General features: G+C 57.5%; 59 protein-coding genes and 2 pseudogenes (1 of these 61 cut by a window edge). 30 read left to right on the plus strand and 31 right to left on the minus strand.

Annotated elements, in window-relative coordinates; all coding sequences use genetic code 11:
- Nucleotides 1-427 (minus strand): transposase (locus tag L1249_RS08985; protein WP_268825190.1); only part of this gene is annotated, 427 nt, incomplete at its 3' end.
- A gap of 198 nt (nucleotides 428-625) precedes the next feature.
- Here L1249_RS08985 and L1249_RS08990 point away from each other — a divergent pair.
- Both L1249_RS08990 and L1249_RS08995 read left to right on the plus strand, forming a co-directional pair.
- Nucleotides 626-1,366, plus strand: a complete 741-nt coding sequence (locus L1249_RS08990; RefSeq protein WP_268825187.1) for a response regulator — start codon at nucleotides 626-628, stop codon at nucleotides 1,364-1,366.
- Entirely contained in the window at nucleotides 1,363-2,271 is a 909-nt protein-coding gene (locus L1249_RS08995) for a response regulator transcription factor (RefSeq protein WP_172416670.1), read from the plus strand. The genes L1249_RS08990 and L1249_RS08995 overlap by 4 nt, the downstream gene beginning before the upstream one ends.
- A gap of 35 nt (nucleotides 2,272-2,306) precedes the next feature.
- On the opposite strand, the gene ribA is transcribed toward L1249_RS08995, so the two are convergent.
- Nucleotides 2,307-2,942, minus strand: coding sequence for a GTP cyclohydrolase II (gene ribA, locus L1249_RS09000; RefSeq protein WP_089674704.1), 636 nt, complete (start codon nucleotides 2,940-2,942; stop codon nucleotides 2,307-2,309).
- A gap of 221 nt (nucleotides 2,943-3,163) precedes the next feature.
- Between ribA and hemE the strand changes: the two genes are divergently transcribed.
- The 8 genes from hemE to L1249_RS09040 all read left to right on the plus strand — a co-directional run bounded on the left by hemE (nucleotide 3,164) and on the right by L1249_RS09040 (nucleotide 11,197).
- Nucleotides 3,164-4,279 (plus strand): uroporphyrinogen decarboxylase, encoded by a 1,116-nt coding sequence (hemE, locus tag L1249_RS09005; RefSeq protein WP_235253521.1) that lies wholly within the window; start codon nucleotides 3,164-3,166, stop codon nucleotides 4,277-4,279.
- Nucleotides 4,276-5,136 (plus strand): polyamine aminopropyltransferase, encoded by an 861-nt coding sequence (speE, locus tag L1249_RS09010; protein ID WP_235253522.1) that lies wholly within the window; start codon nucleotides 4,276-4,278, stop codon nucleotides 5,134-5,136. Before hemE ends, speE begins: the two co-directional genes overlap by 4 nt.
- A gap of 88 nt (nucleotides 5,137-5,224) precedes the next feature.
- On the plus strand, nucleotides 5,225-6,250 hold the full coding sequence (locus L1249_RS09015) for an amino acid ABC transporter substrate-binding protein (protein ID WP_089674702.1): 1,026 nt from the start codon (nucleotides 5,225-5,227) through the stop codon (nucleotides 6,248-6,250).
- Between the two features lie 225 nt (nucleotides 6,251-6,475).
- Nucleotides 6,476-7,501: an amino acid ABC transporter substrate-binding protein gene (locus L1249_RS09020; protein WP_172416673.1), complete on the plus strand. Its 1,026-nt coding sequence runs from the start codon at nucleotides 6,476-6,478 to the stop codon at nucleotides 7,499-7,501.
- 89 nt (nucleotides 7,502-7,590) lie between these two features.
- A complete protein-coding gene (locus L1249_RS09025) occupies nucleotides 7,591-8,781 on the plus strand; it encodes an amino acid ABC transporter permease (RefSeq protein ID WP_235253523.1) in 1,191 nt (396 codons plus the stop codon).
- Between the two features lie 20 nt (nucleotides 8,782-8,801).
- Nucleotides 8,802-9,902, plus strand: coding sequence for an amino acid ABC transporter permease (locus L1249_RS09030; protein ID WP_235253524.1), 1,101 nt, complete (start codon nucleotides 8,802-8,804; stop codon nucleotides 9,900-9,902).
- An 86-nt stretch (nucleotides 9,903-9,988) separates the two neighbouring features.
- Nucleotides 9,989-10,717, plus strand: a complete 729-nt coding sequence (locus tag L1249_RS09035; RefSeq protein WP_139526244.1) for an amino acid ABC transporter ATP-binding protein — start codon at nucleotides 9,989-9,991, stop codon at nucleotides 10,715-10,717.
- A gap of 96 nt (nucleotides 10,718-10,813) precedes the next feature.
- Nucleotides 10,814-11,197, plus strand: a complete 384-nt coding sequence (locus L1249_RS09040) for a RidA family protein (RefSeq protein WP_235253525.1) — start codon at nucleotides 10,814-10,816, stop codon at nucleotides 11,195-11,197.
- A gap of 5 nt (nucleotides 11,198-11,202) precedes the next feature.
- On the opposite strand, the gene L1249_RS09045 is transcribed toward L1249_RS09040, so the two are convergent.
- Nucleotides 11,203-11,796, minus strand: a complete 594-nt coding sequence (locus L1249_RS09045; protein WP_235253527.1) for a histidine phosphatase family protein — start codon at nucleotides 11,794-11,796, stop codon at nucleotides 11,203-11,205.
- A gap of 80 nt (nucleotides 11,797-11,876) precedes the next feature.
- On the opposite strand from L1249_RS09045, the gene L1249_RS09050 reads away from it, so the two are divergent.
- The 3 genes and pseudogenes from L1249_RS09050 to L1249_RS09060 form a co-directional block, all read left to right on the plus strand.
- The gene (locus L1249_RS09050) at nucleotides 11,877-12,308 is read left to right on the plus strand and encodes a host attachment protein (RefSeq protein ID WP_235253528.1); all 432 of its coding nucleotides are present in this window, start codon (nucleotides 11,877-11,879) and stop codon (nucleotides 12,306-12,308) included.
- 119 nt (nucleotides 12,309-12,427) lie between these two features.
- A complete protein-coding gene (locus L1249_RS09055) occupies nucleotides 12,428-14,296 on the plus strand; it encodes a methyl-accepting chemotaxis protein (RefSeq protein WP_235253529.1) in 1,869 nt (622 codons plus the stop codon).
- 126 nt (nucleotides 14,297-14,422) lie between these two features.
- A pseudogene (locus L1249_RS09060) lies at nucleotides 14,423-14,932 on the plus strand (methyl-accepting chemotaxis protein); the annotation flags it as partial.
- Nucleotides 14,933-14,935: 3 nt separating this feature from the next.
- Here L1249_RS09060 and L1249_RS09065 read toward each other — a convergent pair.
- Entirely contained in the window at nucleotides 14,936-15,862 is a 927-nt protein-coding gene (locus L1249_RS09065) for a LysR family transcriptional regulator (protein ID WP_044629892.1), read from the minus strand.
- A gap of 192 nt (nucleotides 15,863-16,054) precedes the next feature.
- Between L1249_RS09065 and L1249_RS09070 the strand changes: the two genes are divergently transcribed.
- Complete coding sequence (locus L1249_RS09070; protein ID WP_089674698.1) at nucleotides 16,055-16,831, plus strand: ferredoxin--NADP reductase; 777 nt, start codon at nucleotides 16,055-16,057, stop codon at nucleotides 16,829-16,831.
- Nucleotides 16,832-16,981: 150 nt separating this feature from the next.
- On the opposite strand, the gene glnK is transcribed toward L1249_RS09070, so the two are convergent.
- From glnK to L1249_RS09085, 3 genes are all read right to left on the minus strand, one after another.
- Nucleotides 16,982-17,320: a P-II family nitrogen regulator gene (glnK, locus tag L1249_RS09075; protein ID WP_009098335.1), complete on the minus strand. Its 339-nt coding sequence runs from the start codon at nucleotides 17,318-17,320 to the stop codon at nucleotides 16,982-16,984.
- A 266-nt stretch (nucleotides 17,321-17,586) separates the two neighbouring features.
- Nucleotides 17,587-18,834, minus strand: a complete 1,248-nt coding sequence (locus tag L1249_RS09080) for an ammonium transporter (RefSeq protein ID WP_228168777.1) — start codon at nucleotides 18,832-18,834, stop codon at nucleotides 17,587-17,589.
- 61 nt (nucleotides 18,835-18,895) lie between these two features.
- Nucleotides 18,896-19,234 carry a P-II family nitrogen regulator gene (locus L1249_RS09085; protein WP_007112359.1) on the minus strand — a complete coding sequence of 113 codons (339 nt, stop codon included), beginning with the start codon at nucleotides 19,232-19,234 and terminating at the stop codon, nucleotides 18,896-18,898.
- 350 nt (nucleotides 19,235-19,584) lie between these two features.
- Here L1249_RS09085 and L1249_RS09090 point away from each other — a divergent pair, with 350 nt between their 5' ends.
- The 3 genes and pseudogenes from L1249_RS09090 to L1249_RS17680 form a co-directional block, all read left to right on the plus strand.
- Nucleotides 19,585-19,926: an accessory factor UbiK family protein gene (locus L1249_RS09090; protein ID WP_228168776.1), complete on the plus strand. Its 342-nt coding sequence runs from the start codon at nucleotides 19,585-19,587 to the stop codon at nucleotides 19,924-19,926.
- Between the two features lie 240 nt (nucleotides 19,927-20,166).
- Entirely contained in the window at nucleotides 20,167-21,036 is an 870-nt protein-coding gene (locus tag L1249_RS09095; RefSeq protein ID WP_062359214.1) for an ABC transporter substrate-binding protein, read from the plus strand.
- A 115-nt stretch (nucleotides 21,037-21,151) separates the two neighbouring features.
- Nucleotides 21,152-21,262, plus strand: a pseudogene (locus tag L1249_RS17680) (ATP-binding protein); the annotation flags it as partial.
- Between the two features lie 149 nt (nucleotides 21,263-21,411).
- Here the strand turns inward: L1249_RS17680 and L1249_RS09105 are convergent.
- Nucleotides 21,412-22,380 carry a chromate resistance protein ChrB domain-containing protein gene (locus tag L1249_RS09105; protein ID WP_062359216.1) on the minus strand — a complete coding sequence of 323 codons (969 nt, stop codon included), beginning with the start codon at nucleotides 22,378-22,380 and terminating at the stop codon, nucleotides 21,412-21,414.
- 79 nt (nucleotides 22,381-22,459) lie between these two features.
- Between L1249_RS09105 and chrA the strand changes: the two genes are divergently transcribed.
- Together chrA and L1249_RS09115 are read left to right on the plus strand one after the other, a co-directional pair.
- On the plus strand, nucleotides 22,460-23,836 hold the full coding sequence (chrA, locus tag L1249_RS09110; RefSeq protein WP_062359217.1) for a chromate efflux transporter: 1,377 nt from the start codon (nucleotides 22,460-22,462) through the stop codon (nucleotides 23,834-23,836).
- A gap of 200 nt (nucleotides 23,837-24,036) precedes the next feature.
- Entirely contained in the window at nucleotides 24,037-24,420 is a 384-nt protein-coding gene (locus tag L1249_RS09115; RefSeq protein WP_197746069.1) for a cation diffusion facilitator family transporter, read from the plus strand.
- Between the two features lie 35 nt (nucleotides 24,421-24,455).
- Here the strand turns inward: L1249_RS09115 and L1249_RS09120 are convergent, their stop codons facing one another.
- Together L1249_RS09120 and L1249_RS09125 are read right to left on the minus strand one after the other, a co-directional pair.
- A complete protein-coding gene (locus L1249_RS09120) occupies nucleotides 24,456-24,953 on the minus strand; it encodes a type II toxin-antitoxin system YhaV family toxin (protein WP_062359218.1) in 498 nt (165 codons plus the stop codon).
- Nucleotides 24,950-25,285 (minus strand): type II toxin-antitoxin system PrlF family antitoxin, encoded by a 336-nt coding sequence (locus L1249_RS09125; protein ID WP_137093994.1) that lies wholly within the window; start codon nucleotides 25,283-25,285, stop codon nucleotides 24,950-24,952. Before L1249_RS09125 ends, L1249_RS09120 begins: the two co-directional genes overlap by 4 nt.
- Before the next feature lie 198 nt (nucleotides 25,286-25,483).
- On the opposite strand from L1249_RS09125, the gene L1249_RS09130 reads away from it, so the two are divergent.
- Nucleotides 25,484-26,992: a YifB family Mg chelatase-like AAA ATPase gene (locus tag L1249_RS09130; RefSeq protein WP_137093991.1), complete on the plus strand. Its 1,509-nt coding sequence runs from the start codon at nucleotides 25,484-25,486 to the stop codon at nucleotides 26,990-26,992.
- Here the strand turns inward: L1249_RS09130 and L1249_RS09135 are convergent.
- Nucleotides 26,989-27,957, minus strand: a complete 969-nt coding sequence (locus L1249_RS09135; RefSeq protein ID WP_062373077.1) for an alpha/beta hydrolase — start codon at nucleotides 27,955-27,957, stop codon at nucleotides 26,989-26,991. The genes L1249_RS09130 and L1249_RS09135 overlap by 4 nt on opposite strands.
- A 219-nt stretch (nucleotides 27,958-28,176) precedes the next feature.
- Between L1249_RS09135 and L1249_RS09140 the strand changes: the two genes are divergently transcribed.
- The 3 genes from L1249_RS09140 (at nucleotide 28,177) to L1249_RS17570 (ending at nucleotide 31,359) form a co-directional block, all read left to right on the plus strand.
- The gene (locus tag L1249_RS09140; RefSeq protein ID WP_235253530.1) at nucleotides 28,177-30,351 is read left to right on the plus strand and encodes a malate synthase G; all 2,175 of its coding nucleotides are present in this window, start codon (nucleotides 28,177-28,179) and stop codon (nucleotides 30,349-30,351) included.
- A 245-nt stretch (nucleotides 30,352-30,596) separates the two neighbouring features.
- Nucleotides 30,597-31,013 carry a PaaI family thioesterase gene (locus L1249_RS09145; protein WP_054640757.1) on the plus strand — a complete coding sequence of 139 codons (417 nt, stop codon included), beginning with the start codon at nucleotides 30,597-30,599 and terminating at the stop codon, nucleotides 31,011-31,013.
- A 166-nt stretch (nucleotides 31,014-31,179) separates the two neighbouring features.
- The gene (locus L1249_RS17570; RefSeq protein ID WP_371317434.1) at nucleotides 31,180-31,359 is read left to right on the plus strand and encodes an EAL domain-containing protein; all 180 of its coding nucleotides are present in this window, start codon (nucleotides 31,180-31,182) and stop codon (nucleotides 31,357-31,359) included.
- Here L1249_RS17570 and L1249_RS09155 read toward each other — a convergent pair.
- Nucleotides 31,346-31,786, minus strand: coding sequence for a DUF411 domain-containing protein (locus tag L1249_RS09155; RefSeq protein ID WP_228219198.1), 441 nt, complete (start codon nucleotides 31,784-31,786; stop codon nucleotides 31,346-31,348). The genes L1249_RS17570 and L1249_RS09155 overlap by 14 nt on opposite strands.
- A 162-nt stretch (nucleotides 31,787-31,948) precedes the next feature.
- Here L1249_RS09155 and L1249_RS09160 point away from each other — a divergent pair, with 162 nt between their 5' ends.
- Nucleotides 31,949-32,704 (plus strand): glutaredoxin, encoded by a 756-nt coding sequence (locus tag L1249_RS09160; RefSeq protein ID WP_228168935.1) that lies wholly within the window; start codon nucleotides 31,949-31,951, stop codon nucleotides 32,702-32,704.
- A 6-nt stretch (nucleotides 32,705-32,710) separates the two neighbouring features.
- Here the strand turns inward: L1249_RS09160 and L1249_RS09165 are convergent, their stop codons facing one another.
- The gene (locus tag L1249_RS09165; RefSeq protein WP_054640754.1) at nucleotides 32,711-33,091 is read right to left on the minus strand and encodes a DUF423 domain-containing protein; all 381 of its coding nucleotides are present in this window, start codon (nucleotides 33,089-33,091) and stop codon (nucleotides 32,711-32,713) included.
- Nucleotides 33,092-33,232: 141 nt separating this feature from the next.
- Between L1249_RS09165 and thiS the strand changes: the two genes are divergently transcribed.
- From thiS to trmB, 3 genes are read left to right on the plus strand one after another with little or no spacing between them, the layout of a single operon-like run.
- Nucleotides 33,233-33,454: a sulfur carrier protein ThiS gene (gene thiS, locus L1249_RS09170; protein ID WP_235253531.1), complete on the plus strand. Its 222-nt coding sequence runs from the start codon at nucleotides 33,233-33,235 to the stop codon at nucleotides 33,452-33,454.
- Between the two features lie 27 nt (nucleotides 33,455-33,481).
- Nucleotides 33,482-34,276 carry a thiazole synthase gene (locus L1249_RS09175; RefSeq protein ID WP_044629869.1) on the plus strand — a complete coding sequence of 265 codons (795 nt, stop codon included), beginning with the start codon at nucleotides 33,482-33,484 and terminating at the stop codon, nucleotides 34,274-34,276.
- A 12-nt stretch (nucleotides 34,277-34,288) separates the two neighbouring features.
- Nucleotides 34,289-35,038 (plus strand): tRNA (guanosine(46)-N7)-methyltransferase TrmB, encoded by a 750-nt coding sequence (trmB, locus tag L1249_RS09180; protein ID WP_235253532.1) that lies wholly within the window; start codon nucleotides 34,289-34,291, stop codon nucleotides 35,036-35,038.
- Nucleotides 35,039-35,041: 3 nt separating this feature from the next.
- On the opposite strand, the gene L1249_RS09185 is transcribed toward trmB, so the two are convergent.
- A complete protein-coding gene (locus L1249_RS09185) occupies nucleotides 35,042-35,641 on the minus strand; it encodes a glutathione S-transferase family protein (protein ID WP_228168932.1) in 600 nt (199 codons plus the stop codon).
- 365 nt (nucleotides 35,642-36,006) lie between these two features.
- Nucleotides 36,007-36,921: an AEC family transporter gene (locus tag L1249_RS09190; protein WP_137093980.1), complete on the minus strand. Its 915-nt coding sequence runs from the start codon at nucleotides 36,919-36,921 to the stop codon at nucleotides 36,007-36,009.
- Nucleotides 36,922-37,043: 122 nt separating this feature from the next.
- On the opposite strand from L1249_RS09190, the gene L1249_RS09195 reads away from it, so the two are divergent.
- Complete coding sequence (locus tag L1249_RS09195) at nucleotides 37,044-37,547, plus strand: hypothetical protein (protein WP_062373046.1); 504 nt, start codon at nucleotides 37,044-37,046, stop codon at nucleotides 37,545-37,547.
- Nucleotides 37,548-37,551: 4 nt separating this feature from the next.
- Nucleotides 37,552-38,157: an SCO family protein gene (locus L1249_RS09200; protein ID WP_228168931.1), complete on the plus strand. Its 606-nt coding sequence runs from the start codon at nucleotides 37,552-37,554 to the stop codon at nucleotides 38,155-38,157.
- 39 nt (nucleotides 38,158-38,196) lie between these two features.
- Here the strand turns inward: L1249_RS09200 and L1249_RS09205 are convergent, their stop codons facing one another.
- The 7 genes from L1249_RS09205 to L1249_RS09235 all read right to left on the minus strand — a co-directional run bounded on the left by L1249_RS09205 (nucleotide 38,197) and on the right by L1249_RS09235 (nucleotide 44,586).
- A complete protein-coding gene (locus tag L1249_RS09205; protein WP_228168930.1) occupies nucleotides 38,197-39,264 on the minus strand; it encodes a PHB depolymerase family esterase in 1,068 nt (355 codons plus the stop codon).
- Between the two features lie 3 nt (nucleotides 39,265-39,267).
- Nucleotides 39,268-39,948, minus strand: coding sequence for an FKBP-type peptidyl-prolyl cis-trans isomerase (locus L1249_RS09210; protein ID WP_054640749.1), 681 nt, complete (start codon nucleotides 39,946-39,948; stop codon nucleotides 39,268-39,270).
- 151 nt (nucleotides 39,949-40,099) lie between these two features.
- Nucleotides 40,100-40,543, minus strand: coding sequence for a universal stress protein (locus L1249_RS09215; protein ID WP_054640748.1), 444 nt, complete (start codon nucleotides 40,541-40,543; stop codon nucleotides 40,100-40,102).
- 21 nt (nucleotides 40,544-40,564) lie between these two features.
- Nucleotides 40,565-41,848 (minus strand): TRAP transporter large permease, encoded by a 1,284-nt coding sequence (locus L1249_RS09220; RefSeq protein WP_044629862.1) that lies wholly within the window; start codon nucleotides 41,846-41,848, stop codon nucleotides 40,565-40,567.
- A 28-nt stretch (nucleotides 41,849-41,876) separates the two neighbouring features.
- Complete coding sequence (locus L1249_RS09225) at nucleotides 41,877-42,455, minus strand: TRAP transporter small permease (protein ID WP_044629861.1); 579 nt, start codon at nucleotides 42,453-42,455, stop codon at nucleotides 41,877-41,879.
- Nucleotides 42,456-42,764: 309 nt separating this feature from the next.
- Entirely contained in the window at nucleotides 42,765-43,814 is a 1,050-nt protein-coding gene (locus L1249_RS09230) for a TRAP transporter substrate-binding protein (RefSeq protein ID WP_054644906.1), read from the minus strand.
- Between the two features lie 199 nt (nucleotides 43,815-44,013).
- Nucleotides 44,014-44,586, minus strand: a complete 573-nt coding sequence (locus tag L1249_RS09235) for a TIGR02444 family protein (RefSeq protein ID WP_062373040.1) — start codon at nucleotides 44,584-44,586, stop codon at nucleotides 44,014-44,016.
- A 29-nt stretch (nucleotides 44,587-44,615) separates the two neighbouring features.
- On the opposite strand from L1249_RS09235, the gene L1249_RS09240 reads away from it, so the two are divergent.
- A complete protein-coding gene (locus L1249_RS09240) occupies nucleotides 44,616-46,562 on the plus strand; it encodes an ABC-F family ATP-binding cassette domain-containing protein (protein WP_062373037.1) in 1,947 nt (648 codons plus the stop codon).
- A 6-nt stretch (nucleotides 46,563-46,568) separates the two neighbouring features.
- On the opposite strand, the gene dtd is transcribed toward L1249_RS09240, so the two are convergent.
- The 9 genes from dtd to L1249_RS09285 all read right to left on the minus strand — a co-directional run.
- Nucleotides 46,569-47,006 (minus strand): D-aminoacyl-tRNA deacylase, encoded by a 438-nt coding sequence (dtd, locus tag L1249_RS09245; protein WP_062373034.1) that lies wholly within the window; start codon nucleotides 47,004-47,006, stop codon nucleotides 46,569-46,571.
- Nucleotides 47,007-47,325: 319 nt separating this feature from the next.
- A complete protein-coding gene (locus L1249_RS09250) occupies nucleotides 47,326-48,171 on the minus strand; it encodes a universal stress protein (RefSeq protein WP_137093785.1) in 846 nt (281 codons plus the stop codon).
- A 120-nt stretch (nucleotides 48,172-48,291) separates the two neighbouring features.
- On the minus strand, nucleotides 48,292-49,122 hold the full coding sequence (gene thiD / locus L1249_RS09255; RefSeq protein ID WP_058577702.1) for a bifunctional hydroxymethylpyrimidine kinase/phosphomethylpyrimidine kinase: 831 nt from the start codon (nucleotides 49,120-49,122) through the stop codon (nucleotides 48,292-48,294).
- A 142-nt stretch (nucleotides 49,123-49,264) separates the two neighbouring features.
- Nucleotides 49,265-50,374, minus strand: a complete 1,110-nt coding sequence (locus L1249_RS09260; RefSeq protein WP_235253534.1) for a TRAP transporter substrate-binding protein — start codon at nucleotides 50,372-50,374, stop codon at nucleotides 49,265-49,267.
- Nucleotides 50,375-50,545: 171 nt separating this feature from the next.
- Complete coding sequence (locus tag L1249_RS09265) at nucleotides 50,546-51,949, minus strand: TRAP transporter large permease (protein ID WP_044629853.1); 1,404 nt, start codon at nucleotides 51,947-51,949, stop codon at nucleotides 50,546-50,548.
- Nucleotides 51,949-52,509 carry a TRAP transporter small permease subunit gene (locus tag L1249_RS09270; RefSeq protein WP_044629852.1) on the minus strand — a complete coding sequence of 187 codons (561 nt, stop codon included), beginning with the start codon at nucleotides 52,507-52,509 and terminating at the stop codon, nucleotides 51,949-51,951. Before L1249_RS09270 ends, L1249_RS09265 begins: the two co-directional genes overlap by 1 nt.
- Before the next feature lie 103 nt (nucleotides 52,510-52,612).
- Complete coding sequence (locus L1249_RS09275; RefSeq protein ID WP_058577701.1) at nucleotides 52,613-53,455, minus strand: endonuclease/exonuclease/phosphatase family protein; 843 nt, start codon at nucleotides 53,453-53,455, stop codon at nucleotides 52,613-52,615.
- 2 nt (nucleotides 53,456-53,457) lie between these two features.
- Entirely contained in the window at nucleotides 53,458-54,090 is a 633-nt protein-coding gene (locus L1249_RS09280; protein ID WP_044629850.1) for a thiol:disulfide interchange protein DsbA/DsbL, read from the minus strand.
- 116 nt (nucleotides 54,091-54,206) lie between these two features.
- A protein-coding gene (locus tag L1249_RS09285) for a c-type cytochrome (protein WP_228219209.1) crosses the window boundary here: on the minus strand, nucleotides 54,207-54,688 show its 3' portion. The gene runs 148 nt beyond the window's last position; the window shows 482 of its 630 coding nt (coding positions 149-630); its start codon lies off the right edge, out of view; its stop codon occupies nucleotides 54,207-54,209.

Here is a 54,688-nt window from a genome sequence, read left to right on the forward strand (position 1 = left end):
AGAGCACCAGTCGCAGCAGGCCTTCGTGCACGACATCGATGTTGTCGTTGCGGCCAAGGCAGGTCAGCAGCCGCGACAGCGTGGCTTGAGACGGCCTGTCCTGCGCCAGGGGCATCGTCCCGCGCGCATCGCTGCAGGCCAGCTGCCAGAGCGGATCACGGCGCAGCGTGTCGGTATCGCTGAGGTCGATCCAGCCCATCGCACGCTGCAGCACCAGGGTACGCAACTGGCTGGCCAGCGAATGAAGGATGCGCAGCGGGTGGCGTCGATCGACCAGATTGTCTTCCAGCGCCTCAATCACGCCGCTGTTGTCGAGGGCCTCACGCAACAGCAGAGCGCCGCTGTCGCTGGTAGTGCGCTGGCCGCTCAGCTCAACACGGACAGCGCCGTTGCATGAGGGCGTCCAGGTGGATAGGCTTTCACCCATAGCGGATGGCTCTCTTGGTTCAGATTCTTGGCGGAACACACTGAATTTTCAAGAGAATACCATCCGCTATCTTCGTTTTCAGGTCGGCCTCATGAATAAGGCGGGCTGACAATTACCAAACTGTTGACCGACATCATGGGGGGGGATCTCCAGGTAGTTAGCACGCCGGGAAGCGGAAGTGAATTTCGGCTTTCGGTAATGCTTTCAAGCATCGAGCCCTTGGAGCTTGTTCGGTCACCCAGTCAAATCGTTAAAGGGTATAAAGGTGAGCGCCGAACTCTATTGGTAATTGATGATGACCCCTCTCACAGGGGCTTGATTAGCGACATGCTGACACCGCTTGGCTTCACCCTGTTGGAAGCACCCGATGGAATCACCAGCTTGCCACTGGCCAATCACTCCCAACCCGACCTGATACTGCTGGATATCGCTATGCCGCATACCGACGGATGGCAAACCGCACGACTGCTCCGCCAACAAGGGTTTCAGGGGCCTATTGTGATGCTCTCCGCTAACGCACGGGAGAGCCAATTGAACGCACTTGGAGAAGGGCTACACAACGACTACTTGATCAAGCCATTCAAGCAAGGCGCCTTACTCGATACCCTAGCGCGGCAGCTACAGCTGCAATGGCAGCATCAAGCTAACACCTTGAGCTCGGCAGCTACTGTATTGGACAGACCAGCGACGTTTTCGCTGACTGACTCAATGTCGGGTTCAACAACGGTTTCAACGACAATGCCTACTCATATAGAGGCCTCCCTGCGTGAGGAAATGCTGGCGCTGGCCGACATCGGTCATTTAAGTGGTTTACGTAGCTGCTTAAGCACTGCCCAAGTCGACGGACGTATTAGCCCTTCATTGTCGGAGGAATTAGAAAGTGCTTTAGATCGTTTTAACTTTCACCAAATCTCACATTTGTTGAAGAAATCGCTATGACAACAATTGAGCGCAAGGATGTAGTGTTAGTAGTAGATGACTCCGCCGATTCCCTAGGCATGATCCACCAAGCCTTAGAGCAGTCAGGACTGACAGCATTAGTGGCGATGGGCGGAGAGCAGGCAATCTCCATTGCCGAAAAAATGACCCCGGATTTAATTCTGATGGATGCCTTAATGCCAGCAATGGATGGTTTCGAGGCGTGTCGTGCGTTGAAGTTACACCCCGCCTTAGCCAACGTTCCCGTCATATTTATGACCGGGCTCACCGATACTGAAGACGTGGTGCGTGGGCTTGAAGCGGGTGGCGTGGACTATATGACCAAACCTATTCGGCCAAAGGAGTTGGTGGCGCGCATTCGCGTGCATCTCAACAATGCCCGCCTGGCCCAAAGCACTCAGACAGCCCTGGATAAGCTGGGGCAAGCCTCTTTCGCAACAGATAGACAAGGTAGATGGCTATGGGGTACGCCCCAAGCAGAAGAGTGGATCAACATTACTGAAGAAAATTTGGCCAAACCACACGAAGAGCTTGCCGAGCACATCCGACGCTGGCTAAACCGACTACCGCGAAGCGGCGATCAGTTAGCCCTGCCGCTGCCTCATAACGCCTTAAGATTGAGATATTTGGGTGAATCAGTTACCAATGAGCACTTATTCCGCTTGTTACATCAAGAAGGAGATAGCGAAAGCCTGCTATTACAAAAGCAGCTGCGGCTTACAAAGCGTGAATCACAAGTGCTGCTCTGGATCGCCCAAGGCAAAACAAATCGTGAAATAGGCCAAATCCTCGAACTCAGCCCGCGCACGGTCAATAAACATTTAGAGCAAATCTTTCGCAAACTAGGGGTGGAAAACCGCACCTCTGCCGCCGCGATGGTATTCCAATGTTTAATTAACATTTAACAAAAGCTTAATTCAACACTCTCACACAGCCACCGTCATCCCTTACGCTCGATATCCACATCGCTGGCTTGGGTAAAGTCATCCAGCACCATCATGTGGCCGAGCTTGCCCGCTTTGGTGGAGAGGTACTGTTCGTTGTGGGGGTTTAAACCGGTGGTAATGGGCAGACGCTCGACGACGTTCACGCCGTCGCGGGTTAGCGCATCCACCTTGCGGGGGTTGTTGGTCATCAGCTTGAGCGCGGTAATGCCCAAGTGGTTGAGCATCGGCACGCAGAGGTCGTAGCGGCGCATGTCGGCGCCAAAGCCGAGCTGCTCGTTGGCTTCTACGGTATCGGCGCCCTGGTCCTGCAGATGATAGGCGCGAATTTTATTGAGCAGGCCAATGCCACGCCCTTCCTGTCGTAAATAGAGCAGCACGCCGCGCCCCTCTTCGGCAATACGCTTTAGCGCTTCTTGCAGCTGGTAGCCGCAGTCGCAGCGCATCGAGAATAGCGCATCGCCGGTTAAGCACTCAGAGTGCACGCGCCCTAACACCGGCTCGCCGCCGCTCACATCGCCCAACGTTAGGGCGATATGGTCTTTACCCGTGGCGTCGTCTTCGAAGCCATGCATGGTGAATGTGGCCCAGGGAGTGGGCAGCCGAGAGGCAGCAATGAAGCGAATGGTCACAGGGTTCCTCGCTGATTAACCAAACCAGTTAACCACACCAGTGTTGGCGAAGTGGGCGGACAGTTTACCAGGAAGCCGCGCAGGCCTCACGGTCTTAGCGGGGTGCGACGATTTTTGCCACGGTTTGCGCCGCCACCCCCGGCTATCTTCACGTACAATTCCTATCTTCAGGTACGATGACTCCCTTACAATGCGGGCAAATTTCTCAAGAGCAAGTGTTTATGACCACCACACCTTTGCAAAACGACCGTTTTCTTCGCGCGCTGGCTCGCCAGCCCGTTGACCGCACTCCGGTGTGGATGATGCGCCAAGCCGGCCGCTATCTGCCGGAGTACCGCGCCAGCCGCGCCAACGCAGGCAGCTTTATGGACCTGTGCCGCAATCATGACTTGGCTTGCGAAGTGACCCTGCAGCCGCTGGAGCGCTACCCGCTCGACGCTGCGATTCTGTTTTCGGATATTTTGACCATCCCCGATGCCATGGGGCTGGGCCTCTACTTCGAAACCGGTGAAGGCCCCAAATTCAGAAAAACCGTCCGCACACCGGAAGAAGTCGCTGCGCTGACGGTGCCAAACGCCGAGCGCGACCTGGACTACGTGATGCGGGCGGTATCCACGATTCGCCGCGAGCTGAACGGCCGCATGCCACTGATCGGCTTCTCCGGCAGCCCCTGGACGCTGGCAACGTATATGGTTGAAGGCGGTTCCAGCAAAGACTTCCGTCACTTAAAAACCATGCTGTATGACACGCCGGACACCATGCACCAGCTGCTGGACACCCTGGCACAAGCGGTCACCGACTACCTGAATGCCCAGATCCGCGCCGGTGCCCAGGCGGTACAGATTTTTGATACCTGGGGCGGCGCGCTCTCCACGCCTGCTTATTTAGAGTTCTCGCTGCGCTATATGGAGCAGATCGTCTCTGGGCTGATCCGTGAACATGATGGCCGCCGCGTGCCGGTGATCCTGTTCACCAAAAACGGCGGCCAGTGGCTTGAACACATTGCTTGCGCCGGTGCCGACGCGCTGGGTATCGACTGGTCGACCGAGCTTTCTGACGCTCGCGCCCGCGTAGGCCATAAAGTCGCCCTGCAGGGTAATTTAGACCCCAACGTGCTGTTTGCTCGCCCTTCGGCCATTCGCGCCGAAGTGGCCCGCGTGCTGGAGAGTTACGGCCACGGCCCAGGCCACGTGTTCAACTTGGGCCACGGCATCAGCCAGTTCACCAACCCTGATCACGTCACCGCCTTTATGGAGGCGCTGCACGACTTAAGCCCGCAGTACCATCAGGGCATTCCGACTCAAACGAACGACTCATGCCCAGGAGCCAAGCAATGAGCGACCTACGCGACGAGCAGTGGTTTACCGAAGTCTTTGATAGCCACGGCAGCGCTTTCTCGCTGAAAGTTTCTGAAAAACTGCTGGATGTGCAAAGCCCTTACCAGCACCTGGAAGTGTACGCCACCGAAACCTACGGCAACCTGATGGTGCTGGATGGCTGCGTGATGCTCACCGACCGCGACAACTTCCTGTATCACGAAATGATCGCCCACCCGGCGCTATTCACCCATCAGGACCCCAAGCGCGTGGTCATCATTGGTGGCGGCGACTGCGGCACCTTGAAAGAAGTGCTGCGCCATCCGGACGTCGAGAAGGTCACCCAGATCGATATCGATGAAGAAGTGACCAAGGCCTCCGAGCGCTTTTTCCCGTCATTAGTAGAAGCCAACGGCGACCCCCGCGCCGAGCTGCTGTTTGCCGACGGCGTGAAATGGGTCGACGACGCCGCCGACGAGAGCATCGACGTGCTGATCATCGACTCCACCGACCCGGTTGGCCCTGCAGAAGGCTTGTTCAAAACCGACTTTTTGAAGCGCTGCCACCGCATTCTGAAAAGCGGCGGTGTGATGGTTCAGCAGAGCGAGTCGCCGCTGTATCACAGCGGCTCGATTATCCGCGAGCTGCGTAACGACATGCGCGAAGCAGGCTTTGATAGCGTCGCCACCCTGCCCTTCCCCCAGCCGGTGTACCCTTCCGGCTGGTGGAGCGTGACGCTGGCAGGCAAAAGCACCAACGTTGAAAGCTTCCGTGAAGAGGCTGCCGCCAGCCACGAAATGCCGCTACAGTACTACACAGTAGATGCCCACCGTGGTGCCCTGGCGCTGCCGCCCTTTATGCGTAAAGCGTTCGCATAACCTCGCGGTTCCGCTATGTATCAGGCCGGGCTCTGCTCGGCCTTTTTTATGCGCAAGTATTGCTGCGCTCAACGTTAAGGAATAACAAATGAACACCACGCGTTGGTTAGGATTGGGAATCACTCTATTAGCCCCGACCCTCTGGGTACCTGCCACGGCCATGGCCGATACCCTTGAGGCTGTTCAAGAGCGCGACAGCGTGCGCTGCGGCGTTAACGCCGCCCAGCCCGGCTTCTCATCGCTGGACGATAACGACCAATACCGCGGCCTGGACACCGATGTGTGCCGCGCCATTGCCGCTGCCGCGCTAGGTGATGCCAGCAAAGTCAATTTCGTACCGTTAGACTCGGTGGAGCGTTTTGCCGCGCTGCAGTCTGGCGAGGTGGACGTGCTCTCCCGCACCACCACCTGGACCTCTAGCCGCGACACCACGCTAGGGATGAACTTCACTGGCGTCAGCTACTACGACGGCCAGGCGTTTATGGTGGCCAGCGACCTCGGCGTACAGAGCGCCAAAGAACTGGATGGGGCGGCTATTTGCACTCAGTCAGGCACCACCAGCGAACTAAACCTTTCCGACTACTTCCGCATTAACAACATGACCTATGATGCGGTGGTGTTTGATTCACCTGAACAGTCGATTGCAGGCTTCGAAGCAGGCCGCTGCGACGTATTGAGCTCGGATGCCTCGCAGCTCTATGCCCAGCGCATTCAACTGGCCGACCCCAATATGGCCGTGGTACTACCGGAGATCATCTCCAAAGAGCCGCTTGGCCCAGCAGTGCGCCAAGGCGATGACCAGTGGTTCAACATCGTGAAGTGGTCGCTGTTTGCCATGCTGAATGCCGAAGAGCTGGGCGTCAGTCAAGCCAACGTGGATGAGCAGCTAAGCTCAGAAAACCCCGATGTGATGCGCCTACTTGGGCAAGATGGCGATTTTGGTGAAGCCATGGGCCTTTCGTCAGACTGGGCTTACCAAATCGTCAAACAGGTGGGTAACTATGCGGACATTTATGACCGTAACGTGGGCGCGGACTCTGATTTCAACATTGCGCGCGGCCTGAACGCTCTGTGGAAAGATGGCGGCATTCAGTACGCGCCACCTATTCGCTGACACGCTAGGCGACTAGCCACCGACCTCCGCCAGCGGCTGCGCACCAAAAAAGCGCAACGCGTAGCTGCTGACCTACTTTTTTGCACCACTACCTTCGTCAAATTCGCTGATTTTACGTTGAAAAGCGCTGAATTTGACGGCATATCTTTCTTGGCACCTTCCTTGCTAGCTTTTAATGATGCATCACCATGCATAATGACATTAAATCGAGGAAGGGGAACAAACATGATTAATAAGAAACACCTGGTACTGCTCGCCTCAGCGGGTGCCATCTCCCTCGCCGGTATCGCCACCGCACAAGCCAATACGTTAGAAGATACCCGCGCGCGCGGTGCTGTACAGTGTGGCGTTAGCGACGGCCTACCAGGTTTTTCCGCCCCAGATGATAGCGGTAACTGGCAGGGCCTCGACGTTGACGTATGTCGCGCCGTTGCTGCAGCGGTACTGGGCGACGCGGATGCCGTCAACTACATCTCCCTGAATGCTGTTGAGCGTTTCACCGCGCTGCAGTCTGGCGAAGTGGATGTACTGTCCCGTAACACCACTTGGACCACTACCCGTGACACCACCTTGGGCCTGAACTTCACCGGCGTTACCTTCTACGACGGTATCGGCTTCATGGTGAACAAGGATTTAGGTATTAGCAGCGCAGACGAACTCGATGGCGCCGCGATCTGTATCCAGTCTGGTACTACCACCGAGCTTAACGTCGCCGACTACTTCCGTGCCAATGGCATGGAGTTTGACCCCATCGTATTCGACACGTCTGAGCAAACCGTGGGCGGCTTCCAAGCTGGCCGCTGTGACGTGCTGACCTCCGACACTTCTCAGCTAGCGGCCTTACGCATCCAACTGGACGACCCCGCTTCTGCAATGATTCTGCCTGACATCATCTCCAAAGAGCCGCTGGGCCCAGTGGTACGTCAAGGCGACGATGAGTGGTTCAACATCGTAAAATGGTCGCTGTTCGCCATGATCAACGGTGAAGAGTATGGCATTACCAGCGAAAACGTTGACGAGATGCTCAACTCAGACAACCCGGATATTGCTCGCCTGCTGGGTCAGGACGGCAACTACGGTGAAGGTATGGGCTTAGAAGCCGACTGGGCTTACAACATTCTGAGCCAGGTAGGTAACTACGGCGAAAGCTTCGAGCGCAACGTAGGCATGGGCTCACCGCTGGAAATTGAGCGTGGTATTAACGCTCTGTGGACCCAAGGCGGCATTCAGTACGCACCGCCGATTCGCTAAGCGTCTCGCTTGACCCCGGCCCGTCGCTCCCTCTTAACAGGGAATGGCGGGCCATCTGATTGACCTGCCGTATCGCGGAGACGCCATCCATGTCTGTAAGACCTAATGCTCGCCCGGCTGGCCACAAGCCACCGTTTTGGCGAGACCGCGCCAAGCGTGCGCTCATTTTCCAGTGTCTATTGATTGCCGCTGTCATTGTGTTTCTGTTCTATATTGTCGGCAATGTTCAAGACAACTTATCCTCACGGGGTATCACCACCGGCTTTGGTTTCCTAAACAATACCGCCGGTTTTGGGATCGTGCAGAGTCTGATCGACTACTCCTCCCAAAGCACCTATGGCCGCACCTTCTTCGTGGGCCTGCTGAATACGCTGCTGGTGGGTGGGTTAGGCGTTATTGCAGCCACTATCATTGGCTTTATCGTCGGTATCGCTCGTCTATCGCCCAACTGGCTGATCGCCAAGCTAGCCGCCGCGTATATCGAAACCTTTCGTAACATTCCGCTGCTGCTGCAGATTTTCTTTTGGTACTTTGCCGTGCTGCGGGCGCTCCCCAGCGCTCGAGAAAGCCTTGCGTTCGGCGAGGCCGTGTTTCTTAACGTACGCGGGCTTTATCTACCTGAGCCGCTATTCGAATCGGGCTTTGGGCTGATTCCTGTCACCTTCGTGATCGCCATCGCGGCCAGTATTGCGCTGGTGATATGGGCAAAACGCCGCCAGGAAGCCACGGGGCAGCGAATTCCCGCTTACTGGATCTCCTTTGCACTGATCTTTGGGCTGCCCCTGTTGGTCATGTTGGCCACTGGCGTCCCCATTACTTGGGAAATGCCCGAGCTGCGTGGCTTCAACTTCCGCGGCGGCATCACGGTAATTCCTGAGTTTCTGGCGCTGTGGTTCGCACTCTCGATCTACACGGCGTCATTCATTGCCGAGATCGTGCGCTCCGGCATTCAGGCCATTTCTCATGGCCAAACCGAAGCGGCGCAGGCACTGAGCCTGCCGCGCAACCTGGTGCTGCGCCTCGTCATCATTCCTCAAGCATTGCGGGTCATCATCCCCCCGCTCACCAGCCAATACCTGAATTTGATCAAAAACTCGTCGCTGGCCACGGCCATTGGCTATCCGGACCTCGTGTCGGTGTTTGCGGGCACCACACTGAATCAGACGGGCCAGGCCATCGAGGTCATTGCGATGACCATGGCGGTGTATCTGACGATCAGCCTGCTGGTGTCGATGTTCATGAACTGGTTCAACGCCCGCGTGGCGCTGGTTGAACGCTAGGCTGAGGCGAGGAGCCACACATGATTCATAATCAAACGATGATCGAACAGCGGCCAGCGCCCAGCAACTCCGTTGGCGCGATTGCTTGGCTGCGAACGAACCTATTCAACGGGCCGATCAATACGATTTTCACGTTAATCGGCCTCTATATCCTCTATCTGCTCGTCGTGCCTACCGTGCAGTGGGCGTTCATCAACGCCGATTGGGTAGGCACCACACGCGACGACTGCTCACGGGAAGGCGCCTGCTGGGTATTTATCAACGCACGTTTATCCCAGTTTATTTACGGCCTTTACCCCAGCGAGGAGACCTGGCGCGCCAATATCGTGTTCGCCATGTTCTTTTCGCTGATTGGCTGGCTGGCGATTCCCAAGCTGCCTTTCAAGCGCTGGGTGGCCATCTTTGCGCTGGTGGCATTCCCCATTATTTCGTTCGTACTGCTTTACGGCGGCTACTTTGACCTTCCCCAAGTGCCTACCCACCGCTGGGGTGGCCTGATGCTGACGCTACTGTTAGCCACGGTGGGCATGGTGGGCGCGCTGCCGATCGGTATTGTGCTGGCCCTGGGTCGGCGCTCTAACATGCCCATCGTCAAAAGCTTTTGCGTGGTGTTTATCGAGTTCTGGCGCGGCGTGCCGCTGATCACCGTGCTGTTTATGGCCTCGGTCATGCTGCCGCTGTTCCTGCCCTCCGATATGAGCGTTGACCGCCTAGTGCGTGCCCTGATCGGCTTAACGCTGTTCCAGAGCGCCTATATGGCAGAGGTCATTCGTGGCGGCTTGCAGGCGATTCCAAAAGGCCAGGAAGAGGCAGCTGCCGCGCTCGGCATGACTTACTGGAAGCGCATGGGGCTGATCATTCTTCCCCAAGCGCTGAAGATGATGATTCCCGGCATCGTGAATACGTTTATCTCGCTGTTTAAAGACACCACCCTGGTCATGATTATCGGGCTCTTTGACCTTTTGGGGATCGTGCAAGCGGCACTGGCCGACTCACGCTGGTTAGGCTTCTCGTTGGAAGGTTACGTGTTTGCCGCCTTCATGTTCTGGATCTTCTGTTTCAGCATGTCGCGCTACAGTCAGTACCTAGAACGCAAGCTGCATACCGGCCACAAGCGCTAACGCCGCTTTTATCAACGATTTTTTAGCAGGATAGTGACATGACACAAGCAGCTTCCCATAACCCTGGCACCGGCACTTCGGATCTGATGGTCGAAATGCGCGGCGTCAACAAGTGGTACGGCGATTTTCACGTGCTGCGGGATATCTACCTGGAAGTGAAACGCGGCGAGCGGATCGTCATTTGCGGGCCTTCTGGCTCGGGCAAATCCACCATGATCCGCTGCATCAATCACCTAGAAGAGCACCAAAAAGGCGAGATCGTGGTGGGTGGCGTACCGCTCACTCAAGACGTCAAGCGCATCGAGCAAATTCGCCGCAGCGTCGGCATGGTATTCCAGCATTTCAACCTGTTCCCTCACCTCACCGTGCTGGAGAACTGCTGTATTGCCCCGATGTGGGTACAGAAGAAGCCCCGCAAAGAGGCCGAAGCCATGGCCATGCAGTATCTGGAGCGGGTACGTATTGCCGAGCAGGCCAAGAAGTATCCCGGCCAGCTCTCCGGCGGCCAGCAGCAGCGGGTAGCGATTGCCCGCTCGCTGTGCATGCATCCAGACGTGATGCTGTTTGACGAGCCCACCTCGGCCCTTGACCCGGAGATGATCAAGGAAGTACTGGACGTGATGATCGAACTGGCCGAAGAGGGCATGACCATGCTCTGCGTGACCCATGAAATGGGCTTCGCCAAGACCGTGGCCGACCGCGTGATCTTCATGGACCAGGGGCAGATCATCGAAGAAAACGCGCCGGAGCCGTTCTTCAACAACCCGCAGTCCGAGCGCACCCAGCTCTTCTTGAGCCAGATTCTGGGGCATTGATTCGACTGCCAGCACGTCAAATGCGTAACGTGGGCCTCTGCTGAGGCCCATTTTCATGGCCCTTCTGAATACCCCACATCACACCAGAGAGTCATCATGGAAAAACTGTTCATCGACCGCGCCCCACAGCCCATTGCGCCGTTCTCTCACGCCTGCCGCGTGGGCGACCTGGTGTTCATCACCGGCCAGATGCCGACCGTGCCGGAAACCAACGAAATGCTGCTGGGCACCTTTACCGAACAAACCCATCGAGTCATGCAGAACCTGGCCATCGTCCTGGAAGAGGTGGGCAGCAGCTTCGAGTACGTGGTGCAGTCACGGGTTTTCATTACCAACATGGGCCACTTCGATGAAGTGAACCAGGTCTACGCCAGCTACTTCGAGAAACCGCTCCCCACCCGTACCTGCATCGGCGTCACCGGCCTGGCAGGCGGTGCCGATGTGGAAGTCGACATGATTGCCTGGATTCCCCCCAAGTAAGGCGCCTAACCGCCTACCAGCGTGATGCTGGCCGGGGCCAGCGCGAGCTGCTCACGGTGCTGGGTCAATGGCTTGCCTGCCAGCGCCGTGAGCAGAATTTGTAACGGGTCACCGTGGCTCACCACCAGTACCGTTTCACCCTCAAAGCACTGCTCTAGCGCGTCCAATGCGGCGCACATCCGTGCAGCTACCCGGCTGACCGGCTCAACATGCCACTGGGTATGGTCTGCACTCTGCGCATCAAAGGCCCACACCTCTGGGTAATAGCTATCGGCCTGGCCTTCCAGCTCGCCAAAATGGCGCTCTCGTAAGCGCTCCTCTTGTTGCATTTCCAGCGCGAACGCCTTCGCCACTCTGGCGGCAGTGTGCGTGGTGCGTAAAAAATCTGAATGCACCACCCGCGTCGGCTCCGGCCAGCGCCACTGCGCCAGCACATCCAACAACTGCTGCTCACCCTCTTCAGAGAGCCTATAATTCGTAAGCCCCCGCTCGGGGGAGCTGATAATTTTCCGCTGCGCGTTAGCCTGGCTATGTCCATGGCGCATGAGTAAATAGCGATTTCGCCAATGATAATTTGTACGCAGTAAGTCCATTGTCATCTCTCAAAAACCGTGTTTGACCAAACACCGAACGCTTGCCATGGTTAAAGGGTAATCAACGACATGGAGGACGTACGACGATGACCACCTATATCGTGGTAGCTGACGCCGCCCGCGCACGTATTTTTACCCGTGACGCGCTCAATCTCGCCGAGCAAGAGAGCTTGGTACACGCAGCCGGCAGGCTGCATGAAGGTGACTTGATTACTGACCGCCGCGGGGCTGATGTCCATGAATCAACGTCAACGTCGTCGCGCTCATCTGGCGAAGAGGGGGCTGCCTCTCAGCATGAGAACGAGCTGTTTGCTAAAGAGGTCGCCCAACGCCTGTATAGCGCCCGCGTGAGTAACAGCATGGAAAAACTGATTATCGTCGCGCCGCCCAAGTTTTTAGGGCTACTGCGAGAAAAGCTTGATCCCCCTACCCAAAAGCTTGTGACGCACACGCTCTCAAAAGATCTTAGCAAGGCGTCGATGGCAGATATTCAAAGCGCCGTGAGCGATCTGCGCTAATCAAATCAACACTTTCTTACTCTTTTATTAAAGGCATGGTGGCTCTCGCCGATAGCTAACGTCGAACTCTAGTGTACGTGGCACCCGCGTACTAATTCCAAACGACGTTGAGAGCGACCATGTTTTCATCTCTGCGAGCCCGCATACTGCTAGCCGCACTCACTGCCACCACCCTTGCCTTGATCGTCAACGGTGTTGCCAGCTACTACACAGTCCAGCAGCACAATACCCAACAGGTAGCCCACAACCTAGACGCTGTAGTACGTGGTAACAGTAGCGCCCTACATGAGTGGATGGCATCCCGTAGCACCATGCTGAACGGCATGGAGGAAGCTATCTCCAGCAATGACCCACGTATTGCCTTGCGTCAGTTGACCACCTCTGGCGATTTTATGGCAACCTACCTGAGCTTGGCTGATAGCGGAGAGACCATTTTTTTCAACGGCTGGGAGCCACCCGCCGATTTTGACCCACGAGAGCGACCTTGGTACCAAGCCGCCGCTGCCGCGCAGGATACTATTGTCACCGCGCCGTATGTCGATGCCCAAAGCGGCGACTTAGTGGTGACCTTTGCCCGCCCGTTTTACCAAAATAACCAACTTCAGGCGGTAGTAGGTGCTGACGTCAATATTCGCGATATGATCGCGATCGTGCAAGACATCTCGCCTACTCCTTCAAGTTTTGGCTTTCTGACTACCGGCGATGGATCGCTAATCGCCCATCCCAACAGCGAGCTAGCGCTAGAGCCTACCACTGTTTTAAGCGATGAATTAAACGCCGCCTATATCGAGCAACTTGCTAACACCAAGCAGCCACAGCAGATGCAGTTAGAAGGAAGCAGTAAATTACTGCTGAGCCGCCCAATAGGCGGCAATAGCGACTGGCAGCTTGTGGTAGCACTGGATGAAGCGGAGGCCACCGCAGGACTACGCGCCATTGCCACCACATCTATTGTTACCCTATTGATCGTTGCAGCCATTACCGCTGTGGTATTTGGGCTGCTGCTGTCGCTATTGTTGCGCCGCCTGCTGGGGGTGCGCAACGCGATGGATAACATCGCCTCCGGCGAGGGCGACCTCACCCAGCGTCTGCCAGAAGAAGGCAACGACGAAGTCACTCAAATTGCTAGCGCCTTTAACCGCTTTGTTAACAAAATGGAGCACGTCTTAATCGATGTGCGCACCAGCAGCGAATCGGTGCACCACGCCGCTAACGAGATTGCCATGGGCGGCCAAGACCTCTCCCGCCGTACCGACAACGCGGCGTCTAGCCTGCAGCAAACCTCCGCATCGGTAGAGCAAATCACCAGCACCGTGCAGCACACGGCGGCCTCAGCACAGGAAGCCAACAAGCTCTCCCACGCGGCCACCGAAGTCGCGAAAGAGGGCGGTCAGGTGGTGTCGAACGTGGTCACCACCATGGAAGATATTTCCGACGCCTCCAACAAGATTGGCGAGATCGTCACGCTGATGAACAGCATTGCCTTCCAGACCAACCTGCTGGCGCTCAACGCCTCGGTAGAAGCAGCGCGGGCTGGCGAGCATGGCCGTGGCTTTGCCGTCGTGGCAGAGGAAGTGCGCAAACTGGCTGGCCGCAGCAGCGACGCGGCCAACGATATCCAGAAACTGATCGAAGACTCGCAAGCCAAGGTGAATAACGGCACCTCGTTGGTACGCAATGCGGGTCGCACGATGAAGGATATCGTAGACCACATCACCCGCGTAACCGACGTACTGGAAGAGATCAACGCTGCAACCAGCGAGCAAAGCGATGGCATCAAACAGGTCAACATCGCCGTGGCCGAGCTGGACCGGATGACCCAGGAAAACGCCGCTATGGTGGAAGAGTCCACCACCGCCGCCGAGCAGTTGAAAGAGCAGGCGGATCGCCTGACCGGCACGATCAGCAGTTTCAAACTCTCTAACGCGGCATCACCCGCGCTGCAAGCGCCGCAGGATCGCTTACCGCGCACGTCAGAGACCTTCTAAACGTCTCGTCTGCCACTCCTCCATGGCCGCCGCAGCGCTCGCGGTGGCGGCCATGTCATGCGTTAACCATGGCATCTTTGTTCTACTGGTTCAAGGATGGCACTCGATACGCTCTTTCGCCTCTTGCTGATGAACAGCATTGCCTTCCAAACCAATCTGCTGGCACTCAACGCCTCAGTAGAAGCAGCGCGGGCTGGCGAACACGGGCGCGGCTTTGCCGTGGTGGCCGATGAAGTGCGCAAGCTCGCCTCGCGCCGCAGCGACGCCGCCAAGGACATTCGCCAGCGCATCGATGCGTCTGCCGATAAGGTCGAAAGCGGCACGCAAATGGTACGCGACGCCGAAGCCGCCATGCACGAGCTGGCCGATAGCGTGACGCGCGTCACCCAAATGCTGGGCGATATCAGTACGGCAGCCGGTGAGCAGAACGACGGGATCAACCAAGTCAGCATCGCGGTGACCGACCTGGATCAGATGACCCAGCAAAACGCCGCCCTGGTGCAAGAGTCCACCACCGCGGCCGAGCAGCTTAAAGACCAAGCGGACAGGCTGGCCGCGCTAGTGGGTGGCTTTACGCTAGAGGCGTCGCAGCACCTGGCTCAGGCGCTGCCAAGCCCTGAAAAGGCCAAGGTGTAACCGCTAGGGAATCGGTGGCAGCGGAATATCGTCACTGCGCTTGGCCCCGGCGGTCATTTCGCGGCAGAGGCGTAAAAACTCCCGCACGCCGGTGGTGAGGTACTTGTGGCGATGCCAAATGAACGTGAACTGGCGCTTGAGATCCAACTCCGGCGTGGGCAGCGGCACCAAGCTGCCGCGCCGGAAGGCATCACGCAGTGCCAGCCGCGACACGCAGCCAATCCCTAATCCCGACTCCACCGCGCGTTTAATGCCCTCGGTATGCTCCAGCTCCAACAGCGTATTGAACCGGCTGCGACGGTGGCGGGCCGCATGCTCCAGCGTCATGCGCGTGCCTGAGCCCTCCTCACGCATGATCCAATCCTCCCGCAGCAGCTGATCCAGCTCCAGGTGCTCCCGCCCTGCCAGCGGGTGGCGCGGCGAGCAGAACACGCACAGCTCATCCTCGACCCAGGGCTGGCTGATGATCATATCGTCATCGCACTGCCCCTCAATCAGCCCTAAATCCAGCGAGTGCTGACGCACGCCCTCGATAATATGCCGTGTATTGCGCACCGCCAGACGCACACGGCTGCCAGGGTAGCGCTGCATGAAATCGCTGATCAGCAGCGTGGCGAGATAGTTACCAATGGTGAGCGTCGCGCCGACGTCTAACGCCCCCACACCCTGTTGGCCCCGCAGCAGCTCTTCGACCTCCTCGGCGCGGTCCAGCAGGGCCACCGCCTTGGGCAGTAGCTGGAAGCCGAGCGCGTTGAGCTTTAGCCGTTTCCCGATGCGGTCGAGCAGCTGGCAATCGAACTGGCGCTCCAGCTCCGCCAGCGCCGTGCTGGTGGCCGATTGCGACATGGCCAGCGCGCGCGCCGCGTGGGAAACGCTCTCGTGCTGGGCAACGGCCACGAAAACTTCTAACTGTCGCAGGGTGTAGTGCATGGCCAAAACCTATCTGTAGAGTGGTCCGCGAAAGGGCTATATCGATTTTAAAGATAAGCGTTATCAAGATAATTTGCTTAACAGATATACCACCCTTATTTAGAATTGAGAGCAACCTATAGAGCTGTTTTTTATTCTTTTTTGGAATATGGTGAGCAAGGCTTAGGCCTCGCTGCCCCTGGAGGAGTTAGCATGAGCAAGTTTGCCCTGGAAGAAGTGTTAAGCGTTCACCACTGGAACGATACCCTATTCAGCTTCCGCACCACTCGCGAGCGCAGCCTGCGCTTCAAGAACGGCCAGTTCGTTATGATCGGCCTGGAAGTGGACGGCAAACCCCTGATGCGCGCTTACTCCATCGCCAGCCCCAACTACGAAGATCACCTTGAGTTCTTCAGCATCAAGGTGCCGGATGGCCCGCTCACCTCGCGCCTGCAACACCTGAAAGTGGGCGACCAGATCATGGTCAGCCGCAAGCCGACCGGCACACTGGTGTGCGACGACCTGCTGCCGGGCCGCAACCTGTATATGCTCTCGACCGGCACTGGCTTGGCGCCGTTTATGAGCCTGATCCAAGACCCGGAAATCTACGAGCGCTTTGAAAAAGTGGTGCTGGTACATGGCGTGCGTGAAGTCTCTGAGCTGGCCTACGCCGACTTCATCACCAAAGAGCTGCCCGCCCACGAGTACCTGGGCGAAGAGATCGCCGAGAAGCTGGTGTACTACCCCACGGTGACCCGTGAAGAGTTTCACACCATGGGTCGCCTGACCGACCATATTCGCACCGGCAAGCTGTTCGAGGACACCGGCCTACCGCCCATCGACCCGCGCCAAGACCGCGCGATGATTTGCGGCAGCCCGGCGATGCTGGACGACACCAGCGCCCTGCTCGATGAGCTGGGTCTGAACATCTCCCCGCGTATGGGCGAGCCGGGCGACTACGTCATCGAACGCGCCTTCGTTGAGAAGTGAGCCTCGTTCGAAGGGTGAAAGGTGAAGGATGAATAGAAAATCGTAGCCCGTGTCATCGTCGCCTTCTGCACAAAGCCCCTGTGGGTATTATCCACAGGGGCTTTGTCGATTCAGCGCGACTCACTGTTCACGCCTTACCATTCACCGTGGTTAGACAGCGTCTTTACCTGTTTCGCCGGTACGAATACGGATGACCTGCTCAAGGGGCATCACAAAGATTTTACCGTCACCGATTTTGCCGGTATTGGCGACCTGGGTAATCGCGTCGATCACCTGCTCGGCCATATCATCGTCGACGGCGACTTCCAGCTTCACCTTAGGCAGGAAATCCACCACGTACTCCGCGCCACGGTAGAGTTCCGTGTGGCCCTTCTGACGGCCAAACCCTTTTACTTCCGTTACCGTAATGCCCTGCACGCCGATATCCGAGAGCGATTCGCGTACGTCATCAAGCTTGAAGGGCTTGATAATGGCTGAGATCAATTTCATTGCGACATCCTCTAGCTTGGTGGCCTGCTGTCATGCAGACAGCGTTATTAACCGATTGTCATAACCATCGAGGTTAGCGGGGGCGCTCGCATAGCCAAGCCCGTTACCCAGTCGATTAAGCATACACCGCCAAGGGCGGAGAATAAAAAAACCAGTACGTACCTAGCTAATAACAACCAGCATGCAACCTACCTGGGAAGGACAAAAAGGCCTCCCACGGTGGGGAGGCCAAAAGGAGCACGCCAGCTCACATGATTAGCGCAAGCTTATTTCTTAACGCTAAACTCGGGATAGGCTTCCAGACCGCACTCAGCGATATCGACGCCTTCATACTCTTCTTCTTCGCTAACGCGGATACCCATGACCGCTTTCAGCACCAGCCATACCACTAAGCTTGCGATGAAGACCCAGCCAAAGATGCCCACGATACCGATCAACTGTGCACCGAAGGACGCATCGCCATTATTCAGCGGTACTGCCAACACACCCCAGATACCGACCACACCGTGAACCGAGATAGCACCCACAGGGTCATCCAGCTTCAGCTTGTCCAGCGTGATGATGGCAGCGACCACGATCAGGCCACCGATGGCACCAATCAAGGCGGCACCCAGCGCAGAAGGCGACAGCGGGTCTGCGGTAATGGCGACCAGGCCAGCCAGCGCGCCGTTCAGCGCCATGGTGAGGTCCGCCTTGCGGAACCACAGCTTGGCTAGAATAAGCGCGGCGATGACACCACCGGCAGCCGCTGCGTTGGTGTTCACGAACACTTGCGCAACGTTGTTAGCTGAACCGATATCGGACATTTTCAGCTCAGAGCCACCGTTGAAGCCGAACCAGCCCATCCACAGGATGAAGGTACCCAGCGTGGCCAGTGGCATGTTGGCGCCCGGAATCGCGTGGATAGAACCGTCCTTGCCATACTTGCCCTTACGGGGGCCCAGTACCAGCACACCCGCCAACGCTGCTGCTGCACCGGCCATGTGGACGATACCCGAGCCCGCATAGTCAGAGTAGCCAACGCCATCCAGCCAGCCGCCGCCCCAGGTCCAGTAGCCAGACACCGGGTAGATGAAGGCGGTCATGACCACCGCGAAGGCCAGGAAGGCCCACAGCTTCATACGCTCGGCCACGGCACCCGACACGATCGACATCGCCGTTGCGACGAACACGACCTGGAAGAAGAAGTCCGAACGCATGGAGTAGTAAGGTGCATCTTCACCACCGGCCAGCACCGCATCGACGCTGTTCTCGGTACCGATCAGGAACCCAAGGCTAGGCAGGAAACCGCCTTCGCCGCTGGAGTACATGATGTAGTAGCCCACCAGCAGGTACATGGTGCAGGCAATGGCAAACAGCGCAATGTTCTTGGTCAGAATTTCAGCGGTGTTCTTGGAACGTACCATACCGGCCTCGAGCATCGAGAAGCCGGCGGCCATCCACATGACCAGTACGCCGCAAATCAGGAAGTAAAACGTATCGAGCGCATAGCTCAATTCTGTAAGCTCGTTCATCAGGTGTTCCCCGTGATCCAAGAGAAGTTATACGTAGTGGGTCGTCGTTGTGTGGGCAGGCCTATACCGCGTCGGCGCCACGCTCTCCGGTACGAATACGAATGACATCTTCCAGCGGCGTCACGAACACTTTGCCGTCACCGATCTTGCCGCTGTTGGCAGCGCTGCAGATGGCATCCAGCACGCTCTCCAGACGCGCATCGTCCACGGCCACTTCCACTTTCACCTTGGGCAGAAAGTCCACTACGTACTCGGCACCGCGATACAGCTCGGTGTGGCCTTTCTGCCGACCAAATCCCTTGACCTCAGTAACCGTAATCCCCTGCACGCCGTTGTCGGCGAGTGCTTCACGAACGTCGTCAAGCTTGAAAGGCTTGATGATAGCGGTGATGAGTTTCATCCCGGATCTCCCCTGCTGGTTCAGTCCCACTCGGTGGAGAGCGGCGTGGCCGCCCGAATTTAGTGCTTGCCCTGCTAATGCTCATACCGTGCCACTGTATTTTTTATCATTGAAATTCATACCCTTAAGGTTTCAAAAGTGCGCTTTACAGCCACTGGCAAGGCGACTACGCATCCATTCACACCCACCCATGCACTAAAAACGATCACCAATAAAAGCGGCACGCTCTTTTTTGATGCATGCGCACACTGCAGGAGAAAACGCACGCGGGGCATGCGGTTTGGCAAAGGGTTGCGTATCCTTACAGGTAAGCTATCCACATTTATGCGCCACCGTTTGAGGAGAGAGCCATGACGCCCCAGGATCGCATCAGCCGTTTAGCCCAGCAGATAGGCGACCGTTTACAGAATGCTTCCCAGGCCCCGGAAGACATTCAGAAAGGCGTGCAGCAAGTGGTACGAGGCGCCTTCGACCGCCTGGAGCTGGTATCACGAGAAGACTTTGATATCTTGATGGATGTGCTTCAGCGCACGCGCGCGCGTGTCGAAGCGCTGGAGCGTCAGGTGGCCAGCCTGGAAGCCACGGTGGAAGCGGCCAGCGCCGCGCAGCCCCCCCCCATGGAAGCCGAAGTACCGCCAGCCCCCGTTGAGCCTGCCGAGCAAGGCAAGCCCACCCCCGGCAACCCAAGCTGAGGCAACGCTGGGTGGCCTTGGATAGGCACCCAGCGCGCTTATCCGCCTGACCCCTTACGGCTCACTTTGTGACGCATCAAACGCGCGAAGGCATGGCGAAAGCCACCTCATGCACCATGTTGGAGCAGTTACGCCCCTGAGGCGTCTCGCGCTGACGACTTGTGCGACCTCCGCTGTTTCCATTTGCAATTGATAAACAGAATCGTTTAAATAAAGCGCTTATTGTCAGGTGCCCACTTCATGCGCTGCATCCCCCGACTCCCGACCCTGGCCCGCAGCTGCTTGCTCGCGGCAGCCCTGCTGTTCAGCACCGCCAGCCACGCCCAGTGGGCCACTATCGACTGGACCATCGCCGAAACGCTGCTGGCGATTGGCGCTCCGGTCAGCGGTATCGCGCAACAGCCGGGATATCACGATTGGGTAGGCGAGCCGCGTATCCCGGAGCACGTCAGCGACCTTGGCCTACGCACCCAGCCCAACTTCGAGCAGTTGGCCCAATCGCCCCCTGAGCAAACCCTGCTCTCGCCCATGTTTACCGGGCTGATTCCTCGGTTGGAGCGCATCGCGCCGGTGGGCACTTTCGCCCTTTACTCGCCAGGCACCGATACGTGGCAGGAAATGCAGACCCTCACCCGCCAGTTGGGCGAGTTGACCGAACGCAACGCAGAAGCCGACGCGCTGATCGAGAACACCCAGCAGCTGATGCGCGAGCTGCGCTACCCGCCCGGCAACGCATCTCCATTGCTGATGGTGCAGTTCATGGATGCTCGGCATGTGCGGGTATTTGGCGAGAACAGCCTCTACAACGCCGTATTGGAACAGCTGGCGCTGCCCAACGCCTGGGATGAGCCCACCAACGCCTGGGGCTTCGCCTTGGTCGGTATCGAGGCGCTGGCACGCTACCCCGACGCCACCCTGGTCATCGTTGACCCGCTCCCCGCAGGGGTGGAAGCGCAGTTGGAAAAGAGCGGCCTGTGGCAACAATTGCCGAGCGTTCAACATGGCCATCTGCTGCGCCTGCCGCCAGTCTGGAGCTTTGGCGCCCTGCCCTCCGCCCAGCGCTTTGCCCGCGAACTGAGCAGCGCATTGAACGCCCAGGGGGCACATTAACGCTTTACTCGCTGGCCGCTCAGTAGCGCTCAACGCTTGAAATAAAGTAGGCTTAGCCAACGAGCAGACTCATTAAACTGAGTGAGCCAATTGAGAGACGTTGCGAGGGAGCGCCATGACATTAGCGATTGTGGCCACGCGGGCGGGCGTGGGGTTGGAAGCACCGGCGGTGCATGTCGAAGTACATCTGGCGAATGGCTTGCCGGGCCTGACACTGGTAGGCCTACAGCGATTCATAGCGTTAGCTGGTTTACCTTTGAAGACGGCTTCAGCACGTCCCCTGATCCGCGATTAATTAGCCTGGAACCCTTCGAGCCATAAGGGTCGCTAGCAAAAGGCTGGGGTAAACCCGGCCTTTTCACTATTAGCGCATACTCACTCCCGGCCTGGGTCTCCCGCCAAATATGCTTGGTAAAGGTCATCAAACAACATATCGGTATGTTGCAGCAGGGCATCATCGTCGTCACAGCGCTCTTTAGCCCCGGCCAGCATAAGTTTTAACCCCACGGCCTCTGGTACAGGGGTGCCCCCCACGTCCAAGTAGTGTACTAGCTCCGCAATTCTGCTCAAGCCTGCCTGCGTCTCAAGGCTAAAACTCGCGAGCAGCACTTCAAACGTCACCTTGTCATCAATATGGGTGAAATAGGCTCCATCATAATCAAACCCCAGCGCGTCTGGCGGGCACTGGCTTGGATGTTCTAGCCACACGAAGCGAGCCTCAGGATCAATAAAGCGCTTGATCAACCAAGCCGATGCTAGCCTATCCACCCAAGGGCGACGGCGCGTGGCCCACCGTTTTCCACGAAATGCAGAGTGATCAAGCCGTGGGATCTCGGCCTGGATCGGCTGGGGCTCATCTGGCACAAAGCAACGATTGAAGACGGTCTCCGCTTCTGCCAAGGCCATGATAGCGCGCTCGCTTTCTGATCCTGGAAAAAAATCAATCTCCACAATGCTTTGTAAACGTCGCTGCAACTGGGTCAATTGACGCTGCGCGTCTCGCTCCTCCAACTGAGGGCATGCCTGTTTCCAGTCAGCCACTGCCGCCCGTAAGGCCTGAAAATCTGGCGTTCGATCAAAGAGCGAAGGCAATACCTCGACGCTATCTATGGCTGAATCGTCTACCTCGATCAGCAGCGCGTTACCTCCCAGCTCCCGAATAGCGCCGACTTGCAGCTCCAGCGCTTCCCTTCGCGTGGGGCTAGCAGGCAGTAAGTAGACGCCGTCTCTGAGTACCGCAGCACCTAAACCACGAAGTGCCCGCCAGATCCTCATACGGGGTGTGCCCGACCGCCCACTGAGGCGCATGATCAGGATTAACCAGTGTTGTTCGTTATCTGCCATACCGCCTCTTACGTTGCATATATAACCTTACTGTTATACATTCTACAAAATAATACCCTGACTCGTTAGAGAGTGTGCCATGCCGTCCAACATTGAGTCGACCCATCAAGTCCCGTTCCGTGAGGCCGTTAGGGTCTGGTTAAGAATCGCACTATTGAGCTTCGGCGGCCCAGCGGGTCAGATAGCGGTGATGCATCGCATCCTTGTCGAAGAAAAAAAATGGATTGGCGAGCGCCGTTTTCTGCACGCGCTTAACTATTGCATGATGCTGCCGGGGCCAGAAGCGCAGCAGTTGGCTATCTATATCGGTTGGCTGATGCATCGTACCAAAGGTGGTTTAGTCGCGGGCAGCCTCTTTGTGCTACCTGGCTTCATCGCCATTCTAGCCCTGAGCTACCTGTATGCCGCCTTAGGCAATGTGGGAGCCGTTGAGGGACTCTTCTTTGGCCTAAAAGCGGCGGTTCTGGCCGTGGTACTTAACGCTGTCGTCCGTATCGGCAAGCGGGCGCTGAAAAATCAGATAATGCTTGGCATCGCCGCTGCCGCGTTTGTCGCTATCTTCTTTTTTGAGGTGGCGTTTCCGCTGATTATTCTGAGCGCGGCCCTTCTGGGGTACTGGGGAGGAAAGCGCGGCATGCCGGCCTTCCAGGTGGGCGGTGGCCACGGTGATGCCGACGAGTCAGTGCTTAGCGACCGAGACTCTCTACTGGGAGAAGGGCTGCCTGCCCATGCACGCCCCAATCACCAGTGGTCGCTACGCATGTCAGGCACGTTACTCCTATTGTGGCTGACGCCCGTGGTACTGCTATTAGCGCTATTCGGTAGCGAGAATGTGTTCAGTCAGATCGCATTCTTCTTTAGCAAGATGGCGGTGGTGACCTTTGGCGGTGCCTACGCGGTATTGGGCTACGTCACTCAAGAGGCGGTGCAAAACTATGGATGGCTGGCACCGGGCGAGATGCTGGATGGCCTGGGCATGGCGGAGACAACACCGGGCCCATTAATTCAAGTCGTCCAGTTTGTTGGGTTTATGGGCGCTTATCGTGACGCCACAGGCCTTGATCCCATGTTGGCGGCAACGCTCGCCGCACTGCTGACCACATGGGTAACGTTCATTCCTTGTTTCCTTTGGATATTTTTAGGGGCTCCCTATGTGGAGCGTCTACGTGACAACCGCGCCCTAAGCGCTGCGCTGTCCGCCATTACCGCTGCGGTCGTCGGGGTTATCCTCAACCTGGCCATCTGGTTTGGCGTTCACGTTATTTTCGCTGACGTAGGCGAGTGGCACGTGATGGGGGCGCGTATTTTAGCGCCGAATTTAGCGTCTCTTGATCTATTGGCGTTGTTACTGGCGGCAGGCGCCATGGTCGCGATTTTTCATTTCAAGGTGGGCATGCTCAAAGTGCTGGCGGGTTGCGCGCTTCTGGGTATCTTAGCGTCTCTTGTGTTTTTTTAGCCAGCAGTCCCCGCCGGTGACGTTTCCGTCTCATTAGCGTCGTCCTTTATAGTTCGCTGCGCTTACTCTCACACGCTTGGTTGTGAACCCACCTGATCTCCACTAGTATCCCACCTATCCCCCCTGGGGGGATAGGTGGCGTCGCAATGCTCGATAGCGCCTACGCTGAATATGATCTTCTTTCCTTAGGTACGCCCGTCATGCATCACCATCGCCTTGACCAATGGCAACACGATCACACGTTTGGCCAGAATCATAAACGCTCCGGTGAGTCGCGGACGCTCATTGTGGTCGGGCTGACCCTGGCCATGATGGTGTGGGAAATTACGGCGGGGGTGATCTACGGATCAATGGCGCTGCTGGCCGATGGGTTGCACATGGGTTCTCACGCAGTGGCACTGGGCATTGCCGCCTTCGCGTATGCCTATGCTCGGAAGCAGGCTACGAGTGACCGGTTCTCGTTTGGCACCGGAAAGGTCAACGCGCTGGGCGGGTTTACTGGGGCGATACTGCTGGCCGTATTCGCCCTGTACATGGTGATAGAAAGCGTGGGCCGCCTGTTCGATCAGGCCAAATCCACATAAAGTGACGAAGAACCCCCAAAAAGATCTAGTATGATTTAGTTATCGTTGTTATCTGCCGCTAAAAGTAAATGGGTTCGTTCCACTTCGCTCATTGAGGCTTTCTGTAAGGCTGTCCAACTATCCGGTGGGTTGCCACTGCTGAGCATTTTCTGAAAGACAGAGTAAGCATCATGCTTACTGCCATAAGCGCGTTTTGTAGCGTCATCATTGACCCATGCATAAATAATGATTTTGCTCGCAGCATCATAGCGAAAGAACAGCCGGTACTGCTGGTAGAACGTTGCTCGTTGCCAATGAGTGTGCTCTGTGCCAAGCGTGCTCCCTTGGCGATATTGAGTGCCTGATGGATCCTGCGGAATATCATTCAAGGCTAGCTTCATGATCGCTGCTAGACGCTTGGTGGACGCCTTGTTTCGATAACCGGCAGGATCTTTCGATTGAAGATGTCTCACCTTCAAGGTGAGTGCTTCGACTTGTTCCAAGAACAACGGATGGGCATAAATCGTCCACCCATTAACCTCCAGAGGCTTCATTCGTCGTCATCATCCTCTTCCAGCGCCTCTTCGAGGTCTACCTCAATACCTGCGGTAAGCCGTTCGGCCTCGGCAAAGCTACTGGCAGTCACCGGGCGAATATTTTCCGGATGCGCCAGAAGATCGCGCTCTAGAAAATTGAGGAAGTTGACCATCACAGGGTCGTGCTTGGCCTCATCACTCGCCCGGGAAAGCACCACTTCTCCATCAGGACGAACGGTATAATGGATACGGTCTCGGCGCTTCAGCTTTAGCGCCCGGCGAATCGATGCCGGAACAGTCGTTTGATAGCGATCCGTCAGAGTTGAGTCGTCTTCGATAAGCGTGCTCACTGTCGCTCTCCGCTTGATAGCAATGCAAAGGTAATGCATGCAAAGTAATGCAGGCGCATTACCTCGTCAAGCCATCTCCGCTACTTGAACCAGTTGCTTAAGCGCTACCAAAGCCTTCTTAATTACGTTAGGTTAAATACTTAAGCTAATATAGCTTTATCCTACATTGGAGTAAGTGACAACAGCAGAGGAAAGGCGATGACGCTAGCCATTGTCGCCACGCGGGCAGGCGTGGGGTTGGAAGCACCGGCGGTGCATGTAGAGGTTCATTTAGCCAACGGTTTGCCGGGGTTAACCCTGGTGGGCTTACCGGAAACCGCCGTGAAAGAGAGCCGCGAACGGGTGCGCAGCGCCTTGATCAACGCGGGCTTTGACTTCCCCAACACCAAGCGCATTACCCTCAACCTCGCCCCGGCGGACCTGCCCAAAGAGGGTGGCCGTTTCGATTTGCCGATTGCGCTGGGCATTCTCGCGGCATCGGGCCAAATCCCGGTGGATGCGCTGGAAGGCATGGAGTGCGCAGGTGAGCTGGCCCTGGATGGCAAGCTGCGGGCGGTACCCGGTGTGCTGCCGTTTGCGCTGGCCACCCGGCGCGCCAACAAAGCGCTGATCGTGCCCCGCGCCTGCGCCGATGAAGCCGCCCTGGCGGGCGATTTGCCGGTGCTGCCCGCCGACTCTCTCTGGCAAGTGGTGGCTCACTTACTGGGCCAGGAGAAAATTCCGCCCCACCAGCTCTCCGCCTCCGTCAAATCTACCGCCCCGGTGGCGGACTTAGCCGACGTTCGCGGCCAGCATCAGGCGCGCCGGGCGTTAGAGGTCGCTGCTGCAGGAGGCCATAACCTATTGCTCGCAGGCCCACCCGGCACCGGAAAAACCATGCTCGCCAGCCGCTTGCCCGGCATTCTGCCGCCGCTTTCCGAGGACGACGCCCTGGAGGTGGCGGCGGTGCGTTCGGTATGTGGCTTGCCACTGGAAGCCGACTGGGGCCAACGGCCCTTCCGCCAACCCCACCACAGCGCTAGCGCCGCCGCACTGGTCGGCGGCGGCTCCAAACCCAAACCGGGTGAAATATCGCTTGCGCACCACGGCGTGCTGTTTTTGGATGAGCTGCCAGAGTTCTCCCGCAACGTACTGGAGGTCCTTCGGCAACCCCTAGAAACAGGGGAAATTCATCTGTCTCGCGCCAGCCATGAGCGCCGATATCCCGCTCAATTTCAGCTCGTTGCCGCGATGAACCCTTGCCCCTGCGGGCACCTGGGCGACCCACGCCAACGCTGCCAGTGCAGTGCCAGCCAAATTCAGCGCTATCAGGCACGCCTCTCTGGCCCGCTGTTGGATCGTATTGATCTGCAAGTGGAAGTGCCCGCGCTGCCCCCGGAGCAACTCACCGCACAAACCCAGGGCGAGCCCTCCAGCGCGGTGCGCGAGCGAGTGATGGCGGCCCGGGAGCGGCAAATGGCTCGGGGCGCGCTCAACAGCCAGCTCAGCGGTAAAGCGCTGGAAGCCGCCTGCGCCCTTAATGATGAAGAGCGCGCCTGGCTGGCAGGCGTGCTGGAAAAGCTCAAGCTCTCCGCCCGCGCCTACCACCGCGTGCTACGCGTGGCGCTGACGCTGGCTGACTTACAGGGCGAACCCAAGCCCTCCCAGCCGCACTTTATCGAAGCCATCGGCTACCGGCAGTTGGATCGGCTATTGAAGGGAGCTTAATGCACGTTCTCGATAAAGCGATCGAGCGCTTCAAACAGCACTTGGCGAATCGGCTCGGCTTCGTTCACCAAGTGGTGGCGCGCCTCCGGGTGGCGGTGAATCTCCGCGTTGGGGAATTTTTCCGCCAGGATGGCCAGGTTCCACTCCCAATCCACGGTGAGGTCCTGCTCGCCCTGCAGAATCAGCGTGGGCAGTGGGTTGGGCTCAAGCGCTAACAGGCGCGGCATCCAACGGCGCATGGCGGTGATCCAGGCCACGCTCAAGCGCTCGGGCTGTAGCGGGTCCTGGTCGCGTAGAAAGGCGGTGAACGCTTCATCGGTGGAGTTGGGACGATACTTGCGCGGCAGCTCTTTGACAAAGGGGCTGGCGATTAAATGCAGCCAGCTGGCTTGGCTCCAGCGCCAAGGGCGCACCAGCGGGGCCAGCAGCACAATGCCAGCCCAGCCGGCCGTGTCGCGACGGGTGAGCGCATCAGTGGCGAGAATCGCCGCGCCGGTGCTTTGGCCAACGCCCAGCCACGGTTCCGGTGCCATGCCGAGAGTTTGCAGCGTCTCTTGCAGGTGCGCCAAGCAGTGCTGGTAGTCATCGAAGTCCTCAATTTCCGCCCGGGGGCCGCTGGAAAGCCCGTGACCAGGCAAATCCCACAGCACCACGCGCCAGCCTTTGGCCAGCAGGCAACTGAGCAGGTGGCGGTACAGGCCCAAATGATCGAAATAGCCATGAATGACAAAGGCGGTGCCGGTAGGCTCGGGGGGACTCCACACTTGGCACCACAGCGCGAACCGTCCGGTATCGACGAATCCAGCATGCACTTCGCTAGTGTCGTTGAGCAGCGCCTCTAAGCCGTAGTGGCGAAAGTAGTCATGCACAGCGTCCGTTAGCGCGTCGCCTGGCGTCAAGCGGGAGAGCGACGACTCCCCTTGCGCCTGCCGGAACAGGTCTTCCAAGTGCTGGAAATTATGCATTGACATCTCTCCGTGAACACCACACTTCCATGGACTGAGTAACAGCACAAAATAACAGCGGCGGTGCCGCCCGCTCTTATCATTTGGTCGAGCATTTTAACGCTTTAGGGTCTACGCTGTTTACATGCCAACGCAGGTGTGGAAGTATTTTCCATAAATCACCCTTCACCCGAACCGTGGCACTCAAACCAACCACGGGCACCTTCACAGGAGAACCCCATGAGCGAGCGTATCACGCGTCACCGTTTACAGGTGGCAGCCGACCTAGATCGTTTCATCAACGAGCAGGCTCTGCCGGGCACCGGCGTCGACGAAAGCGCCTTCTGGGCCGGTGTCGATGCTCTGTTCCACGATTTGACCCCGAAAAACCGCCAACTGCTTGAAGAGCGCGACACGCTGCAAGAGAAGCTGGACGCTTGGCACCGTGAAAACCCCGGCCCGGTCAGCGACATGCCCGCCTACCGCAGCTTCCTGAAAGAAGTGGGTTACTTGGTAGACGCGCCAAATAGCGTGAAAGCCACCACGGCCAATGTTGACCGCGAAGTCGCCACGCAAGCAGGCCCGCAGCTGGTGGTGCCGGTGAGCAACGCCCGCTACGCCCTGAACGCGGCCAACGCCCGCTGGGGCAGCCTGTACGACGCGCTGTATGGCACCGACGCCATCTCCGAAGAGGACGGCGCGGAAAAAGGCACCAGCTTCAACCCGAAACGCGGCGAAAAAGTCATCGCTTACGCCCGTGGCGTGCTGGACCGTGCCGCCCCGCTGGCCACTGGCTCGCACCGGGATGCCGTGAAGTACACCATCCGCGACGGCCACTTGGTCGTCAGTCTGGAAGGCGGCCGTGAAACCGGCCTAAAAGACTCCGGTAAGCTGATTGGTTTTAACGGTGATGCTTCCGCCCCCGAATCGATTCTGCTGGCCAACAACGGCCTGCACCTGGAAATCCAGATCGACGCCAGCCACCCCATCGGCAAGACCGACCCGGCACACGTCAAAGACGTCGTGGTTGAAGCCGCGCTGACCGCCATCATGGATTGCGAAGACTCCGTTGCGGCGGTGGATTCTGAAGATAAAGTCGGTGTGTACAGCAACTGGCTCGGCCTGATGAAGGGTGACCTGGAAGAGACCATCGAGAAAGGCGGCAAAACCTTCACCCGTAAGCTGCACGCCGACCGCACTTGGCAAACCACTGACGGCAACACCGTCACGCTGCCGGGCCGTTCGCTGATGTTCGTGCGCAACGTGGGTCATCTGATGACCACCCCGGCGATTCTGGACGAAAACGGCAACGAGCTGCCGGAAGGCATTCTGGACGCGGTGGTGACTTCGCTGCTGGCCCTGCACGACCTGAAGAAAGACGCCGACCAGCCGCGCAACTCCCGTGCTGGCTCAGTGTACATCGTCAAGCCGAAGATGCACGGCCCTAAAGAAGTCGCCTTCGCTAACGAACTGTTTGGCCGCGTGGAAGACATTCTCGGCATGAGCCGTGACACCCTGAAAATGGGCATCATGGACGAAGAGCGTCGCACCACGGTCAACCTCAAGGCATGTATTGCCGAAGCCGCCTCGCGCGTGGTATTCATCAACACCGGCTTCCTGGATCGTACCGGCGATGAGATGCACACCGCCATGGAAGCAGGCCCGATGGTTCGCAAAGGCGATATGAAGAGCGCCGCGTGGATCACTGCCTACGAGAAAAACAACGTGCAGGTCGGTTTGGCCTGTGGCCTGCGCGGCCGCGCCCAGATTGGTAAAGGCATGTGGGCCATGCCCGATTTGATGCACAGCATGCTGGAGCAGAAGATTGGCCACCCGAAAGCCGGTGCCAACACGGCGTGGGTCCCTTCCCCCACAGCGGCGACCCTGCACGCGCTACACTACCACCAAGTAAACGTGAACGACGTTCAGCGCGAGCTGGAAGCCCAGGGCGAGCCGGACTTCCTGGATGACCTGCTCACCGTGCCGGTAGCGGAAAACCCCAACTGGTCGGATGAAGAGATTCAGCAAGAGCTGGATAACAACTGCCAGGGTATTCTGGGTTACGTCGTGCGCTGGGTGGAACACGGCGTCGGCTGCTCCAAGGTGCCGGATATTCACAACGTTGGCCTGATGGAAGACCGTGCCACGCTGCGTATCTCAAGCCAGCACATTGCCAACTGGCTGCACCACGGCATCGTTGATGCACCCCGCGTTGAGGAAACCCTCAAGCGTATGGCGAAAGTAGTTGACGAGCAGAACGCTGGCGACCCCACTTACACGGCCATGAGCGCCGACTTTGAAAGCTCTACCGCGTTCAAAGCCGCCTCTGACCTGGTATTCAAAGGTCGCGTACAGCCGTCTGGCTACACCGAGCCGCTCCTGCACGCATGGCGTCAGGTACATAAGGCTAAGTAAGCCCTATCGCTTAATAGCCCCCAGCCCTAAGGCTCGCGCCTTGGGGCTTTTTTATTTATGCTAGCCTTACGTTGACGTAAAAGAAACACACAGCAAGCTACGCGACAATTTAATGCGCTGGCAGTAGGTTGCCGAGAGGGTCTTATGCCAAGGATAGCATAAGTAGCGCCCAGGGATGGGTTCACAGCGCCCTCTTGGCGACCTACTGGCAGCAGATCCCCAGCCTGTCAGAGTGAATAACAACAATGACCGTGATGACCGCCGAGCAGATTGAGCACTTTTTAGATGAAGTCTTTCCCCAGCGGATGGGCAAGATAGTGAGCGTTGGAGAGATGTGCGCCACCATGCGCCTACACATTGGCCATGAGCACCTGCGCCCTGGCCCCCGCGTGTCAGGCCCTACCATGATGGGCTTTGCGGATGTGGCGCTGTACGTGGCGATACTCGCCCAAATAGGCCCCGAAGCGATGGCCGTGACCAGCGATTTAAACTGCCACTTTCTACGCGCAGCCTCCGGCGATCACGATATTATCGCCCACGCCAAGCTGATTAAGCTGGGCCGCCGCCTGGCGGTGGGCGAAGTACAGATTTTCTCCGCCAGCGATGACACGCGCCCCGTGGTGCATGTCACCGCCAGCTATGCGCTGCCGGATAAACTCTAGGCAGCCGAACAGCGCGGTCGTTCACGCTTTAACGCGCTCAACTCACTTTGGGGAGCTGGTCGATCAGCCGATCCAGCGTCATCGGGTAGTCCCGTACGCGAATACCGGTGGCGTTAAGGAAACGCTGCACAAACCCCGCCACAGCCACCTGGCAGCCGCCACCATTATCGCCCTAGCAGAGAGCCTAGGGCTTGATGTGATTGCCGAGGGTGTGGAAACCGCCGATCAAAGTACAGTACTGGCTCGCTTGGGGTGCCATGTCTATCAGGGCTACTTCTTTAGCAAGCCAGCACCCGCAGCAGAGTTTGCGCGACGCAACGGCGCTTCTTCGCCTACAGCGTCATAAACGGCTGGGCGTCTTGATCGCTGAATAGGTAAACGTTGTAAGGCTCGCTTTGGGGCCCAGGCATGCCCGGTGTGCCAATTGGCATACCGGCTAAGCCGATGCCATCGACATCCGGTTGCTGTTCAAACAGTGCCTCAACCGCTTCCATCGGCACGTGCCCTTCGATCCAGTAGTTGCCTATCTCGATGGTGTGGCACGAGCCCATGCCGTAAGGCACGCCCGCCTGCTGCTTAATATCACCCAGCTCGACGTCATCGATGATGGTGACGTCTACGCCCAGCGCTTCAAGATGACGCGCGTACTCATCGCAGCAGCCGCATTGCGGGTTTTTATACAGCGTCGCCTCATCCGGCAGCGCGGCGTGGGCGGTCGCAGCGCCGAACATCAAAGCACCGGATACCAGCAGCGCAGTGGCATGTCGTTTCATATCGCTCTCCTATGACACCGTTTTTTGCAAAGCTTACCACCTTGGGGCTACCCACAGGTCAAGGACCAGACAACGGTCTTTCCCTCTCATTTGACCTATGGGCGGCACCAGGTTCTACGCTAAAGGTTGGACGTTGATCGTAAGACGACAAGGAGGCTGATGATGGCAGCAACGACCCACCACACCGCACAGGTGTATCGGATGAAAACCGCCGAGCACATGTGCCCGTTCGGCTTGAAGACCGTCGACCTGCTCAAACGCAAAGGCTACGCGGTGGATGACCACACCCTCACCTCTCGTGAGGAGATCGACGCGTTCAAGGCGCGAGAAGATGTCGATACCACGCCGCAGGTGTATATCGATGGGGAGCGTATCGGCGGCTACGAAGAGCTGCGTGAGCATCTAGGGATGAGCGTTCCCAATGCCAAAGAGACTACCTACCGCCCGGTGCTGGCCATTTTTGCCATCGCGCTATTGATAGGCCTGGCGATGAGCTGGACGACCCAGGGCACGCTGCTCACGGCGCGCATGCCAGAGTTTGCCGTAGCGACCGCGATGGTGCTGCTGGGCCTGCAGAAGCTGCAGGATATCGAAAGCTTCAGCACCATGTTTCTCAACTACGACCTGCTCGCCCAGCGCTACGTGCCCTATAGCTACGTTTACCCCTACGCCGAAACCGCCGCCGGGCTGTTGATGCTGGCTGGTACACTGATTTGGGTAGCCGCGCCGCTGGCGCTATTCGTCGGCACCGTGGGCGCGGTATCAGTCTTCAAAGCGGTTTACATCGATAAGCGCGAACTCAAGTGCGCCTGCGTGGGTGGCAACAGCAACGTACCGCTCGGCTTTGTGTCGCTCACCGAAAACCTGGTGATGATCGGCATGGGCCTGTGGATGCCGCTGCGCATGCTACTGGGCTAGCATCGATTAAGAGCGGCTTAGCAGCGCCGTGACGCCCAGGGCCAGCCAACCGGCCATCAGCAGCAGCCCGCCGATCGGCGTCACGATACCTACGCTCAACCCGGCCAGCGCCATCAGGTAGAGCGAACCAGCAAAGGCCAGCACACCTAACGCCCATAAGGCGAGTACGACCTGCTGACCGGGGAGCGGACGTTGGCTGCGCCAAGCAAGCACCGCCAGCATGGCCAGCGTGTGCCACGCTTGGTAGCGCACGCCGGTTTCTACGATATCTACCATGGCAGCGCTGGTGCGTGCCGAGAGCCCATGGGCCGCGTAAGCCCCCAGCATCACCATGGTTGCCCCTAAAAGCGCCACCACACACCACCACAGCTTGTCGATTCGCTGCACGCCTGACTCCTTTTCACCTATGTTGGCGGCGCATCGCCACCCCGTTAATCATGAGATATTCACCCCGCTGCATACCTTGCACGGGTCGAAACCGCTACAATAGAGGCCGTTTTGCCTCATCCACCAGGGTGCTTACTGTTTATGCCTACCCCCAATGAGTCGATACAGCTTACGCTCAACGGCGAACCCTACGCCATGACCTCAGGCCTCACCGCTGCCGATTTGGTCGAGCAGCTTGGCCTGGGCGGGCGTCGTATCGCTGTCGAAATCAACGAACAGATTGTGCCTAAGAGCCAACTGGCCGCGACCCCGCTGGCCGCAGGCGACCAGATCGAAGTGGTCCACGCCATTGGCGGCGGCTAGCTGCCGGTGCTTTTTCAAGGAATCGCTATGACGCAACTGACTGATACACCGTTCACCATTGCCGGACGTGATTTTAGCTCCCGCCTGTTAGTGGGTACCGGCAAGTACAAAGACTTTACCGAAACCGGTGCTGCCATTGCCCAGAGCGGTGCCGAAATCGTCACCTTTGCCGTGCGCCGCACCAACCTTGGCCAGGATGCCGATGCGCCGAACCTGCTCGACGTCATCTCGCCCAAGCAGTACACCCTGCTGCCCAATACCGCTGGCTGCTACAACGCGAAAGATGCCGTGCGCACCTGCCGCTTGGCCCGCGAACTGCTGGACGGCCACAACCTTGTCAAGCTGGAAGTGCTCGGCGACGATCACACGCTCTACCCCAACGTGGTCGAGACGCTCAAAGCGGCCGAGACCCTGCTGGCCGACGGTTTCGACGTGATGGTATACACCAGCGATGACCCGATTGTGGCACGCGAGCTGGAAGCCATGGGCTGCTGCGCCATCATGCCGCTGGGTTCATTGATTGGCTCGGGCCACGGCATTCAAAACCCGCATAATGTCCGCCTGATCGTGGAGCAGAGCAGCGTGCCGGTCCTGGTGGATGCAGGCATTGGTACGGCCTCCGATGCCGCTATGGCCATGGAGCTTGGCTGCGACGGCGTGCTGCTCAACAGCGCCATTGCCCACGCCCGCGATCCGCTGCGCATGGCCAACGCCATGAAGCTCGCCGTCGAGGCGGGCCGCGATGCGTTCTTGGCAGGCCGCATGCCGCGCCGCCAAAGTGCCGACCCCTCTTCGCCTTTTGCAGGCCGAATCAACGGCTGATACAGAGACACCATGACCGATACGAACGACACCGCGCCCGAGAGCAACACCACTGGCCCCGAAAGTGCCGATGCGCCGCTGCACCGCCGCGGCATTAAAAGCTATGTGATTCGCGCCGGGCGCATGACCCAAGCCCAACAACGCGGCCTGGAAGACGTATGGCCGCGCCTGGGGCTGACCATTGCCGATGGCCGCCAGGATTTAGACGCCCTGTTCGGTCGCCAAGCCCCCCGCGTGGTGGAAATTGGCTTTGGTATGGGCAACTCGCTGATCGAGCAGGCCGAAACCCACCCGGATACCGACTTTATCGGAATCGAAGTGCACGCCCCCGGCGTTGGCAAACTGCTCGATGAAGTGGATAAACGCGGCCTGACCAACCTGCGCGTTTACCGGGAAGACGCCCTGGCGGTACTGGAACAGTGTCTGCCCGAAGGCTCGCTGACTACGCTGCAGCTATTCTTCCCCGACCCGTGGCCGAAAAAGAAGCACCATAAGCGGCGCATCGTGCAGCCTGCGTTCGTGGAGCTGATTCGCACACGCCTCAAGCCCGGCGGCACATTCCACATGGCCACCGACTGGGAAGCCTACGCCGAGTGGATGGCGGAAGTGATGGAATCTGCCCCCGGCTACGCTAACACCGCCACCGACGAGACGTCGCCCTACGTGCCCCGCCCGGCCTTCCGCCCGCTCACCAAGTTTGAGGCCCGCGGCGAAAAGCTCGGCCACGGCGTCTGGGATCTGATTTACCGGCGGGAAGCGTAACGCTTACTCAAACGCCGTTAGCGCAAAGCTGTCGCACTCGGTCACCTTGGCAAACCACGCCTGCAGCCGTGGAAAGCGGTTTGGCCAATCAAAGGCCGGTAAGCGAAAGCTGAGGTACGCCAGGGCGACAGCGACCACAATCGCCCCTAGCGTGCGCTGGGTATGGCCAGCCAGCACGCTAGGGTGCGCTTCCAGCGCCACCAGTGTGCGCTCAATCGCTTTTAACCGCCGGTTTCCTAACAGCGTCTCATCCGCGCCTGGCCCACCATGCTTGCGGCCAATCACCACGTTAAACGCCGCCTCCATCAAGCCCTGCCCCAACCCCGCCAGCGCCAGGGTTTCCGCTAAACCATCCGCTGGTAGCAGCTTCGCTTCGCCCACGGCATCCAGATAGTGGGCAATCAGCAGCGATTCGGTCAACACCTCGCCGCCTTCCGTCACCAGCGTCGGAATACGACTCAGCGGGGTAATCTTTAAAAGCTCGCTATCCGCTGCCCAGGGGTCGCACCAGCAGAGCTCTGTGCGCTCCATTAGCTCTTTTTCATACAAGCATACCCGCACGACGCGGGCGTAAGGTGAAGAAGCATTGAGATAAAGCTGCATGGTGGACTCCCCTCAGGTGACGAAAACGTATCGTAAACCACTCGATGCGGCCTGCCGCTACCACTTTTGAGGTAGGCCACCGACGTCAACGCACAACCCATGGGAAAAGTTTGCCCTGCAGCCCATCAACAGGGCATGAAGGGCTGAGTGGTATTTATAGGAAGGCATAAAAAAGAAAGCCGCTCCAAGGGGAGCGGCAAAAGACCGTGACTAGCAATGAGAGGGAGAAACCATAACAGGGTACCGGCGCTGAACTGCCTAGTCGCTGTCGTGGTTGCCAGCGGCTCATCAAACACTGACAAACACAATATAATCATTCTCATTTACCCCGTCAACATAAATGCGAATACTTTTTATTTATTTTTTCAGCCGACCAGCTTGAGCCAAAATGGCAGCGTCAGCATGGCAAGCAGCGTTTGTCCGGTAATAATGGCCGCCATTAATTCCGCATCACCGCCCAGCTGGCGGGCAAGGATGTATGCCGAGGTGGCCGTGGGTAGCGCAGCAAACAGCAGCGCGACGTCCCGGCTAACGGGGTCGAGCCCCAGTAGCCACGCTAACAGCAGTACACATGCTGGCATGCACAGTAGCTTAATGGCGTTAGTAGCAATCACCCCTCGGTCAATACGCAGCAGCGCCATGGGCTTAAGCGCGACCCCCACGGCCACCAGTCCCAGCGGTAGTGCTGCGCGTCCCAGTAACGTGACGGTATCTTCGCTCCAGCCGGGCAGGCCAACGCCGCTAAGATTCAGCCCAATCCCTGCCAAGCAAGCCAAAATCAGCGGATTTTTCGCCAGCGCTAGCGCGCTTTTACCTAGGCTTGCGCGACCCAGCGTGCCCGCCGCCACAAAGCTGGCCACGCACATAACGTTCACCACGGGCACCATCAGCGCCACGGCGACCGCAGCCGTTGTGGCCCCCAACGAGCCGTGCAGCGCGGCGGCCCCCGCTACGCCCACATAGGTATTAAAGCGCACGGCACCTTGAAACACCGAGGTGAATGCCGCCGGGCTGAGCTGTAACCAGGCTCGAAAATGCCACAATATAAGGCCAAACAGCGCCATTGCCCCCAGCAATGCCAGCGCCAACCGGCCAACGGGCACTTGGCTCACATCGGCTGTCGCCAGCGTGCCCACCAGCATGGCAGGGAACAGCACAAAGTAGATAAACCGCTCCATTTGCGCCCAAAAATCGAGGCTAGGCCAGCGCCCATACCCCATGGCTGCACCCAATAAAATCAATAAAAACAGCGGCCCTAATGCTCCGGTAATGCTCTCCATTGTTCTTCCTTATTAAGTGCGACATCCCAGCACAGCGACATCTGCGGGATAGCTGTTACCATGAAACGCATACCATGTAATAAATTTCCCCGCCTTATGGCCTGCGTAGCGACTATTCTGCCATGAAGAATTTGCCTAAACCTGTCGATGTTACGGGTTTTCCAGCGCTAAAAGTGCTTATCCTGGTGACTGGCCTCGCGCTGGCTGCGTGCACATGGTACGTGTTCGCTAACTGGCTTCGTGCCGATAGCGATATCGTGTGGTTCTCTCCTAGCGGCGAATGCAACTTGCATATGACCCCCTGTTCGACAACGCTGGGGGACAGAGGCCGTCTTACGTTAGCCATTGATGCCGATGGCCGTATCGAGGCGCTTGAAGTGCTGCCCTTGGATGTCGAGGTGGAGGGCATCACCCCCAGCCAAGTGACGGTGGATTTTGTTGGCCGCGATATGGATATGGGGTTAAACCGCTTTGCGCTTACCACCACTGCGCCCGGACACTTTCATGGCCAGGGCCAAGTGGGCGTTTGCACGCAAGAGGTGATGCCGTGGCGCGCTAGGGTTATTCTGGAGACGCCTGACGGTAAGCTGGGTAGCTGGTTCGATTTCGATGTTAAAAGGAGTTAAGCGCATGGTAGCCCCCATAAAACGCAAGCCGCTTTGGCTTGGCCTAGCCCTATTAGGCGTGCTAGTGGTGGCGGCCACCCTGGGCCTTTACCAGCTAGGCGTCGGCCAGGAGAGCGACGAACCACAGGGCGGCCCTATCGCAATGCCCTCTACCCAGGGTGACTTCTCCCTTACCCAGCTAGGCGATAATGAAATTGCCATTATCTCCTTTGGCTACACTTACTGCCCCGATGTCTGCCCCATGAATCAGGCGGTCAAACGCCAAGCCCTGGCTCAATTGAGTGATGCTCAACGTGAGCGGGTTGTGCCTGTCATGATTACGGTCGACCCAGAGCGCGATACGCTCGACCGGATGAGCGAATATATGCAATTCTTCGGCAGTGAGTTTATCGGCTTAGTGGGAAGCCAAGCGCAGCTTACCGATGTGGCTGAGCGTTACGGGGTGATTTGGCGGCGGGTAGAAGCGCCGGAATCGGCCATGGCGTATACCATCGACCACAGCGCTTCGCTGTTTTTGGTCAACCGTGAAGGGGAAATATTGCAGCGGGTGCTCTACTCTCCAACGCCCCACGGGTTAGTATCGGCGCTGGAAAGCGAACTTGGCAGCTAACGCTAAAAGGGGAACCTCAATAAGTTAGCTGCCATGTAGTTACTCAGCCGTTGCGGCTTGGTTAGCAGTTGCCGATTGTAGATGATCCAACATCGCCATCAGCGCCTGTGTCTGGGTGCCATCGCGAGTATCGTGCAGCGGATTGATCTGCCACGTACTCTCGGCAAAGCCCCACCAGTCCCAGCACGCTTGCGGGTTGGCCATGCTGCTCTCTGCCTGTGGGTAAAGTACCACCTGACCATGCTCCGCCGCCCAGCGGTTTAAGCCGCTGTAGCGAACAAAGGTGTCGTCGATGGCCTCCGCGTTCATCTGGCAGCCGTGCAGCGCCACCGTTACCGGGCAGCCGCCCGCCTCACATGCCTCTGGTACGAACACATAACCGGTATCGGCAAAGCCCTTCGCTGCAAAGTCGGACTGGTCAAAAGCTAACAGCTCGCCTTCGCTGGCGTTCGTCTCACGCTCGGGATAGAGCCAAGCCATCATCTCACCGGCCACGTCTTCTCCACACGCCAGCACATGACTGCCGCCGCCGTTGCGACAATCGCCCAAAGACTGCGGGTCAATAGGGGCGTCTTTTGGCATCGCTACCGGCCAGCCGTGCCCGGTGTTTGCCCGTTGAACGTAGCGCAGTTGCTGCTCAGGGCTTTCCAGCCAGCCTTGCCACTGCTGAGCCAGCAGATCTCCTAACGCAGGCGACACCGTCTCGTCCGCATCGCCATGCCACACAAAAGCGCGTAGCTGGCTTAGCGCGTCTTGGCTGCCTACTTGGTCTAATGAAAGATAGCGCTCACGCCGCTGTTCCAGTTCATCCAGCGATGGGAGCCCGCGGCGTGTCATCATGCACTGGTTCAGGGCTAGGCTTAATGCCCCTTGGGCGCACCCCCATGGGCCTGCGGCTAGCATGCCCACACCGCTAAAGCGCTCAGGCCAAGCAACTGCCAACTGAGAGGCCATATAACCGCCAGAAGAGACTCCTACCACGCTGGCTTGGTCGCTAGCAGCACCCAGCGCAGGTAGGCCGGGTGCCTCTTCCTTGGCGTGGGCAACGGCGCTGCCCAACAGAATAAGCGCAGCCATGAGACGGCGCTGATGAACGGCTATGCCCATGGCTTATTCAATGCCTAGCAGTTCAACGCGGAACGTGAGCATTTCATTCGGGCCAATGGGGCCTTGGCCGCGTTCGCCATACGCAAGATCAGCAGGAATATAGAGCATCCAGCTATCGCCAACGCTCATCAGTTGCAGGGCTTCTTGCCAGCCTTCGATCACTTGGTTGACCTGGAAGCTAACCGACTCACCGCGCTCGAAGGAACTATCAAATACGGTACCGTCGAGCAGCATGCCTTCGTAGTTCACCTCTACGGTGTCTTCTGCGCCGGGCGTTGCGCCGTCGCCAGACTCAAGCACTTCGTACTGCAAGCCAGACTCGGTTACTTCGACTTCATCCCGCTCAGCGTTTTCTGCCAGGAAGTCTTGTCCTTCTTCAAGATTCGTCTGCGCCAGCTCGGCGGCTTGCTGTTCACGCGCCTCCATTGAACTCTCTTGGAAAGCCATTAGCGCTTCCATCATCTCTTCTTCGTTCATCGCCAGCTCGTTGCCATCGAAGACATCGCGCATACCGTCGGTGAACGCATCAATATCGAGGTCTTCAATATCTGCCTGCATGCTTTCGCCCAGCGTAACACCCAGGCTGTAAGCCAAGCGCTGCTCGTCGGTTTCCGGGGCGGCGGCGGCAAACGGCGCTACCAGCAGAAGGCCAGTCAACGCGGTAGAAGAGAGTAGTGCTTTCATGGAAAAAACCTTATCCAGCGGCGCAGCGCGCCAAATGTTTTTGGGTGCCTCAAAGACTAACACCCGCCGCTTCAGGCTGCATTACCTGAAACGGCGGGTGTTAGTCAGACCACAATGATGCGTAGAGGTTTAGCCAGTGCTACCGCGTACGTTACACCACCAGCGTTGGGCAGTGGGCGGCCCCGGCAACACGCTGGGACACACTGCCCAGCAGCAGATTTTTCTCACCGTTCGTGCCCTGAGCGCCAATCACAATCAGGTCGCACTCCCGTTTACGGGCAAAGCGTACAATTGTGCGGGAGGGTCGTCCTCCTTTCACAAAGGCACGTACTCGCATGCTATCCGCCCCTAACTCAATGGCGTGGGACTTAGCGTGCACAGCAATTTCCGTGGCGTACTCTTTGAGCGCATCATCGGGGATATCCAGCCTATTGGGGCGCACCATAGAGAGCGACGCTTCCAATAGGCTGTGGTGCTTAAATACGCACAGCAGGTACAGCTCTGCACCAGTGAGCATATGCAGGCCAACGGCTTTCTCTAGCGCTTTGATGGCCCCCTTGGAGCCATCGACCGGGACCAAAATGCGATTAAACATCCGCGTTCTCCTTGTGACTGCTTAACGGAAGGCAACATCACGCAGGAACAGCGCAATTTGCGGGAACATAATCAGCAGCGCCGCCGCCAAAATCAGCATAAAGATAAACGGTGGCGTGCCTTTGATCACCTCCCAGTAGGGGCGCTTAAAGATTGCAATAGCGGTAAAGATATCGCAGCCAAACGGTGGCGTTGCCGAACCTATCGCCACCTGCAAGGTAATCAGAATACCCACCAACACGGGGTCTAGCCCGGTGGCCGCAATCGCCGGTGCAAAGATAGGCGTCAGCACCAGAATAACCACGATAGGGTCAACGAACATACAGGCCACAAAGAACGAAATACAGATAGCGATCAGTACACCCGTTGGCCCGGCGTCATTCACGCCCACGGCCTCCAGGATAGCCTGGGGTATCTGCGCAAAAGAGATAATCCAGGAGAACCCATTGCCTACGGCCACCAGGATAAATACCACAGCGGTAATCAGGCCAGTGGATTTGGCGATGGCGTAGATATCGCGCATTTTCAGCGAGCGGAACACCACAAACTCTAACAGTACCGCGTACAGCACACAGGCTGCCGCCGCTTCGGTGGGGCTAAAGATACCGCCGTAAATACCACCCACGATAATCACCGGGAAACCCAGCGGCCAGAGCGCTTTTTGCACGGCGGTGGCCCGCTCTTTCCAACTGGCACGCTCTTCGGTAGGAACATCTTTTACGATGGCATAAACGATGCAGTAGGCAGAGAACATAAACAGTATTAACAGGCCCGGCCCAATCCCAGCGATAAACAGCTCGCCAATCGAGGTACCGGAAATCACCCCATAAATAATCATGCCGATGCTGGGTGGGATCAAAAAGGCAATGTCACTGGCATTAATAATCAGCGCCAGCGTAAAGGGATCAGAGTAGCCCGCTTTTAACATCTTCGGACGCAGCGGAGACCCCACAGCCACCACGGTGGCCTGGGTCGAACCCGATACCGCCCCAAACAGCGTACAAGAAGCGGCAGTACTCACCGCCAGCCCACCTTTAATATGGCCAATAAACGACATCACCATATCAATCAGGCGGTTCGCGGATTGCCCACGAGTCATAATATCGGCGGCCAGAATAAACATCGGTACGGCGATCAGCGAGGCAGGGCGAATGCCCGCCATCATCTGCTGAATCAGCGTATCCATTTGGCCAAAGCCGTTAAACATCATATAGAAGCCAATCACCGCGGCGGTGATCAGCGGGATCATCATTGGAAAGCCCAGCAGCAGCAGGGCAATCATGGTGACTACCATTATCGTCGTCATAGCGTTCCCCTAGGGTGCAATCCCTGCTTTACACTTCTGTTTCGGTATCTTTGTAGCCGTCCACAACCCCAGTCGAGAGATACACGTCTCGGGTAGTCAGGTTTTTAATCGCGGTCAGCATGTACTGAATCCCGGTAATCAAAAAGCCCATGGGCACCCAGATATAAATAATCCATACCGGCAAACCTAGCGACGGCAGCACGCGCCCTTTGCTATACAGGTCGAGGATGTACACCACCGAGTAATAAAGTAGGAAAAACATCACCAGCGAGGTGAGGAACGCAATGCCGATCATCAATACTTTACGGCCACCCACCGGCAGCGCATCGTAAATCGCCGACATCCGAATATGACGACCGTGGCGGGCAGCGTAACCAATGCCCGCAAAGGTAATCATGATAATCAAGATACGGTTCAGCTCACCTGAGAACATAATGCTATTGCCGAATACAAAGCGGGCAATCACGTTGGTGACCGTATTCAGCGCCATTAGCAAAACCCCCATCGCCAGTATCACTGACTCGATTTTGCTAATTGCAGTGTCGATCACTCCCAAAAACCCGGGCAAACCGGACCGGTAGCTCTTTTCGGACTCTTCTTCGGTCATGGCCGTTCTCCTTTAAACCCAGCGTGGTCGCTTGCTATCTCAGCGTAGCGACTCTCCCGTCACTGACCACCGAACGGAGTATGTTCGGCCTTGCTTCATTTTGTAGCGTAACGGGTAATGACTCTTTTCGCTTCAACGCTGGATGTACGTAGATTTTTCTGTGTTACGCCGCCGAGGTACACATTTTTTCGTGGTGGGGCGAGCTGCGCCGATGAACCCACTCACCTGCAGGGCACTTTGGCAACAAAAAAGGGGCAGCGCTGGCTGCCCCTTATGACGTTACTTGATTAACGTAAAAGCGCTAACCCATTAGGAGTCGCTGTTAACGGCTTCAAGGTCCGCCTTGAACTGCTGCAACAGCTCTTCACCGCGATCGCCCGTCATTTCGAGAAACACTTCCTCAACCTGCGGCGCACGATCACGGAACGCTTGGATCTGCTCTTCGTTCAGACGCGTGACGGTGACTTCATCAGACGCTTCCTGAATCTTGGCGAGTGCTTCGTCGGCCAGACCTTTGATGTGCTCAATGGTGTGGTCGTAAGCCGCGTTGGAGGCTTCCTGCACCAGCTCTTTATCTTCGTCAGACAGGCCTTCGTAGAAGTCCTGATTGGCCATCATGGCAGTGGTAAACCAGCCATGGCCGGTAAAGGTCAGGTGCGGAGATACTTCATACAGACCGCCGGACTCGATCCAGAAAATCGGGTTTTCCTGACCATCGATAATACCGGTCTGCAGGCCACCGTAAACTTCACCCCAGGGCAGCGGCGTCGGCGTCGCACCAAAGGCGTCGTAGGTTTCCGACAGCAGCGGGTTGGTCATGGTACGGATTTTCTTATTATCCATATCTTCCGGCGAGCTGATCGGCTCGTCGGTAGTGACTACCATTTCACCCTCTGGGTACATCTTCAGCAGCTCAAGTCCCTGTTCCGCATAAAGCTCCGGGAACATTTCATTGATCGCTTTACTCTCGTCGAAGAATGTTAGAACGGTCTCTTCGTCGGTCGGCAGCAGGTAAGGAATAAAGAAGATCTGGGCTTCTGGAATCAGTGCACCAGTAAAACCAGGCGACTGGTTAACAAACTGGAGAATGCCGTTCTGAGTCTGCTCCATGATGTCATCAGACTCACCCAACTCACCAAAACGGTAAACTTGTACAGAGTGGTCGGAGTTCTCTTCGATGTACTCTTTAAACGCGTAAGCGAACACATCCTGCACGTCGCCTTCGTACTCTTCGTGGGCATAACGCCAGTTATCCGCCTGGGCAGTGGCGCTTAGGCCCAACAGCAGAGCACCTACGCTTGCCGTAGTGATTAATTTGGTGGTAACGGAACGAGTTGAAACTAATTTGCTTGCCTTCATGCAGAGTTCCCCTAGCAGTGGTAAGCGCGCCGTACGAGAGCGCCAGAATCTAATTTTTGTCTATCCCGTGCTGCTTCACTTTCAGGCTCAGCCGCTAACACGCAGAAACGTCATTCGTAACTTTGTATGCATTGCTGTGGGTTAGCGGGCGAAATAAGCGCTGCCAACGCGGGTTGATCAAAAACAGCTTAAATTCAGGCTAGCGTGGTGGATCACAGCGGTCAAGCTGGCTTGTCAGGGCCATTAGTGCCGTTTGTGTGTTTTCGCGTACGCGTGACGCTTGCGGCGAACGGTTGTCAAGCGGTGCCGAAAACAGCGTATCTTGCAGCCACTGTGCAACATTGTGCTGGTTTATGCTGCCTTTTATTACACTCACCTCCTGCTCCGATGAGAGTAACGCCCACTGTTGCCAACATTGAAGATTTTCACGTTCGGCTTGAATTTCAGCGGTTTGTAGCGTTTTACGCAGCGTGCTGATGGATTCGCTCTGGGCGGCTTGGGGTTTTAATCCTCGGCGCAGTTGGCGCAGCGGGGCCGTCACCTGCTGCTGCCAGCGGCATCGCTCCTCACGTATCGCCTTCAGTGGGCCGGGTTCAGCAGCTAAGCCATGCTCATAAAGCCAACAGTGAAACAGCAGCTCGCACACATCCACGCCTGCCTCATCTTGCAAGATGAGACAGGCGTGCTCTACGCCAGGCTTTGCATAAAGCGCTAAGGCAAAATCCCACAGCGGCCTCTGCTGCAAGCGCTGCAATCGGTTAGAATCGCGCATTGGTTTACCCACTTTTTTCGGGAGAAAACATGATCGCACTGCGCCAAGTCGCCCTGCAACGGGGCACGCAAACGCTCCTAGAAAACGCCGATCTGACGCTCCATAACGGCGTCAAGGCCGGCATCATTGGAGCCAACGGTGCCGGTAAGTCGAGTCTATTCAAACTCCTGCTGGGCGAGCTGGGCCCGGACCAGGGCGATGTAGAGATGAGCGGTGGCCAGCGGATCGCCCACATGGCCCAGGAAGTGGAGGCGCTGGATCGCCCCATCGTGGAGTACGTGCTGGATGGCGATCACGCATTGCGCAAGGCGCAAGCCGATTTGCTCGCCGCTCGGGAAGCGGGCGATGCCCATCGCGAAGCGGAGCTACACGGGCTGATCGAAACGCTGGATGGCTACACCGCCGAATCCCGCGCGGCCCAGCTACTGGTGGGGCTGGGCTTCGTCCAGTCGGACCTGATGCGCCCGCTTTCAGATTTTTCCGGCGGCTGGCGAATGCGGGTCAATCTTGCCCGTACGCTGTTCATGCCTTCCGACTTGCTGCTGCTCGATGAGCCGACCAACCACCTGGATCTGGACGCCCTGCTGTGGCTAGAGCAGTGGCTCACCCGCTACCCCGGCACGCTGCTGCTGATTTCTCACGACCGCGACTTTCTTGATGCTGTGTGCGATCACATTGTGCATATGCATCACCAAACGCTAGAGCTTTACCGGGGCAACTACTCTCGCTTTGAGCGCACGCGGGCCGAAAAGCTCGCGCTGCAACAGGCTGAAGCGGCCAAGCAGCAGGCCCGCCGTGAAGAGATTGAACGTTTTATTGCCCGCTTTCGCGCTCAGGCAACAAAAGCCAAGCAGGCGCAAAGCCGGGTAAAAATGCTAGAACGCATGGGGGATATCGCCGTCGCCCACACGGACTCCCCTTTCCACTTTACCTTGCCTGCCGCTGATAAAACGTCGCACCCGCTGCTGGTGCTGGACCAAGCCACCCTTGGCTATCGCGGCGAAGCGGGCGATATCGCTCAGTTAGAGAAGGTCAACATTACGCTACTCCCCGGGAGCCGTATCGGCTTATTAGGTCCGAACGGTGCGGGTAAATCGACCCTGATCAAGTCACTCACGGGCGAGCTTGAGCTGTTAGAAGGCAAACGCGTACCCGGTGAACATTTAGCCATTGGTTATTTTGCTCAGCATCAGTTAGAAAGCCTGGACGTGACCACCACGCCCTTTGTGCATGTACAACGCCTCTCTCCCACAGCAAGTGATCAAGAAATTCGCAACTTCCTAGGTGGCTTTGGCTTCAAAGGCGATGACGCCTTTGGCGAGGTGGCCACTTACTCTGGCGGTGAGAAAGCACGCCTGGCACTTGCACTCGTGGCCTGGCAAAAGCCCAACCTGCTGCTGCTCGATGAGCCCACTAACCACTTGGATCTGGAAATGCGCGAAGCGCTGACCGAGGCGCTGGCAAGCTTTGAGGGCACGGTCATCCTGGTCTCGCACGACCGACACCTATTGCGTGCCACGGTGGATGAGTTTTGGCGGGTGGCCGACCACCGGGTTGAGCCCTTCGACGGCGACTTGGAGGATTACCGGGCTTGGCTTAAGGCGCGGTTGGAAGAGAACCGCCGCGACGCCCGTAGCGAAAAGAGCGAACGCCAGAGCCAACAGCCCAGCGGCGACCGTAAAGCCGCCCGCAAAGCAGCAGCGGAGCTGCGCGAAAAGCTGCGCCCTCTGAAAAAAGAGCGCGACCAGGCGGAAAAGAGCATGGAAAAAGCGCAGCAGGCACTTGAGGAAGTAGAAGCGGTACTCGCCGACCCCGAGCTCTACACCGACAGCACCCGCAAGGCAGAGCTGACCCAAGCACTCGCCAAGCAGGCGGAGATTAAAGCGCGCCTGGATGCCGCCGAGCAGACATGGTTCGCTGCAGAAGAGGCGTTAGAGGCCATGGAAGCCGAGCTGCTGGCCAGCGAAAACGCCTGATCAGCCCTAGCTTTCTAGCAAAAAGGTGACCGGCCCATCGTTGACCAGGGCAACCTGCATGTCCGCGCCGAACTGCCCTTCCGCAATATGGGGCCAAGCGGCGCGGGCCTGACTTACCAGATAGTTAAACAGCCGCTCCCCCTCGTCGGGCGGGGCGGCGCTGGAGAAGCTAGGGCGTAGACCCTTGCGGGTATCGGCAACGAGCGTGAACTGTGATACCAGCAGCAGCCCACCCTGGGCCTGCTGCAGGTTATGGTTCATCTTGCCCGCCTCGTCACTAAACACGCGGTAGTGAAGCAGCTTATGCAGTAACTTATCGGCATCCACCTCGCTGTCACCTTTCTCCACCCCCACCAGTGCCAGCAGCCCATGGCCGATGGCACCGACGCTGTTGCCTTCCACCGTGACACTGGCGCTCTTAACCCGTTGAATCAGTGCTTTCACGCTTGCCCCTTCGTCCGTTCATTAGGCGCTGTTGAAAGGGCAGAGTGTAAACGCAGGTGAGTGCTGACCCAAGCGAGTTCAATTTCAGCCTGGCAAACTCGGCGCTGCTATCTTCATAGAGCGTTTCGCCATTGAGCGCGAGACGCAGCTGCTAGCCGCGTTACTGGGCGCTACGCTCGTCACGACCAGTGCCGCTGCTAGCAGCTGCGTACTCTTTGTTGGTTTGGGTAACACTATGCATAGCTATACACACACAACCAGCTCATAAAGGCTCCATACAACCACTCGATTGAGGAGTCATTGCGCCGCCACAAAGCCTTTACCAAGGCCGACAGAGCATCACATCGCAGTGGGGCTCACTAAGCAGCATTTCGGTTAGCGGATTAGTTTGATGTGGTCGGCTGCGGCTGCCTAACATGACCAAGTCCGGCGAGTGCCGTTTAACATAGTCGTGGAGTACATCGCATGGCTGGCCCGGCTCTAACGCCAGTTCAATGTCCGGCACGCCATCCAGCTCCCGCAGCAGGCTCTCGACTTCGTTATCCAGCGCTTCCCGCAGGCGACTGACCTCGTGGTCACGCCACTGGGCGTAGAATGCTTGATTCCCCAGCTCCAATTCGCCGGGCAGGCTCCAGGCGTGTAGAAGCGTTAGCTTGGCCTCAGGAAAGCGAATCAGCGCTTCTTTCAGGGTCTGCCGAGCCGTCAGCGAGAAGTCGATAGGCACCACAATATGTTGCCACGGCTGAGTAGGCAGGTAAGACGCCACCACCACGGGGCACGGCGCGCTACGCAAAATACGCATCATGGTGGTGCCGTAAAGCAGGTCTTTTTGACCACGTTTGCGGTGCATACCCAGCACGATGAGCGACGCCTGACGCTCGTGGGCTTCCCTCACGATTTCTACATGAGGCTCCCCCACCACCGTTTGAATCATCAGCGATGGCAGTTCCAAGGCGTAATCTTCGCGCAGGTCGGTGAGCGTCGCGCTAATATCGTCGTTGACGGCACGCTCCAGGTCATGGAGCATGCGATGCGGAAGGTAAGGGTCAAGCACGTGAAGGGTATCAAGCTGCGCGCCCTGCTGGTGGGCTAAGCGCAGCGCGCGGGCAAAGGCCGCGCGGTTTTCCTGGGAGAGGTCGGTGGCAAACAGCAGCGTGCGGGACATGGGCAGCTCCTTGGCCGAACAGCTCAGCCTAGTAGGCAAACAAACGGACACCCTTCAGCATGGTGCCCGTTGGCCTATCCCGCAAGGAGACTCTGCGCCCTCAACACGTCAGCGATGGATTTACCACCAGGCATGAAAGTGATGCACCGGGCCACGCCCTTTGCCAACACTTAAGCGATGGCTAGCGGCCAGAGCATGATGAAGCCACTGCTTTGCCTCCGTAATAGCCTGCTCTGGGGCCTCTGCGCTAGCATCTTCCGGCAACTTGGCTAGGCAAGCCGTAATGGCTGATGAGAGCGCGCAGCCCGTGCCATGAAGGTTCTCAGTAGCAATGCGTGAGGCGGGCAGCCACTGATGACCGTTAGGGGTCGCCAGCAGATCCGGGCAGGTATCACCCCGTAAGTGGCCGCCTTTCAGCACCACATAGGGCGCGCCTAGCCCCACCAGCTTGGGCAGCAGTGCTTCCATCTCGTCCAGGCTGGCGGGCGATGGGGAATCGAGCAGCACGGCGGCTTCCGGCAGGTTAGGAGTAATCACATCCGCTAACGGCACTAAAATCTCTTTTACGGCGCGAATACCCGCGTCATCCACCAGGATGTCACCGCTCTTCGCCACCATCACCGGGTCGAGCACGATCCAACGCGGGCGCTGCTGGCGCAGTACATCGGCAATCACTTCGGCCACATCGTGGCTGGCTACCATGCCGATTTTCACCGCATCAATGGTCACATCGCTTAACAGGTGTTCAAGTTGCTCACGAATTGCCTGTGGGGAAACCGGATACACCGAGGCCACGCCACAGGTGTTCTGGGCAATCACCGCAGTGATGACATTTGTGCCATACACACCCAGGGCAGAAAACGTCTTTAAATCGCCCTGCAGCCCAGCACCACCGGAAGGGTCGGAGCCTGCAATGGTGAGCACATTACGAAGGCGGGATTCGGTAGACATAGCGCTCCTTACGAGACAGAACAGTATCTGCCCTAGGATACCCAAGCGGTGGCGCTTACGCTGCTTTAATCGCAACCCTAGCCTGCCTATAACAAAATGGCCGCCCGAAGGCGGCCATGGTAAGGGTACTGCGCTACACCTGTTACTGCGAGTTGTCACCTTCCGGGTTACGGGCGTTGTAGTACGCCTGCTCAGAAATCGCGTGGTAATCTTCTACTTTATCCTGGAAGGCGCGGTAAGAGTCGTAGATCCGGGTCGCTAGCTCGCTGGAGGCGGCCAGTTCACCCACTACCTCAGCTGAGTGTTCGCGAGCTTGGGCTAACACGTCGTCAGGAATGCGACGCAGCTCAACGTTATGCTCATTCACCAAGGTTTCCAGCGCGTCGTTGTTGCGAGCGGTATACTCATCCAAGACGCTTTGGTTCACATCACTGATCGCGGTACGCAGAATTGCCTGTAAGTCAGTGGGTAGCTCTGCCCAGGCCTCTTCATTGATGATGGCCTCAAACATCACCGTCGGCTCATGCCAGCCAGGGTAATAGTAATAATCGGCCGCCTGGTGCAGGCCAAAGGCTAAATCGTTGTAGGGGCCGATCCACTCAGTAGCATCAATCGCTCCCGACTGCAGCGATGTAAAGATCTCGCCGCCCGGCATGTTCACAATCGCCACGCCCATACGGCTCATGACTTCACCACCAAGGCCCGGCATACGCATCTTCAAGCCGTCAAGGTCAGCGACCGAGTTGATCTCTTTGTTGTACCAGCCGCCCATCTGTACACCGGAGGCCCCTGCGACCAACACATCGACGCCAAAATCATCATAAAGCTCGTTCCACAGCTCCATACCACCGCCGTAGCTGAGCCATGCATTCATTTCCTGGGCGTTCATACCGAACGGTACGGCGGCAAAGAACTGTGCCGCAGGCGCTTTACCTTTCCAGTAATAGGAGGCGGAGTGGCCCAGCTCAGCGGTGCCGTCTGCCACCGCATCGAACACTTCGAATCCTGGCACGAGCTGACCTGCTCCGAAGACTTCGATGGTCAACCGGCCATCGGACATCTCCTCGACGAGCTGGGAGAGCCGCTCAGGGCCTTGACCCACACCGGGGAAGTTTTTCGGCCAGGAAGTGACCATTTTCCAGCGGAAAGTCTCTTGCGCCTGAGCTTGGTTATCGAAGCTTGAAACCACCAGCAGGCTGGAAGAAAGAGCAGTCGTCATGGCAATGGCGACAGGCAGTGCTTTGGCTTTCATGTGTGAACCCTCTTGCTTATTTTATTGCTGTTATGGGTAGGGAATACCCACCTGACGCTTGCCGCCAGGCGGGTTGTTACAAGCCATTATGTGTCTGCAGCTTGGCTGCTTTTGGTTAAGGTTGCCACTCCCTTGCGTTGATAGCAGGGTTATTTTTCAACTCAGAACACATTAGAACTGGGTCGGGAGCCATGTTGCCAGCTGCGGGAAAAACGTTAGCAGCAACAGCATGCCTAACTGCATCAAGATAAACGGCACCACACCGCGATAAATCGCCGAGGTAGGCACCGATGGCGGTGCCACGCCGCGCAGATAAAACAGTGCGAAGCCGAACGGCGGGGTTAGGAACGAAGTCTGCAGGTTAATGGCGATCATGATACCCAGCCAGATCGGATCTAACCCCATGGCCAGCAGAATCGGCCCGACGATCGGCACCACCACAAAGGTGATTTCGATAAAGTCGAGGATAAAGCCCAGCAGGAAGATTACCAGCATGACAATGATCGTCGCCCCGACCACGCCCCCCGGCATGCCTTCAAACAGCTCGGTGACCATGTGTTCACCGCCGTAGGCACGGAACACTAACGAAAATAGCGCCGCACCGATCAGAATCAGAAACACCATGGTGGTTACATGGGTGGTAGAGCGCAGCACCTCTTTCAGGGTGGCCCAGTCCAACTGGCGATAGGCCAACGCCAGCACCAGCGCACCAAAGGCACCCACGGCCGAGGCTTCGGAGGGTGTCGCAAAGCCACTCAGGATAGAACCCAGTACCGCCACAATCAGCACCACCGGCGGCACCAAGCCTTTGAGCAACAGGATGCCTAACCCCGAGGTGTGGCCAAGCTCTGCCATCAGCTCTTCGCGGTCAGCCGCGGGCGCCATGCTGGGGCGGAAAAACGCCACCAAACCCACGTAGATCATGTACATGACGACGAGAATCAGGCCTGGCACCAGCGCGCCCATAAACAGATCGCCAACCGAGACCGTTTTCGGGCTGAAGATCCCCATATCCAGCTGTGCTTGCTGATATGCAGAAGAGAGCACGTCGCCCAGCAGTACCAGGGCAATGGAAGGCGGAATAATCTGCCCAAGCGTGCCGGTGGCGCAGATGGTACCGGTGGCAAGAGAGGTGCTGTAGCCACGCTTAAGCATGGTAGGCAGTGACATCAGGCCCATGGTCACCACGGTGGCACCCACGATGCCCGTGGAGGCGGCCATCAACATACCCACCAGCGTGACCGAAATACCTAAGCCACCGCGCATGGAGCCAAACAGCAGCGCCATGGCATCCAGCAGCGTTTCGGCCACTTTTGACTTCTCTAGCAGCACGCCCATTAACACAAACAGCGGCACCGCCAGGAGTGTCTGGTTGGTCATAATGCCGTAGAGCCGGTTCGGCAGGGCGGCAAGGTAGCCACTATCAAAATTGGCATCAATACCAACGGCTTCCAGGCCTAGCCCAATGCCAGCAAACAGCAACGCGGTTCCCGCTAGCGAAAGCGCCACAGGAAAGCCGAACATCAACACGATACAGATGGCGGCAAACAGAATAAGCGGCATAAATTCGAGCATCAAACACGCTCCTCAAGGTGATTTTCATCGGCGGCTGGCGGCGTTATCCGCCCGGTGAAGATATAGCCATTGCGCACTAGTTCAATCAGGCCTTGAATAATCATCAATAAGGCAAAAACTGGAATGAGCGTTTTCAGTGCGTATACAGCGGGGATGCCACCGTAATCTGAGGAGGTTTCCATGATGCGCCAGGAGTTAGCGACGTAGCCATAGCTTGACGCGATGACAAACACCATCACCGGAATCATGAGCAGGAGGATGCCCAGGATATTTACGAGTGCTTGTCGGCGGGGTGTCATGCCTCGATAAAAAATATCGACGCGCACGTGGCCATCGTGGCGAAAGGTGTAAGCAGCAGCGAGCATGAAGACGCTGGCGTGCATGTACATCACCAGCTCTTGCATAAAAATGCTATTCACACTGAACATATAACGAAGCAGTACAATCGCGAACTGAATCAGCATCATAATGATGATCAGCCACGCAAGGGTACGCCCGAACCACTCCGAAGCGCGGTCCAGCGCACCGATAAACGCAGGTAGTTGTGTTGTGTCCGACATGGAAGTGTCTCGCGTAAAACGACTAAGGGGGGGTCAGCGCCCCAGACAATAGCGCATATACGCAGACAATGCAGCGCCCGACAAGCGTTCTGCGAGCTTATTGTTAAACGCTTGGTTGAATCGCCGCGAGACACGCCGCTGGCAGCGGCAAATCAACTGCAATCGGCAGGTGGTCAGAGAACAGGTGATCCAGCACGCGCACATCGGCCGCTTCAAGGGTTTGCGAGAGCAGAATATGGTCCAACGCGCGGCGCGGCTGCCACGACGGATAGCTAAGCAGCGGCTTGACCGGGTGTAGCGGCAATGACGTACTAAACCGCTCGTGAGCATGGAGCTGCTCAGGCGTACAATTTAAATCACCCATCACCACCACATGGCGCAACGGCTCAATAATATCGCTTAAATAATTGAGCTGGCGCACACGGCCACGGTGGCTAAGTGCCAAATGCGCCACAAAAATATGCAGGGCATCAGGGCCTTCGCCGTAGCGCACGTGAATAGCGCCGCGTCCAGGCAACATTCCAGGTAGCCGGTGCTCTTCAATATGGCTAGGGGTTAAACGTGAAAGTAGACCATTACTATGCTGTGCAAAATGGCCTAGGTTACGATTAAGTTGCTGGAAGTAGTGAGGAAACTTGGCCTGGGCGGCTAAGTACTCCACCTGATTCACACGGCTGGAGCGAAAGCTTCCACCATCCACCTCCTGCAGCCCCACCACGTCAAACTGCTCTAATACGCTACCTACCAGCGCTAAACGCTTAAGCCGCTGAGGATTAGGCAGCACGTGCTGCCAGCTCCGCGTGAGATAGTGGTGGTAGGCTGAGGTTTGAATGCCCACCTGCAAATTAAACGTTAGCAGCCGGATATGACCACGCTCAACCAGCGCGGAGGTGGACGGGGACGCAGGCGAACGTGTCTGTCCGCCTGTGTGGCCGTGCTCAAGCACCGTTATTGTGTGCGCTCGCTGCGAACTTTTTCGATCAACGCGTCAGCGATTTGCGGCATGTTTTCCAAGCTGCCTGCCGACTGCGGTGACACTACATAGCGGCCATCCACAATCAGCGCAGGAACCCCCATCAGGCGCATTTCACGCATACGGCTGTTGGCCTTATTGACCTCACTACGTACGCTAAAGGCGGTGAGCGCCTGTTTGGCTTCCTCTTCGCTAACGCCGTAATCAGAGAAGAATTCCGCAATCTTGTCAGCGTCGGTCAGTGAACGGCCATCCTGGTGAATCGCATCGAAGAAATCCGCATGCAGCTCCTCTTCAATACCCAGCGATTTGGCCGCATAGAAGGCCGTGGCATGGGTGTTCCAGTCACCGCCCATGGTCGCTGGCATTTTGACAATGCTGACATCGTCATCCAGGGTTTCGTACCACTCGTTTACTGGCGTTTGCAGCCGGTAGCAGTGCGGGCAGCCAAACCAGAACGCTTCGGTCACTTCAATCTGATCTTCGTCTACCTGGGTAGCTACCGGCGACTCAAGCAACGTGTAGTGCTGACCTTCTACCAGCTCCTGGGCACTTACCGCAGCAGACAGGCCAAGACCAGCAAGCGCGACCATCAACGTTTTCAACATAACGAGCATTCTCCAAATAAGCGGCCAACAAAAGTGAGCCTGTGACCGTTAGTGTGTCAGACAGGTTCCCCATTCTGCGGATGTTTTACAGAATGGGGAGGCCAACAGCAGGGAAATTAGTTCAAGCCCAGCACGTAGTTGGCCACGGCTTCCATGTCCCGGTCGCTCATTTTGGAAGCGATATCGCCCATCAGATTGTTCGGGCTATTGGTGCGGTCACCCGAGGCAAATGCTTGCAGCGTGGAGATGGTATATTCCGCATGCTGACCAGAAAGAGCCGGATACACAGCGCTACCAATACCTACCCCGGTGGGAGTGTGGCAAGCGCTACAGGCGGGAATGCCTTTAGACATATCGCCTGCGCGATACAGCTCTTCACCGCGGGCCAGCAACTCAGCGTCTTCATCACTGGTTTGACCGAGGTTAGCCTCTTGGCCTGCAAAGTGGGCAGCGACGTCCCAAGCATCTTGGTCTGAGTAGTCATCGACCAAACCGGCCATCTGTGGGACGACACGGTTGCCGTCACGAATGTCCATGATCTGTTTGGCCAGATAGGACATCTGCTGCCCTGCCAGGTTGGGGAAGGTACCCACTGCGC

Origin of the sequence: Halomonas sp. Cn5-12, assembly GCF_021532545.1 — a bacterium.
Lineage (GTDB): Bacteria > Pseudomonadota > Gammaproteobacteria > Pseudomonadales > Halomonadaceae > Vreelandella > Vreelandella aquamarina.

What these genes read in the sequence shown, in the direction of transcription:
- L1249_RS08990 (WP_268825187.1), top strand. Translation starts at nt 626, where the DNA reads ATGCTTTCAAGCATCGAGCCCTTGGAGCTTGTTCGGTCACCCAGTCAA.
- L1249_RS08995 (WP_172416670.1), top strand. Translation starts at nt 1,363, where the DNA reads ATGACAACAATTGAGCGCAAGGATGTAGTGTTAGTAGTAGATGACTCC.
- hemE (WP_235253521.1), top strand. Translation starts at nt 3,164, where the DNA reads ATGACCACCACACCTTTGCAAAACGACCGTTTTCTTCGCGCGCTGGCT.
- speE (WP_235253522.1), top strand. Translation starts at nt 4,276, where the DNA reads ATGAGCGACCTACGCGACGAGCAGTGGTTTACCGAAGTCTTTGATAGC.
- L1249_RS09015 (WP_089674702.1), top strand. Translation starts at nt 5,225, where the DNA reads ATGAACACCACGCGTTGGTTAGGATTGGGAATCACTCTATTAGCCCCG.
- L1249_RS09020 (WP_172416673.1), top strand. Translation starts at nt 6,476, where the DNA reads ATGATTAATAAGAAACACCTGGTACTGCTCGCCTCAGCGGGTGCCATC.
- L1249_RS09025 (WP_235253523.1), top strand. Translation starts at nt 7,591, where the DNA reads ATGTCTGTAAGACCTAATGCTCGCCCGGCTGGCCACAAGCCACCGTTT.
- L1249_RS09030 (WP_235253524.1), top strand. Translation starts at nt 8,802, where the DNA reads ATGATTCATAATCAAACGATGATCGAACAGCGGCCAGCGCCCAGCAAC.
- L1249_RS09035 (WP_139526244.1), top strand. Translation starts at nt 9,989, where the DNA reads ATGGTCGAAATGCGCGGCGTCAACAAGTGGTACGGCGATTTTCACGTG.
- L1249_RS09040 (WP_235253525.1), top strand. Translation starts at nt 10,814, where the DNA reads ATGGAAAAACTGTTCATCGACCGCGCCCCACAGCCCATTGCGCCGTTC.
- L1249_RS09045 (WP_235253527.1), bottom strand. Translation starts at nt 11,796, where the DNA reads ATGACAATGGACTTACTGCGTACAAATTATCATTGGCGAAATCGCTAT.
- L1249_RS09050 (WP_235253528.1), top strand. Translation starts at nt 11,877, where the DNA reads ATGACCACCTATATCGTGGTAGCTGACGCCGCCCGCGCACGTATTTTT.
- L1249_RS09055 (WP_235253529.1), top strand. Translation starts at nt 12,428, where the DNA reads ATGTTTTCATCTCTGCGAGCCCGCATACTGCTAGCCGCACTCACTGCC.
- L1249_RS09065 (WP_044629892.1), bottom strand. Translation starts at nt 15,862, where the DNA reads ATGCACTACACCCTGCGACAGTTAGAAGTTTTCGTGGCCGTTGCCCAG.
- L1249_RS09070 (WP_089674698.1), top strand. Translation starts at nt 16,055, where the DNA reads ATGAGCAAGTTTGCCCTGGAAGAAGTGTTAAGCGTTCACCACTGGAAC.
- glnK (WP_009098335.1), bottom strand. Translation starts at nt 17,320, where the DNA reads ATGAAATTGATCTCAGCCATTATCAAGCCCTTCAAGCTTGATGACGTA.
- L1249_RS09080 (WP_228168777.1), bottom strand. Translation starts at nt 18,834, where the DNA reads ATGAACGAGCTTACAGAATTGAGCTATGCGCTCGATACGTTTTACTTC.
- L1249_RS09085 (WP_007112359.1), bottom strand. Translation starts at nt 19,234, where the DNA reads ATGAAACTCATCACCGCTATCATCAAGCCTTTCAAGCTTGACGACGTT.
- L1249_RS09090 (WP_228168776.1), top strand. Translation starts at nt 19,585, where the DNA reads ATGACGCCCCAGGATCGCATCAGCCGTTTAGCCCAGCAGATAGGCGAC.
- L1249_RS09095 (WP_062359214.1), top strand. Translation starts at nt 20,167, where the DNA reads ATGCGCTGCATCCCCCGACTCCCGACCCTGGCCCGCAGCTGCTTGCTC.
- L1249_RS09105 (WP_062359216.1), bottom strand. Translation starts at nt 22,380, where the DNA reads ATGGCAGATAACGAACAACACTGGTTAATCCTGATCATGCGCCTCAGT.
- chrA (WP_062359217.1), top strand. Translation starts at nt 22,460, where the DNA reads ATGCCGTCCAACATTGAGTCGACCCATCAAGTCCCGTTCCGTGAGGCC.
- L1249_RS09115 (WP_197746069.1), top strand. Translation starts at nt 24,037, where the DNA reads ATGCATCACCATCGCCTTGACCAATGGCAACACGATCACACGTTTGGC.
- L1249_RS09120 (WP_062359218.1), bottom strand. Translation starts at nt 24,953, where the DNA reads ATGAAGCCTCTGGAGGTTAATGGGTGGACGATTTATGCCCATCCGTTG.
- L1249_RS09130 (WP_137093991.1), top strand. Translation starts at nt 25,484, where the DNA reads ATGACGCTAGCCATTGTCGCCACGCGGGCAGGCGTGGGGTTGGAAGCA.
- L1249_RS09135 (WP_062373077.1), bottom strand. Translation starts at nt 27,957, where the DNA reads ATGCATAATTTCCAGCACTTGGAAGACCTGTTCCGGCAGGCGCAAGGG.
- L1249_RS09140 (WP_235253530.1), top strand. Translation starts at nt 28,177, where the DNA reads ATGAGCGAGCGTATCACGCGTCACCGTTTACAGGTGGCAGCCGACCTA.
- L1249_RS09145 (WP_054640757.1), top strand. Translation starts at nt 30,597, where the DNA reads ATGACCGTGATGACCGCCGAGCAGATTGAGCACTTTTTAGATGAAGTC.
- L1249_RS09155 (WP_228219198.1), bottom strand. Translation starts at nt 31,786, where the DNA reads ATGAAACGACATGCCACTGCGCTGCTGGTATCCGGTGCTTTGATGTTC.
- L1249_RS09160 (WP_228168935.1), top strand. Translation starts at nt 31,949, where the DNA reads ATGGCAGCAACGACCCACCACACCGCACAGGTGTATCGGATGAAAACC.
- thiS (WP_235253531.1), top strand. Translation starts at nt 33,233, where the DNA reads ATGCCTACCCCCAATGAGTCGATACAGCTTACGCTCAACGGCGAACCC.
- L1249_RS09175 (WP_044629869.1), top strand. Translation starts at nt 33,482, where the DNA reads ATGACGCAACTGACTGATACACCGTTCACCATTGCCGGACGTGATTTT.
- trmB (WP_235253532.1), top strand. Translation starts at nt 34,289, where the DNA reads ATGACCGATACGAACGACACCGCGCCCGAGAGCAACACCACTGGCCCC.
- L1249_RS09185 (WP_228168932.1), bottom strand. Translation starts at nt 35,641, where the DNA reads ATGCAGCTTTATCTCAATGCTTCTTCACCTTACGCCCGCGTCGTGCGG.
- L1249_RS09190 (WP_137093980.1), bottom strand. Translation starts at nt 36,921, where the DNA reads ATGGAGAGCATTACCGGAGCATTAGGGCCGCTGTTTTTATTGATTTTA.
- L1249_RS09195 (WP_062373046.1), top strand. Translation starts at nt 37,044, where the DNA reads ATGAAGAATTTGCCTAAACCTGTCGATGTTACGGGTTTTCCAGCGCTA.
- L1249_RS09200 (WP_228168931.1), top strand. Translation starts at nt 37,552, where the DNA reads ATGGTAGCCCCCATAAAACGCAAGCCGCTTTGGCTTGGCCTAGCCCTA.
- L1249_RS09205 (WP_228168930.1), bottom strand. Translation starts at nt 39,264, where the DNA reads ATGGGCATAGCCGTTCATCAGCGCCGTCTCATGGCTGCGCTTATTCTG.
- L1249_RS09210 (WP_054640749.1), bottom strand. Translation starts at nt 39,948, where the DNA reads ATGAAAGCACTACTCTCTTCTACCGCGTTGACTGGCCTTCTGCTGGTA.
- L1249_RS09215 (WP_054640748.1), bottom strand. Translation starts at nt 40,543, where the DNA reads ATGTTTAATCGCATTTTGGTCCCGGTCGATGGCTCCAAGGGGGCCATC.
- L1249_RS09220 (WP_044629862.1), bottom strand. Translation starts at nt 41,848, where the DNA reads ATGACGACGATAATGGTAGTCACCATGATTGCCCTGCTGCTGCTGGGC.
- L1249_RS09225 (WP_044629861.1), bottom strand. Translation starts at nt 42,455, where the DNA reads ATGACCGAAGAAGAGTCCGAAAAGAGCTACCGGTCCGGTTTGCCCGGG.
- L1249_RS09230 (WP_054644906.1), bottom strand. Translation starts at nt 43,814, where the DNA reads ATGAAGGCAAGCAAATTAGTTTCAACTCGTTCCGTTACCACCAAATTA.
- L1249_RS09235 (WP_062373040.1), bottom strand. Translation starts at nt 44,586, where the DNA reads ATGCGCGATTCTAACCGATTGCAGCGCTTGCAGCAGAGGCCGCTGTGG.
- L1249_RS09240 (WP_062373037.1), top strand. Translation starts at nt 44,616, where the DNA reads ATGATCGCACTGCGCCAAGTCGCCCTGCAACGGGGCACGCAAACGCTC.
- L1249_RS09250 (WP_137093785.1), bottom strand. Translation starts at nt 48,171, where the DNA reads ATGTCCCGCACGCTGCTGTTTGCCACCGACCTCTCCCAGGAAAACCGC.
- thiD (WP_058577702.1), bottom strand. Translation starts at nt 49,122, where the DNA reads ATGTCTACCGAATCCCGCCTTCGTAATGTGCTCACCATTGCAGGCTCC.
- L1249_RS09260 (WP_235253534.1), bottom strand. Translation starts at nt 50,374, where the DNA reads ATGAAAGCCAAAGCACTGCCTGTCGCCATTGCCATGACGACTGCTCTT.
- L1249_RS09265 (WP_044629853.1), bottom strand. Translation starts at nt 51,949, where the DNA reads ATGCTCGAATTTATGCCGCTTATTCTGTTTGCCGCCATCTGTATCGTG.
- L1249_RS09270 (WP_044629852.1), bottom strand. Translation starts at nt 52,509, where the DNA reads ATGTCGGACACAACACAACTACCTGCGTTTATCGGTGCGCTGGACCGC.
- L1249_RS09280 (WP_044629850.1), bottom strand. Translation starts at nt 54,090, where the DNA reads ATGTTGAAAACGTTGATGGTCGCGCTTGCTGGTCTTGGCCTGTCTGCT.